Genomic DNA, 46,364 nt, shown 5'->3' with positions numbered 1-46,364 from the left:
CGCCGTTCTTGTGCCAGTGCCAGACGTTGGAGGAGAGGGCCACGCCGACATAGCCATGCGTGCTGGCCGGGTCATGGTGGAAGCGCACCTCCAGCGGCACCAGGCCGTCGGCCCCCAGATCGTGGCTCTTCTCGATCCGCTTGCCCTCGAAGTCCCAGAAGTGCAGCCGCTGCCCGTAGCGCCCGGCCGCGACGTCCTCCAGGCTGAAGCCCTTGAAGAAGGCGTTGGGCGCGCCGAACTCGGACGACACCATCACGTTGTGGCGCGGCTGGTACCAGAAGTCGTAGCCGTACTTCATGCCGGTGAGGTCGTTCTCCCAGCGGCCGGTCACGTTGAAGTCCTGGTCCATGGTGAGGAAGCCGCCCGGACCCTCGCCCTCGGCGTTGCCCAGCATGGAGATGATGATCTCCTTGCCCAGGCAGTGCACCGTGTGGGGTGCGGTCAGGCCGGTCTTGGCGATGACCTCCTCGGGCTCGATCACCTTGTGCATGACGGGTGCGCGCGCATCCGCCACGTCGATGATGTGGATGCGGCTCGACTTGAAGCCGGGCACCACCAGGAAGCGCCGTTCGGCCGAGGCATCGCCGTGGCAGGACGAGCAGGCGTTCCAGCCGAAATGGTGGAGCTCGTCGCCCTTGTTCGGCATCTCCAGCCGGTGAATCACCTTGCCACAGGACGGGCTTGCCGGGTCGACGTCGACCGTGGCGAGATAATCCGGCGCATCGACCCTGGTGCCGGTATACAGCCCGATCACGTAGAGAAGCTTCTCGCGCGGCGCTGCCATCGCCGCCTTGGGTGACGCATAGCCCGGGCCGCAGCACGCACTGTCGTGATGTCCATTGGCTGCCATGTCATGTCCTCCCATTCTCCGCCATCTTCGACGGGCATAGACATTAACCCGAGCGCGATCAGTGGCAAGGTGAGATCATCGCGGGCAGGCGGCCGGATCAGGGCTCGATCGCATCCAGGAACGGCGAGCGGGACAGGATCTCGGCACCGCCGGCCGTGACGAGCACCTGCTGCTCGAGCTTCACGCCCTCGGCGCCGCCTTGCGCGCCGATATAGCTTTCCACCGACACGACCATGTTCTCCTCGAACACTCCGTCATAGCCCCAGTCCGCGAAGTCCTGCGCGTAGACGATGCCCGGGAACTCGTCGACCATGCCGACCCCGTGGATGAGCGTCATGTAGCGGTTGGCGATGAAAGCCTCGGGTACCTTCCAAGCGCGGTCGATGAAGTCGCGGAAGGTGAGGCCCGGGCGGAGCAGGCCGGCATTGTGCAGCACCTGCTCCTGGGCGATCTCGTAGAGCGAGCGCTGCTCGTCGCTGGGCCGCCGGCCAGGGCAGACATAGGAGCGTGAGATGTCGGCGAGGTAGCCGTGCGGGCCCACCATGTCCGTGTCAAACCCCACGATGTCGCCGGCCTCGATCACGCGGTCGGAGCATTCCTGGAACCAGGGATTGGTGCGCTGGCCCGACGCCAGCAGCCGGCACTCGATCCATTCGCCGCCATGCGCGATGTTCGTGTCATGCATCACGCTCCAGAGCTGGTTCTCGGTGATGCCGGGCTGCAGGCTGGCGCGCATCCGGTCCACCGCGATGTCGCAGACCGCCATGGCATTGCGCAGACAGGTGACCTCGTCCGGCGACTTCACCATCCTGGCCTGCTCGACCGCTTCCTGCGCATCGAACAGCTGGATGCCACGGGCCAAGAGGCAGGCGGTGCCGGCCGGGTTGCAGCGGTCCACGGCGAGGCGCCGGTTGCGCCCGCCATGCCGCTCCATCAGGCTCGCTACCTCTTCCGCCCAGGTCGCCGCCTTCTCCGCCACCCTGGGCCCGGCGATGAAGTAGCTCCAGCCGGTGCCGGTCTGCAGCTCGTCGATCGTGTCGAAGCCCTCGGCCAGATGCCGGGTCGCCGCGAACTCGAACATCACGACCGGGCCTTCCGTGGCCACGAACACGTAGCGGCCGCCCTCGCGCATGGTCCAGATCGCCATGTTGCGGGCACCGGTGGCATAGCGGATGTTGATGGGATCCGAGAGCAGCGCGCCGGCATAGTCGCGCATGCGCAGCTCCGCCCGCAGCTTGTCGAGGCGGTCCTGCCGCATCCGCTGCTCGTCGACCGCAGCGATGTCGGCCATCACCTCATCGCTGGTCGGCGAGACGCTCCAGCCAGGACGGGAAAGGCCCGAGGCAACGGCCCGACCCGTGCCCACGATCCGGCTGGTATATCCCGCGTGCCCGCCGTCGCCCGATGCCATGGATCTGCGCCCCGCCACCCGGTAAACCTTCACTGGTCGCAGGTTTCCGCGGCGGCAGGGCGTTGTAAAGCGAAGAGCGGCGTCAGCTCACCGGCTCGGGCTCCCGTGCCTCCGCAGGCTCGATCGCGGCGGCCACCGCGTCGTCGACCTTCTCCAGCCAGATGAACTCCAGCCGGTCGCGCGCATCCTTGGGGATATCATCGAAGTCCCGCCGGTTGCGGGCGGGCAGCATCACCCGGGTCAGCCCCGCACGGGCGGCCGCCACCACCTTCTCCTTGATCCCGCCGACCGGCAGGACCAGGCCGCGCAGGCTGATCTCACCGGTCATCGCGGTGTCGTTGCGCACCGTGCGTCCGGTCAGGATCGAGGTGAGCGCCGTGAACATGGCCACGCCGGCGCTAGGTCCATCCTTGGGCGTCGCACCGGCCGGGACGTGGACATGGATGTCGTTCGTCTCGAACAGCTTGGAATCGACGCCCAGCTGGGTGGCGCGGCTCTTCACCAGGCTGAGCGCCGCCTGCGCGCTTTCCCGCATGACCTCGCCCAGCTGGCCCGTGAGGATCAGCCGGCCATTGCCGGGCGTGCGGGCGGCCTCGATGAACAGGATGTCGCCGCCCACCGGTGTCCAGGCAAGGCCGGTCGCCACGCCGGGCACGCTGACCCGCATCGCGACCTCGTCCTCGAACCGTGCCGGCCCCAGCAGCTCCTGGAGATCCGCCGGGCCGATGGTGGCATGGCTGGCCGTACCTTCGGCAATGCCCACGGCGACGTGCCGCAGGGCCCGGCCGACTTCCCGCTCCAGGCTGCGCACGCCCGCCTCGCGGGTGTAGTTGCGGATGATGTCCGCCAGCGCCTCGTCGGTGATCTCGGCCTGCTCCGGCTTCAGCCCGTTCGCCTCCAACTGCCGGCGGACCAGGTAGCGCCTGGCGATCTGCAGCTTCTCGACGTCGGTGTAGCCGGCAAGGCTGATGATCTCCATGCGGTCGCGTAGCGGCCCCGGGATCGTATCCAGCATGTTCGCGGTCGCGATGAACACCACGCGCGACAGGTCGAACGGCACGCCCAGGTAGTTGTCTCGGAACGTCCCGTTCTGCTCGGGGTCCAGCACCTCCAGCATCGCTGCCGACGGATCGCCATGGACGCCCGATCCCATCTTGTCGATCTCGTCCAGCATCATCACGCAGTTGCGCGCACCTGCCTTGCGGATGCCCTGGATGATGTTGCCCGGCAGCGCGCCGACATAGGTGCGCCGATGGCCGCGGATCTCCGCCTCGTCATGGACGCCACCCAAGGAGACCCGCACGAACTTGCGGCCCATGGCGCGTGCGATCGACTGGCCGAGCGAGGTCTTGCCCACGCCGGGCGGGCCGGCGAAGCACAGGATCGGCGCCTTGCCTTCGGGCGCCAGCTTGCGCACCGCCAGGTACTCGACGATCCGCTGCTTGATCTTCTCCAGGCCGTAATGGTCCTCGTCGAGGATGCGGCGCGCCTCGGCGATGTCGATCGGCTGCTCTTCTGGGATGTTCCAGGGCAGCTCGATCAGCCAGTCGAGATAGGTGCGGATCATCCCGAACTCGGCCGAGGCGTCCGGCATCCGCTCCAGCCGGCGCAACTCCTTGCGCGCGGCTTGGTCGACCTCGGCCGGCATGTTCGCCTTGGCGATCGCCTCGTTCAGCTCGGCGATCTCCTGGGCCTTGCCGCCTTCGCCTTCGCCCAGCTGGCGCTGGATCGCTGCCATCTGCTCGCGCAGCAGCACCTCGCGCTGCCGCTCGTCGAGCGAGGCCTTGGTCGCCCGGCCGATCTCCTGGGAAAGGCGGAGCACCTCGATACGCTGGGCGAGTAGCCGCGAGATCTTGTCGATCCGCGCGGTGACGTCGACCGTTTCCAGCAGCTCCTGCTTTTCGGCCGGATCCGCGTCGACATAGGCGGCGACCAGATCGGCCAAGGCACCGGCCGAGCTGGCACCATTCACGGCCGCCACCAGCTCCGGCGGAGTCTGCGGCAGGAGCTGCAGCGCCTCGCTGGCCTGGCGCTGCAGGTGGAGGAATCGCGCCTCGATCTCCGGCGTCCGCAGCTCGGGCTCCTCGAGCCTTCGCACGGTGGCCGCGATGAACGGCTGCTCGCGCAGAAAGCTGTCGACATAGAAGCGCTGCTCGCCCTGGCAGATCAGGTGATGGGTGCCGTCGGGAGCCGTGATGTAGCGCAGGATGTTGGCGACCACGCCCATGCGATGCAGGTTCATCGCCGAGGGCTCGGCCTCTTCCGGGTCGCGCTGCATCAGGATGCCGATCGGGCGGCCCTGCCGCACGGCTTCCTGGGCGGCTGCCATCGAGGCCGGGCGGCCGACCACGACCGGCATCACCACGCCCGGGAACAGGACGAAGTTGCGCACCGGCACGATGATCAGCGCGTCCTGGGGAAGATCGATCGTGGGGGCGCCCTGGGCGCGCTGGCCTTCTGGCATGCGGACGAATTCGGGGAAGCGATTCATGGCAGCGTTTCCCGGTCAGGCGAGCTTGCGGAGGATGATCACCAGACAGCCGTTGATCATCGTCGGGCGGGCGACCTCGAAACGGCCGGATGGCAGGACCAGCTCGCGCTCGAACCGCCCCTGCGGCAGCTCGAGGCGGTGGATCCTTGCGAACCGCAACTCCGGCGGCAGCACCCGCTCGCCGGCGATGAGCAGCGTCCCGTTGTTGATCGTCACCGTGATGTGCTCCGGGTCGACGCCGGGCAGCGCAGCCAGTACGAGGAGTTCATGCTCGGTTTCGAGTACGTCGACAGGTGGCTCCCAGCGCGCACAGGACGCCTGTCCCCGGGACGGCCGGAAGGTCTGCCGGTGCAGCCGTTCCGCCCGCGCGAGCATGTCGACGGCATCGGACCACATCCAGGACCGGGGATCCGGGTTCTTCATGCCTTATCCTTGACACCAACTGCAGCAACACTTGGCCGTAAGTGGGACCGACACGGGGCCGATGGAAGATGGGAGCTTCCGGCGGGCCGGCCGGTTCCCGGGACAGCCGCCGGATCGACCGCCAGAGCGTGCAGCGGAAGGAACATCATGATGAACGACACCATGCCGGAAGATCAGCTGCGTCAGCTGGATACCTACTGGCGTGCCGCCAACTACCTTTCGGTCGGCCAGATCTACCTTCTGGACAACCCGCTGCTGAAGGAGCGGCTGAACCGTGACCACATCAAGCCCAGGCTGCTCGGGCACTGGGGCACGACGCCCGGCCTGAACTTCGTCTACGTCCACCTCAACCGCCTCATCCGCGAGCGCGGCACCGACGTGCTCTACATCTGCGGTCCCGGCCATGGCGGCCCCGGCATGGTGGCCAACACCTACCTCGAAGGCACCTACAGCGAGGTCTACCCGGACATCACCCAGGACGCCGAGGGCATGCGCAAGCTGTTCCGGCAGTTCTCCTTCCCGGGCGGCATCCCCAGCCACGCCGCACCGGAGACGCCTGGCTCGATCCACGAAGGCGGCGAGCTCGGCTATGCGCTGATGCACGCCTATGGTGCCGCCCTGGACAACCCGGACCTGCTGGTCGCCTGCGTGATCGGCGACGGCGAGGCGGAGACCGGGGCGCTGGCGGCCTCCTGGCATTCCAACAAGTTCCTGAGCCCGGTCCATGACGGCACCGTCCTGCCGATCCTCCACCTGAACGGCTACAAGATCGCCAATCCGACCATGCTCGCCCGCATGGCGGAGGACGAGCTGCGCTCGCTCATGGTCGGCTACGGCTACGAGCCCTTCTTCGTGGAAGGTGACGATCCCATGCAGATGCACCGGGACATGGCCAGGACCCTGGACGAGATCATGGGCAGGATCGCGCAGATCCGCGAGGAAGCGAAGGGCCAGGACCAGCCGCCCCGCCCGCGCTGGCCGATGATCGTGCTGCGCAGTCCCAAGGGCTGGACGGGTCCCAAGGAGGTCGACGGCCTGAAGGTCGAGGGGTTCTGGCGCTCTCATCAGGTGCCGCTGTCCGGCGTGCGCGAGAACGACGAGCATCTGGCCATGCTCGAAGCCTGGATGAAGAGCTACCGCCCGGAGGAACTCTTCGACGGGACCGGCAGGCTACAGCCGGAACTCGCAGCACTCGCGCCTGAGGGCACCAAGCGCATGGGGGCCACGCCCTATGCCAATGGCGGCCTCCTGCGCCGCGAGCTGCGCCTGCCCAAGCTCGACGACCATGCGGTGAAGGTGACCAAGCCCGGTGCCGAGACCGGCTCGGCCACGCGCGCACTCGGCGGCTTCCTGCGCGACGTGTTCCGCCTGAACGAGGACAACCGCAACTTCCGCGTCATGGGCCCGGACGAGACCTCGTCCAACCGCCTGGACGCCGTGTTCGAGGTCACCGACCGCGTCTGGCTGGAGAAGACCGAGCCCTATGACGTGAAGCTGTCAGCCAACGGCCGGGTCATGGAGGTCTTGAGCGAGCATCTCTGCCAGGGCTGGCTGGAGGGCTACCTGCTGACCGGCCGGCACGGCTTCTTTTCCTGCTACGAGGCGTTCATCCACATCATCGATTCGATGTTCAACCAGCACGCCAAGTGGCTGAAGGTGTCGAGCGAGCTGCCCTGGCGCCGGCCGGTCTCCTCGCTGAACTACCTGCTGACTTCCCATGTCTGGCGGCAGGACCATAATGGCTTCAGCCACCAGGACCCCGGCTTCGTCGACCTCGTCTGCAACAAGAAGGCCGACATCGTCCGCGCCTACTTCCCGCCGGACGCCAACACGCTCCTGGTCGTGGGCGACCACTGCCTGCGGACCTACAACCGCATCAACGTGATCGTGGCCGGCAAGCAGCCGGCACCCCAGTGGCTGACGATGGAGGAGGCCAAGCGTCACTGCGCTGCCGGGGCCGGCATCTGGTCGTTCGCGAGCAACGACCAGGACGGCGCAGGTCCCCCCGACGTGGTGATGGCTTGCGCCGGCGACGTGCCGACACTGGAGGCGATCGCGGCGGTCGACCTGCTCCGCAAGCACCTGCCGGAGCTGCGGGTCCGGCTGGTGAACGTGGTCGACCTGATGTCGCTGCAGCCGAGGGAGGCCCATCCGCACGGCTTCACCGACCGGGAGTTCGACGCGCTGTTCACGAGCGACCGGCCGGTGATCTTCGCCTACCATGGCTATCCCTACCTGATCCACCGGCTGACCTATAAGCGCACCAACCACGCCAACATCCACGTCCACGGCTTCCGCGAGGAAGGCACCACCACGACGCCGTTCGACATGGTCGTGATGAACGAGCTGGACCGCTACCACCTGGCGATGGCGGCGATCGAGCGGGTGCCGGGCCTGACCGGACGGGCGTCGCACGTCCTGCAGCTGTTCCGCGGCAAGCTGATCGAGCATGCCGAGTACATCCGCGCCCATGGCGAGGACATGCCGGAGATCCAGGACTGGTACTGGCAGGCCGACCCGCAGGCGAAGTCATCCACCGAGGATGCCAAGCCAGCCTGACGAAAATGCCCGGCAGGACGGACCTGCCGGGCACTCGTTCAAGATCGATGGGCAGGGCCGTCAGAGCATCGGGCGGCCGCCGGTCACCGGGATGAGGGCGCCGGTGATGTAGCTGGATTCGGTCGACGCCAGCATGACGTAGGCCGGTGCCAGCTCGACCGGCTGGCCGGCCCGGCCGATCGGCGTGTCCTTGCCGAAGCTCTCGACCTTCTCCTCGGGCATGGTGGAGGGGATGAGCGGCGTCCAGATCGGGCCGGGTGCCACGGCATTCACCCGGATGCCCTTTTCCGCGACGAGCCCGGCCAGGCCCGCCGTGAAGTTCGCGATCGCACCCTTCGTCGTCGCATAGGCGAGCAGCGTCGGCGTGGGGTTCTTCGCGTTGATCGAGCTCGTGTTGATGATCGAGGCACCCGGCTGCATCTTCGGGATGGCCGCCTTGCACAGGTAGAACATGCTGTAGATGTTCGTGCGGAACGTCACGTCCCACTCTTCAGCGCTGATGTCCTCGATCTTCTCGATCGTCGCCTGGTGGGCGGCGTTGTTCACGAGGATGTCGAGCTTGCCGAACTCCTTGAACGCCCGGTCGATCAGCTCCTTGCAGTGCTGCTCGTCCTTGATATCGCCCGGCACGACGATCGCCTTGCGGCCGGCCTGCTCGACGTAGCGGGCAGTGTCCTGCGCATCGTCGTGCTCGTTGTAGTAGGAGATCAGCACGTCGGCGCCCTCGCGGGCGAACGCGATCGCGACGGCCCGGCCGATGCCGGAATCGCCGCCGGTGATGACAGCGGCCATGCCCTGCAGCCGGCCCGATCCCTTGTAGCTTTCCTCGCCATGGTCGGGCTTCGGCGTCATCGCCTGCGTCGAGCCGGGCATGTCCTGCTGCTGCTTGGGCTGCGGCGGCTGCGGCGCGTTCTTCACTGCATCTTCGATCATCGGGAATGCTCCAATCGGGGGGTAGGAGGAGGAAGTGCAGGGCCACGCTCGGCATGGCCTGTCCTTCCGTAGGCGGGCTTCGACCTGAGCAGCACCGCGGCCAGGGCCAGGCCGGCCACGGCCGCGAGGCCGACCAGCGCGCGCTGCTTGGGCGAACGAAGGCCACCGTCGATGCCGCCGGCATCGCGTGGTGGCGCAAACAGGTTGCCGTCCGAGATCGGCACGCGCTCGGCACGGTCGAGCGAGGAACGGATGAACCGCGCCATGACGCGTCCGCTCAGCCCCGGCGCCACGAAATGGCCGAGCCGGACGAACTGGGCGACGGAGCCGACGACCGTCGTGTCGCGGGGTGCTCGGGCGAGGTCGACGATCGCGGCGGCGACCTTGCGCGCGTCGTAGACCGGTGGCGGTGCCGACAGTTTCCGGCCGGTATAGTTCGCCCCGTGCCGGATGCCGGGCGTGTCGATGAACGCCGGGTAGACGTCGCAGACATGGATGTCCGGCTGGTCGGCCACCTCCGCGCGCAGGGCCTCGGCAAAACCTCTCAGCCCATACTTGCTGGCGCTGTAGGAAGTGGCGAACGGCGTCGCCGCGAAGCCGCCAAGCGAGATCATGTTGATGAACGTGCCAAAGCGCTGGCGCAGGAACACCGGCATCACGGCATGGGCGTCGTTGAGGTGGCCGATCAGGTTGGCCCGGATGACCTGCTCGTGCGATTCGATCGGCGTGTCCTGGAACCGGCCGACCGCACCGATGCCGACATTGCTCACCCAGACATCGATCGTTCGGCCGAAGGCCAGGGCGCGATCCGCCAGGCGCCTGACCGCCTGCGCATCGGTGACATCCGTCGGAACCGCAATGGCGTCGCCGCCGAGTGTGCGGCAATGCGCGGCGACCTGCTCCAGCGCCTCGGCGCCGCGTGCAGCCAGCACCAGCCGGGCTCCCAGCCGCGCGAATGCCTCGGCCGTCGCCTGGCCGATCCCGCTGGAGGCGCCGGTGATCACGATCGTTGGGCGGTTGTCGCTGCGCCCTGTCATCGGGGCTCCACTTGCTTGGGTGCGGTCGTCAAACCGGGTGAGGGAGGGCGAGTTCCGATCGCCATGTCGGGTTCTCGCCCGAAGCGTGCCGCAACCGGCGGGCGAGCCGCGGGTTGTCGAGCCGGGTGAACCGCTGGAAGATCGTCCCATGGCCCCGCCCAGAGGGCCGGCCATGACGGGATGCTTCGGCAGGGAGTTGGTGATGCGTCGTTCGATCGTGCTGGGAGTGGCCGCCATGCTCTCCGTCGGCGTGGCGGGATCCGCCTTGGCCCAGGACAAGCTCGCGCCGAAGGTCATGGTCATCACCATGTTCGGCGAGGAAGCGAAGCCCTGGCTGGAGGGAGAGCAGTTTACCAGCAAGGTAGCCGTGCCGGGCCTGTTCAAGGAGTATCCGAACGTCGACTGCAACGAGGCGGGCCTTTGCCACATGACGACCGGCATGGGCTTCGCCAACGCGGCCAGCTCCGTGGCCGCCGTGGTGCTGAGCGACCAGTTCGACCTGCGCGACACCTATGTCGTGATTGCTGGCATCGCCGGCGTGGATCCCGAGGACGGCACGCTCGGCTCGGCGCACTGGGCGCGCTTCGCGGTCGATGGCGGCCTGTACCATGCGATCGACCCCCGTCAGGTACCGGAGGGCTGGGCGCATGGTGTCGTGCCGTTGGGTGCCGCCGAGCCGGGGCAGGCGGCGAAATGGTCGGCCGGCACGGAGGTCTATCGTCTGAGCGAGCCACTGCTGCAGCAGGCCTTCGCGCTGAGCAGGCAGGTGGAGCTCATGGATGGCGATCAGGCAAAGGCCTATCGCCAGGCTTATGCACCGCCGCCCGAGCTCTCGGCACCCCTGGTGAGCATCTGCGACACGCTGTCGAGCGACACCTACTGGCACGGCAGCATGATCGCGGACGCGATGGCGTCCTTCGTGGCGAGCGCGACGAAGGGCGAGGGCAACTACTGCACCACGCAGATGGAGGACAACGCGACGCTGACGGCGCTCCGACGTGGCGCGGATGCGGGCCTGCTCGACTTCGACCGGATCGCCGTCCTGCGCACGGCCTCGAATTTCGACCGCGAGCCGCCGGGCAAGACGGCCATCGAATCGCTGACCGCGACATCGGGCGGATTCGTTCCCTCGACGACCAATGCCTACCGTGTGGCCAGCAAGCTCACCGATGCGATCCTGGCCGACTGGGACAACTGGAAGGACGGCGTGCCCCCGATGCCGGCCCCCTGAGGAAGGACGAAGCCGTCAGGCCGGCTGGCGGAGCCCTGCCAGCTCGGCCTCCAGCTGCTCGATGCGCGCGTCGCGGGCCGCCAGCGCCTGCGCCACGTCCTCCGCCTCGAACTGTTGCGGGATATGCTGCGGGCAGTTGGTGTCCCAGGCGCTCACGGTGAACAGCATCACCTGCTCCGGCCGCGCCTTCGAGCCGGCCGGCAGCAGCCTGGCGGCAAGCTCGCTGTCGCCCTCGACCACCTTGGCCTGGCCCCAGATCTTGATGCGCCGCCGGTGCACGTAGTCGATCAGGAACAGATACGCCTTCGGGTTGTCCTGGAGGTTGCCCTGGGTGATGTACTGGCGGTTGCCGACGAGATCGGTAAAGCCGATCGTCTGCTCGTCGAGCACGCGCAGGAAGCCCGGAGGCCCGCCGCGATGCTGGATGTAGGGCTGGCCGTCGGCCGAGGCGGTGGCCAGGAACACGCTGCGCTGGGACTGGATGAACTCGGCCAGGTCCGGCGTGATCGTGGTCCGCCAGGACCCCTTCTCCTCCATGCGGGCGTAGGACGGCCTGGATCCCTTGCGTTCCTGGATCGCCTTTACGGTCGGGGTGAAGGCGATATCGCTGGCGAATGCGTCCATGGCTGAAGCCTCCTTTGGCACGCCATCAAGTAGGGCCTTCCAGTTCCGGCTCATAGGGAACAAGATCGGGAGCTTCCCTTCCATCTGGCGAGAGGGTGATGGACCGCCTGGAGGCGATGACGGTGCTGGTGGCGGTGGTGGAAGGCGGCAGCCTGTCCGCCGGAGCAAGGCGGCTGGGCATGCCGCTGCCGACCGTCAGCCGGAAGGTGGCGGAGCTGGAGGCCCATCTGGGCACGAGGCTGCTCGACCGCTCCAGCCGGCGGATCACCGAGACTGATGCCGGCCGCTCCTATGTCCTGGCCTGCCGCCGGATCCTGGACGATTTGGCCGAAGCGGAGCGCGAGGCGTCCGGCGAGTACATGGCGCCCAAGGGCGAGCTGGTCGTCTCGGCACCGGTCGTGTTCGGACGGATCCATGCGCTGCCGATCGTGGTGGCGTTTCTCCAGGCCTATCCGGACATCGATATCCGCCTGGCCCTGGCCGACCGCGTCGTCGACATCGCGGAGGAGCATGTCGATCTGGCCCTGCGGATCGCAGCCTTGCCCGACAGCAGCCTGGTCGCCCGGCGGGTCGGCGACCTACGGCGCCTGACCTGCGCCAGCCCGGCCTATCTCGAACGGCGTGGCCGGCCCGAGCGGCCGGCCGACCTCGCAGCCCATGACTGCATCACCTTTGCCGGATCGGCGCAGTCCAGCGCATGGACCTTCGGCGACGAGCGGGTCCTGGTGCGATCCAGGCTGCTGGTGAACGCCGCCGAGCCGGCGGTGGAGGCGGCGGTGGCAGGCCTCGGCATCACCCGCGTGCTCTCCTACCAGGCGCATCATGCACTGCGCGATGGCTCGCTGGAGATCGTGCTGGAAGGCTTTGAGCCGCCGCCCCTGCCAGTGCACCTTGTGCATCGCGGCGGCCGGCTCTTGCCGCTGAAGCTCCGCGCGTTCATCGACTTCGCCGCACCCAGGCTGAAGGCCGGCCTGGCTGATCTGGTCGCCTCGTCGGCATGAACAAGGAGGGCCTGCCATCATGATCCGCGCCATCGCCTTCGACGCCTATGGAACGCTGTTCGACGTGTACTCGATCGGTCGGCTGGCCGCGGAGCTGTTTCCAGGCAAGGGCCAGGCCGTGGCCACCCTGTGGCGGGACAAGCAGATCGAGTACACGCGGCTCCGGACAATATGCGGCCGCTACGCCGATTTCTGGACGGTGACGCAGGATGCGCTGGCCTATACCTGCGAACGCCTGTCCCTGCCCTTGGACGAGCCGGCCCAGGAGCGTCTGATGGGGGAGTATGCGCGGCTGCAGGCCTACCCCGAGAACCGCCCGGCGCTGGAGCGGCTGAAGGCGACGGGCCTGCCGCTGGCGATCCTGTCGAACGGCACGCCCGCCATGCTCGCCAGTGCCGTCCATGCCGCCGGCATGGACGGCCTGTTCGACCATCTGCTGAGTGTCGATACGGTCCGCCGTTTCAAGACCGCCCCCGAGGCCTACCAGCTTGGCCCGGATGCATTCGGCTGCCCGGCCGGGGAGATCCTGTTCGTTTCCTCGAACAACTGGGACGTCTGCGGTGCCGCCTGGTTCGGCTACCCGACCTTCTGGATCAACCGCCAGGGCCTGCCGGCGGAGCGCCTGGGCGTGTCCCCGACCGCCACCGGCCGCACCATGGACGACGTTGTCACCTTCGCCTTGTCCCGGTAGTAGCCTTGGATCGATCCGCACCGGCAGCGATCATGGTCGGCACCGCTGGCTGGACCATTCCCAAGCCGCACGCCTCCGTCTTCCCCGCCGATGGCTCCCATCTGGAGCGCTATGCCAGGCTTCTGCCCTGCGTGGAGATCAACTCGTCCTTCTACCGCCCGCACCGGCCATCCACCTACGAGCGCTGGGCCGCGAGCGTCCCGCCCGGCTTCCGCTTCGCGGTCAAGCTGCCACGCGAGATCTCGCACACCCGCCGGCTCGTGGACGCCCGCGAGCCGCTCGACCGGTTCCTGGCCGAGGCGGGTGCCTTGGGCGACAAGCTCGGGCTGATCCTGGTGCAGCTGCCGCCCAGCCTGCGCTTCGACCACGCGCCGGCAGCCTCCTTCTTCGACCTGCTGCGCACCAGGTTCGGCGGCAACGTCGTCTGCGAGCCGCGCCACCCGAGCTGGTTCACCCGGCCTGTGGACCAGATGCTCCACCAGTTCCGCATCGCCCGTGTGGCCGCCGATCCGGCGCCCGTGCCGGCCGCGGCCAGCCCGGGCGGCTGGGAAGGGATCGTGTACCGCCGCCTGCACGGCTCGCCCGAGATCTACTACTCGCCCTATCCCGACGACGTGCTGGACCGGACCGCGCGCGAGATGGCCTCGGCGGCGAGCGAGAGCTGGTGCATCTTCGACAACACCGCGCTCGGCTGGGCCACGCGAGACGCGCTCGGCCTCCTGGGCCGGCTCAGGCGGTCACCTTCGCCGCCGCCCAGTGCTGCAGGATGACGTCGGTCGTCACTGCCTCGACCTGCATGCCGTAGCGGCTGTGATAGACTTCCAGCGAGGCGTCGTGGGTCTCGTCGGAGGAACTGCACAAGGCGTCGTGCCCGACGATCACCCGGTAGCCGCGATCCACCGCCCCCAGCACCGTCGCCAGCACGCACACATCGGTCTCGCCGCCGGTGATCACGAGCGTGTCGACGCCGCGCCTTTTCAGCCGCTCCTGCAGGTCGGTCTCGACCCAGGGCGAGTAGACATGCTTGTCGATGACCTCCGCCGGCGGCACGAAGCGCCGGAGATCCGGCATGAGGTCGATCATGTCCTGGCCGAGCTGCTCGATCGTCATCGACGACCAGCGCTCGTAATAGCGCTTCCAGGTGCCTTCGCCCTCGCCAGGCCGCGTGGCCGGGATGAAGCGGGTGAAGATCGTGGAATCCGGATGGGCCTCGGTGATTTGCACGACCTTGGGCAGGACGCGCGCCATCCATGGCGTCTTCCAGTCGGTGTCCTCGGCGAACATGCGCTGCATGTCGACGCAAAGGTGCAGGGAGCGTTCGCTCAGCGGGCCGTAGCGGAGCTTGTGCTTGTCGGACATGGAACCACTCGGAAGGGGGAAGTGCGCCGCTTAACCGCTCACGCCTCCGGCACGTTCCGTTCCAGCTCCTCCAACCAGGCCTTGGCATTGCCGTCCGAGGGTGCCCGCCAGTCGCCGCGCGGCGAGAGCGAGCCGCCGGCCGACACTTTCGGCCCGTTCGGCATGGCCGAGCGCTTGAACTGGCTGAACCCGAAGAACCGGCGCACGAACACACCCAGCCAGCGGCGGATGTGCGCGAGGTCATAGGCCCGCCGCCGGTCCTCCGGGAAACCGGGCGGCCAGGGACCGCGATCCGCACGCTCCCAGGCCATCAGCGCCAGGAAGGCGATCTTGGATGGCCTGAAGCCGTAGCGCAGCGTGTAGAACAGGTTGAAGTCCTGCAGCTCGTAGGGGCCGACCTTCGCCTCCGTGCTCTGCGGCTTCTCGCCGGCCTCGACCGGCACCAGCTCTGGCGAGATCTCAGTTGCCAGGATCGAGGACAGCGTCGCCGGCACGTCGCCGCCGAACTGCTCCGACGAGATCACCCAGCGGATCAGGTGCTGGATCAGCGTCTTCGGCACGCCGGCATTGACGTTGTAGTGCGCCATCTGGTCGCCGACGCCATAGGTGCACCAGCCAAGCCCCAGCTCGGACAGGTCGCCCGTGCCGATGACGATGCCGTCATGGTAGTTGGCCAGCCGGAACAGATAGTCCGTCCGAAGCCCCGCCTGCACGTTTTCGAAGGTGACGTCGTAGACCGGCTCGCCCCGCCCGAACGGATGGCCCATGTCTTTGAGCATCTGCGTGGCGGCCGGCCGGATGTCCAGCTCCTGGAAGGACACCTCCAGGGCGCTCATCAGCCGGATGGCGTTCGACTTGGTCTCGGCCGAGGTCGCAAATCCCGGCAGCGTGTAGGCCAGCACGTTCGTGCGCGGCAGGCCCAAGAGGTCCAGCGCCTTGGCGGCCACGATCAGGGCATGGGTCGAATCCAGGCCGCCGGACACGCCGATCACGACCTTCTCGATCCCGATCGCGCGCAGCCGCTGCACCAGCCCGGCCACCTGGATGTTATAGGCCTCGTAGCAGTCTTGGGCGAGGCGCGCCGGGTCGGCCGGCACGAACGGGAAACGCTCGACCACCCGCTCCAGCCCGACATCCCCGTCCGGGGGGGACAGCTCGAACGGGACCCGCCGGTAGCGGTCGGTCATGGCGATGTAGCGCCGCCGGTTGTCGTCGAACGTCCCCTGTCGTGCCCGCTCCTGGCGGAGCAGGTCGAGGTCGACGTCGGCGACCGCTATCTGGTCGCCGGCAGGGAAACGGTCGCTCTCCGCCAGGATCCGGCCGTTCTCGAAGATCGAGGTCTGCCCGTCCCAGGCGAGGTCGGTGGTCGATTCGCCGGCTCCTGCCGCCGAGTACACATAGGCCGCGATGCACCGTGCCGACTGCGAGGCACTCAGCAGCTTGCGCGTCTCCGCCTTCGCGATGGTGATGTTGGAGGCCGACAGGTTCGCCAGCACGGTGGCCCCGGCCAGCGCCGCATCGCTGCTGGGCGGGATCGGGACCCAGACGTCCTCGCAGATCTCCACATGGACCACGAAGCCCTCGACGTCCTCGGCCGGGAACATCAAATCGGTGCCGAACGCCGCCACCTGGCGGCCGAGCTGGATCGAATCGCCGTCCGTGTCCTGGCCGGACGCGAAGTGGCGGTGCTCGTAGAACTCGCGATAGTTCGGCAGGTGGACCTTCGGCACCACGCCCAGCAGCCTGCCGCGATGGATCACCAGGGCCGCGTTGTAGAGCCGGTTGCCGTGGCGCACCGGTGCCCCCACCAGCAGCATCGGCATGAGGTCCCGGCTCGCTTCCACCAGCCGGTCGACTGCTTCTTCCACCGCATCGAGCAGCGGGTCCTGGAGGAACAGGTCGTCGATGGCATAGCCGGACAGGCCGAGCTCGGGAAACACCGCCAGCGCCACCGCCCGCTCATGGCAGGTCCGCGCCACCCGCAGGATCGATTCCGCGTTGGTCCTGGGGTCGGCCAGGCTGACCTTGGTCGTGCAGGCGGCGATCCTGACCAGGCCATGCCGGTAGATGGAGCGGAAGGACATGCGATCCCCGAACGGTTGCCTGATCAAGAAAGTAGCGTGCGGCCGTCAAGGTTGCACGCCGGTGCCATGTCAATCCTCCAGCGCGCGGGTCCAGTAGCGCTGGTTGGCGGGGTCCACCGGTGCCCCGGCCTCCTCCACCAGGGCCACCACCTCGTCATGGAATGCCTGCGCGGCCTCATCGCCCACGAGCAGGCGGAGGCTCTGGATGATGCGGGTGATCCGCAAATGGTTGTGGTCGCTCTTGCGAAGCCACCCCCTGGTCTGCCGGTAGAAGGCCAGCATGCGTTGGCCGGCCCGGTCGAGATTGGCCTGGCAGCGCGGGTCGATCCGGATGGCCTGGATCTCCGCCTCCGTCAGCACGGGTGCGGTCGGTTGCGCCGAACTGGGCACAGGCAAGGGGAACAGCCACTGAATGTAGTCGTGGATGTACTCGAGCGGCACGTTGGGAAGGTCGAGGACGTCGTAGAGCGTGCGGCCCTTCCCGTCGCGCCCGATCCCGGCGAGATAGGCGTGCAGGGGGCCTACGATCGCTTGTTCCATGATGTCAGGTTCCTCAGGCGACGAGCGGTGCCAGGCGCGCATCCAGGACCCTGCAGGCGTCGGCAGGCTCGATCTGGATCTGGAGGCCGCGCTGGCCGCCGTTCAAGAACACGGTCTGTTCGCCGGCGGCCATTTCCTCCATCACGGTCGGCACCCTCTTCTTCTGTCCGAACGGGCTGATCCCTCCGACATGGTAGCCGGTGAGCCGTTCCGCATCGGCTGGGCGCATCATCTGGGCAGACTTTCCGGAAAAGGCGGCCGCCAGCTTCTTCATGCTTACCTCGCGATCGGAGGGAACGACGGCGCAGACCGGCCTGCCATCGACCTCGGCCATCAGCGTCTTCAGGACGCGGCCGGGCGGCACGCCGATGGCCTCGGCCGCCTGCAGGCCGATCCGCTCCGCATCGGGCTGGTAGTCGTAGGCGACGATGGTGAACGCGACGCCTGCCTTGTGCAGGACCTGCGTCGCTCGCGTTGTCTTGGACATGGGAGATCTGGTTGCCGGCAATCCACGTACCTGACCCTAGCGGCGGCCGGCAAACGGGGCCAGCCGCGGGCTGGCCCTTCACGAGGGCGCATCCAGAACATAGATAGAACATGGCGCCGGTGCGTCATCGGGATCAGGCATGGACGTTCGGCGCAAACTCGAGATCCTGGCGGATGCCGCCAAGTACGACGCCTCCTGCGCGTCGAGCGGCACCGAGAAGCGCGATGCCCGCGACGGCAAGGGGATCGGCTCCACCGAAGGCATGGGGATCTGCCATTCCTATGCGCCCGACGGGCGCTGCATCTCGCTGCTCAAGATCCTGATGACCAATGCCTGCATGTATGACTGCCTGTACTGCGTGAACCGGGCGTCCTCAAACGTGCAGCGCGCGCGGTTCACCGTCGACGAGGTCGTCGACCTCACCCTCGACTTCTACCGCCGCAACTATATCGAGGGCCTGTTCCTCTCGTCGGGCATCATCCGCAGCCCCGACTACACGATGGAACAATTGGTGCGGGTGGCCCGCAAGCTGCGCCTGGAGCACGGCTTCAAGGGCTATATCCACCTCAAGACCATTCCCGATGCCGACCCGGACCTGACGACCGAGGCCGGCCTGTTCGCCGACCGGCTGTCGATCAACGTGGAGCTGCCGACGGAGACCGGCCTTTCCGCGCTCGCCCCGGAGAAGGACGCACGGGCGATCCGCCGCACCATGGGCAACCTGCGCGTCCGCCTGGAAGAGGCGAAGGCGGAACGGAAGAACCCGAAGGCGCCGCGCTTCGCGCCGGCCGGGCAGAGCACCCAGATGATCATCGGTGCGGACGGCTCGACCGACCGGACGATCCTGGACACATCGGCCAACCTCTACGGCTCCTATCGCCTCAAGCGGGTCTACTACTCGGCCTTCAGCCCGATCCCCGATGCCAGCCGCAGCCTACCGCTGGCGGCACCGCCCCTGATGCGCGAGCACCGCCTCTACCAGGCGGACTGGCTGCTTCGCTTCTACGGCTTTTCCGTCGAGGAGATCGCCGGAGGTGCCGGCATGCTGCCGCTCGATATCGACCCGAAGCTCGCCTGGGCGCTGCAGCACCGCGACTGGTTCCCGCTCGACGTGAACCGGGCGAGCAGAGAGCAGCTTCTGCGGGTGCCGGGCCTGGGCAAGAAGGCGGTCGACCGCATCCTGGTGGCGCGCCGCCACCGCGCCGTGCGCAGCGACGACCTCCTCCGCCTTAGGGTGTCGCCCGGCAAGGTGCTGCCCTTCGTGGTGCTGCCGGACCATCGGCCGAAGCTGGGCCTGCTGGATGGGGAGCAACTCGTGGCAAAGCTGCGGCCGCCGGCACGACAGATGTCGCTGGGCCTTTGATGTACCGGATCTGGCTGGAATCACCTGTCGACATGGACGGATGGAGGGCGGCAGCCCGGCGCCTGGCGCTGGCTGGCGTGGCGCCGGAGATGGTCGGCTGGGCGGTGGAAGGTGAGCAGGACGCGCTGTTCGACGATGACGTGCTGCCGCCGATGCCGGATGGCGACGCGGCTTTCTCGGTGCCCAGGCGCTTTGTCGAGCTGGCGCAGACCGCCATCTGTCATGCCGATCCCGAACGCTTTTCCCTGCTCTACGCCCTCCTCTTGAGGCTGCGCGAGGAGCGGGGGCTGCTCGAGGTGGCGGTCGATCCGCTCGTGGCCAGGGTGGAAGCGCTCGCCAAGGCCGTGCGCCGCGACATCCACAAGATGCACGCCTTCGTCCGCTTCCGCGCGGTGGCGACCGATGAGGGCGAACACTTCATCGCCTGGTTCGAGCCGGAGCACCACATCGTGGAAGCGGCGGCCCCCTTCTTTCAGCGCCGTTTCGCCGCGATGCGCTGGTCGATCCTCACGCCCGAGCGCTGTGCGCATTGGGACGGCGGGACGCTGCGCTTCACTGGTGGTGTGCCGAAGAGCGCTGCGCCCACCGAGGACGCGCTGGAAGAGCTCTGGCGCTCCTACTACGCGGCGATCTTCAACCCGGCCCGGCTGAAGGTGGCCGCCATGCAGTCGGAGATGCCGCGCAAGTACTGGAAGAACCTGCCGGAAGCTTCCTCGATCGGGCTGCTGGTCCGCGATGCGGAACGACGGGCCCAGGCGATGGTTGCAGCGGTGCCGCCGGCACCTAACCCGCAGCCGCAGCGACAGGGAGCAACCGCCATGGCCACCGGTGAACCCGGAACACCACTGGAAGAACTGAGGCAGCAGGCCGCCGGATGCCGGGAGTGCCCACTCTGGGCGCCCGCCACCCAGACCGTGTTCGGCGAGGGGCCGGAGGATGCGCGGGTCGTCTTCGTGGGTGAGCAGCCGGGCGACAGCGAGGATCTGAAGGGGCGGCCCTTCGTGGGACCTGCCGGCCAGCTGCTCGACCGGGCGCTGGACGAGGCCGGTATCGATCGCCACAAGGTCTACGTCACCAATGCGGTGAAGCACTTCAAGTTCGAGCCGCGCGGCAAGCGCCGCATCCACCAGAAGCCCAACGCTGGCGAGATCCGCGCCTGCCGGCAGTGGCTCTCGCGTGAGCTGGCAACCGTGCAGCCGACGCTCGTGGTGGCGCTCGGTGCGACGGCCGTGAGCAGCCTGGTCGGCAAGACGACGTCGCTGAGCTCGGTGCGTGGCAAGGTCATGAAGACGGACGGCGACACGGATATGGTGGCAACCGTCCATCCGTCCTACCTGCTGCGGGTGCCGGACGAGGCGGCCCGGGCTGCCGAGTACCAGCGGTTCGTGGCCGACCTGCGGCACATCGGCGAGCTCGATCCGAGCGTGCGCGCAGCCTGAGGGCGGCGCGCACTGCCTCTCATCGCAGCGCTTCCTTCGTCGTGCCCTTGAACAGGACCGGCCCGGTCGGCCTTCCGGTCGGCGAGCCGGTGGGTGGTTCCACGCTGATCTCGAAGAGCTGGTCCGGCCCCACCGTCGCCACGGCGTCCGGCTGGAACAGGCTGACATCGTCCGGCTTCAAGAGCCCGACCGACTTGGGCCCCTCAGCCTGGTCGACCAGGGTCCAGAGCTGGAGCGAGCGGTCCGCCGGGACCTCCGTTCGCCCGAGCGGGGTCAGGCGGACGCTGCGGTCGGGGCCGATCTCGACGAGCCAGCCCCCGGACGTGACGCCGGGCTGGGGCTGCAGCACCGCAAGGAAAGTTGACGACGGCGTGCCGCTCACGCCGAACGGCGCGGCCGCGAACATGACCGCGATCGCTACCAGGGCGACCAGCGTCGCCAGGCGCCAAAGGCCGGCGCTGTTCCAGATCCTTCTCACGCATCCACCCTGTTCTTGCCCGCCCATGGACGGTGGCGGCCTCCCCCATGTCGACAATGCACCTAAACCAGTCCGGGCCTGAGATCCACGCATGGCCAGCAAAGGCTGGGGCATTGGCCAAAAGCAGGGACTATGCGATTATGGTGAGATCTATGTGGGCTGTCTTGCTCGCGCCACTGGACGATCGAAGGTGATCTTGCAGGAACGAACCCGAGAACGAGGCCATGTTCAATGACTTGAAAGACATTCGACGCCCTATTCACTCCAGGCGGCCACTGGGGAACCCGCGTTGCCCCGATGGGTTGATAGGGCGTGGATGTCGGAGATCGCCATGCCACAGGGTGACAAGTCCAAGTATACGGACAAGCAGAAGCGCAAGGCCGAACACATCGCTGAAGGTTATGAGCATCGCGGCGTGCCGGAGCACGAAGCGGAAAGCCGGGCCTGGGCGACGGTCAACAAGGATGACGGCGGCGGCAAGCAGGCCGGATCCGGGCGTGGCAAGAAGACCGATCATCCGGCATCTCACAAGGGTGGCGAGAAGGGCGGATAGGCCTCTGCCCATCGCTCCCCCGCCGAGCGGTCGGCCTCTGCCAGGAAGGCGGCGCCTACCCGCAAGCGAAATGCGCAACATCACGCTCACCAGTGAGGCTTCGGCCCTGGGAGCCAAAATGGAGATGAAATCATGGGTATGTTCAGCAGCGACATCAAGTCGATGGATGACCTGTTCGTGCACACGCTGCGCGATATCTATTATGCCGAGCAGCAGATCACGAAGGCGCTGCCGAAGATGATTTCGCAGGCCACAAATCCTGAACTGAAGGGTGGCTTCGAGCAGCACCTGAAGGAGACCCAGGGTCAGGTCCAGCGTCTTGAGCAGGTCTTCAAGATGCATGGCGTCGAGGCCAAGGGCGTGACGTGCCCGGCAATCGACGGGATCATCAAGGAAGCCAACGAGGTCGCCGGCGAAGTAGCCGACAAGGCCGTCCTTGACGCGGCCCTGGTGGCAGCGGCGCAGGCCGTCGAGCACTACGAGATCACCCGCTACGGCAGCCTGATCGCCTGGGCCAAGCAGCTGGGCCGCCAGGACTGCGCCAGCGTCCTCCAGCAGAACCTCGACGAAGAGAAGGCCACCGACAAGAAGCTGACGGCAATGGCCGAGAGCAAGGTGAACCAGCAGGCCGTCTGACCGGCTTGACGGCATGTTCGCGAGGAGGGCCCCGCATCCGATGGATGCGGGGCCCTTCCGCGTTGGTGGTCAGCGCCGGTCCAACTGGGCCAGTGCGATCGCGATCCTCTGCTTGACCGGCTGGAGCCGGTCGATCGTCCGGAATGCTGCGTTCCGCAGGGCACGTGCCGCGGGTGAGCGTGCGGTGGCCACGCGGGTAAGGCGGTCGGTCATCGCGATCAGCCGCAGCGCGTTCGCCCGCCTTGTCATGGCCCAGGCGGCGAGCCCCGCTTGATCACCCGTCGAGAGCGCAGCCATGAGCGGCTCGCCCAGGCTGACCGCGTCCTGAATGCCGGTGTTCATGCCCTGTCCGCCAGCCGGACTGTGGACATGGGCGGCATCGCCGCAGATCAGCACGCGATCTTGCCGGAAGGTCGCTGCGACCCGATGGTGGATGCGGAAGCGCGAACTCCAGAGAACATCCCTGACCATGGCCGTTGGCGCGGTCGGACCTCGTGCCTGCAAGATCGCCTGCACCAGCTCTACCCCGGGCTGCTCCGGCGCCTGGTCCACCGTCGCCACCACGCGGTAGCGGCCATCGCGAAACGGCGCGATGACGGCCAAGCCGTCCGGCGAGAAGAACAGGCTGCCCTCGGTCGGCCCGAGCGGCCAGTCCATGTGGATATCGGCGAGGATGAAGCTCTGCTCGTAGCTGTCCCCCTCGAACGCGATGCCCGCACTCTGGCGCACGATGCTCCGCCCGCCGTCACACCCAACGACCCATGCTGCCCTGACATCATGGATGGCGCCGTTTACCTCCAGCTTGGCGTCCACACCATCCTTTGCAACGGCCAGCTCCTGGACATTGCAGGGCCGCACGATGCTCTGGCCCAGCTCGGTCAGCTTGCGACGGAGCACGTGCTCAGTGCGGTCCTGGGGGCACATCAGGATGAACTGGTAGCGGCTGGGGAGGGCAGCAAAGTTCATCGACAAAAGCACCCGGTCGCGGTCGCGCGCGCGGAATGCCGTAGTCGGAAGGCCCTCCGCCATGAGATCCGGCACGACGTCCAGCGGCTCCAGGACCTCCAGCGTCCGGGCATGGATGACCCCTGCGCGCGACTCGTTGGCGCCTTGCACCAGGCGGTCGACGATCAGGACCGACCGGACGCCACGTCGGGCGAGTTCGGCAGCGAGGGCCATGCCGGTGGGCCCGGCACCGACGATCAGGACATCGCAACGCTGCGGAAGCGCCATCGCCCGTCCCTGCGGCTGTGGAACCATGCTGCCAACGTGGACTAGCTGCTGGTTGCCGGCCCCGCAATGAAGGGGTTGGATTCGAGAGCAATGACCGGAGTGTGGGCTTGCCGCGTCTGGGGCAGGTTGGCCTGCGTCGGAACGATAGTCTCGATGTCCGACCGGAGTGGAGCTACCCTGATGAGTGCAGTTGCGATGACGACCAGACCGACACCGCCTCCTCCGACCACAGGAGCCACCCCGTTGCATGCGCCGGTGAAATCGTTCGGCACGGACGACGAACGATGGGAAGCCGTGGCACAGCGAAATCCGGCAGCCGACGGGATGTTCCTCTACGCGGTCCAAACGACCGGCGTATACTGCCGTCCAAGCTGCGCCGCCCGTCTCGCCAACCGGGTGAATGTCAGCTTCCATGCCACGTGCCAGGAGGCGGAGGCGGCAGGCTTCCGGCCGTGTCGTCGTTGCCGTCCGTCCGGCGAGCCGCTGGCCAAGCGGCAGGCCGACGCCGTGCTGCAGGCATGCCGCCTGATCGAGACGGCCGAAGAGATGCCGCAGCTGGACGAACTGGCGCGAGCGGCGAACATGAGCCGCTTCCACTTCCATCGCATCTTCAAGGCCAGGACCGGACTGACACCCAAGGCTTATGCCGATGCCCACCGCGCGGAACGGGTGCGCCGACAGCTCCAGGGCAAGGGACGCATCACCGACGCCCTGTACGATGCCGGCTTCAACTCGAACGGCCGGTTCTATGCACAGTCGAGGAAGGTCCTCGGGATGAAGCCTACCGACTACCGGGCGGGCGGCACGGGCACGGCGATCTGCTTTGCCGTCGCGGAATGCACGCTGGGCTCCATCCTGGTTGCAGCCAGCGGGAGCGGTGTCTGCGCCATTCTGCTCGGCGACGATCCTGATGCCCTGGTCCGCGACCTGCAGGATCGCTTCCCCAAGGCGGATCTGGGCGGTGGCGATGCCGCCTTCGAGGAGTGGGTCGCGAGGATCATCCGGTTCGTCGAGGCACCGCGAATCGGGCTCGACCTCCCGCTGGACGTGCGCGGCACCGCGTTCCAGCAGCGGGTGTGGCGAGCGCTGAGCGAGATCCCGCCCGGCTCCACTGCCAGCTACACGGAGATCGCCACCAAGATCGGCGCGCCCAAGGCGGTTCGTGCCGTGGCCATGGCCTGTGCTGCGAATAATCTCGCGGTCGTCGTGCCCTGCCATCGGGTCGTTCGCCATGACGGCAACCTGTCCGGCTATCGCTGGGGCGCCCAGCGCAAGCTGGCGCTGCTGGAGCGGGAGCGCTCGGCCTGAAGGCCAGATCGCTCTTTCTTGCTGATGGCATGTCACGGAAGCGGAGGCTGCTTCGTCTTGCTCTCGGTAAATGAACTAGAGGAGACAAGCCGATGCAGCCCCGTATGAACCCCTACACGATCGCGCCTGACATCATCCAGCCGATGCTCGACCTCGCGAAGAAGCTGAGCCAGGGCAAACTGGAGCATTCCCTGGTGGAACTGGTAAAGACGCGGGCCTCGCAGATGAACGGGTGTGCGTTCTGCCTCCACATGCACACGAGCGCCGCTCGTGCAGCCGGCGAGACGGAGCAACGTCTGTACCTGCTCGATGCCTGGCGGGAGTCCAACCTCTACACCCCGAGGGAGCGTGCCGCCCTGGCCTGGACCGAGGCATTGACCCTGATCACCAGCGGACATGCGCCGGACCATGTCTACGAGGAGGTCAGGTCGCAGTTCAGCGAAGAGGAGATGGTCGAACTCACGCTGCAGATCACGACGATCAACGCCTGGAACCGCATTGCCATCGGGTTCCGTTCGGTGCATCCCCATGATCTGAAGAAGGCGCGAGCTGCCTGAGGATCAGAGCTTGTCGCATGAGCAAGCGACATCGGTCTTCCTGATGCACCGTTCCCGGCTGCTCCATCTGGCCTACCGGATGCTGGGAACGGTCTCGGAGGCGGAGGACATAATCCAGGAGACTTATCTCCGGTGGCAGGCCGTGGACCAGGCAGAGGTGGCCAGCCCGGCTGCCTTTCTCACCAGCGTCACGACGCGGCTGTGTCTGGACCAGCTCAGGTCGGCCCGCCATCGGCGGGAGGCCTATTTAGGTCCATGGCTGCCGGAGCCGCTTGTGGAGGACCTGCCCTCCGATGCTTTCGAGACGGCACAGGAGGTGTCCGTGGCGATGCTGATGGCACTAGAACGGCTGTCACCTCTGGAGCGAGCCGTCTTCATCCTGCATGACGTGTTCGAAATGGGCTTCCAGGAGCTGGCCGCTGTCCTGGAGCGTAGCGAGGCGGCCTGTCGGCAGCTAGCGGTGCGGGCGCGGGTCCATGTCCAGGATGCTCGCCAGCGGTTCGACGTGGCACCCGCCAAGGTCGGTGAGCTGCTCAAAGCATTCATGTCCGCCTCCCGGCAAGGAGACGTTGGCACGCTGCAGGCCTTGCTGGCGGAAGAGGTGATTGTCTACACGGACGGTGGCGGCAAGCGCCCGGCGGCACTCAACCCCATTCGCGGGTTGCGCAATGCCGTCCGCTTCTTCGAGGGGCTCGCTCGCAAGCGCCACCTTATCCCGCGATCCGGCCGGCTGGCGTTGATCTCGGGCACCCCCGGCTTCGTGACGCTGGAGCAGGATGGGATCATCCAAACGACCGCGCTCGACATCGAGGATGGCCGGATTATGGCCATCTATATCATCCGGAATCCTGACAAGCTGTCGCATCTGACCGATCTGCGCGCCTCGCTTCTGGCAAAGGCAGCGCAACCGGCTCTGGCCGACCCTGCAGGTGGCCGGTAGGGTCGGGCGCAGCCACGGGCCCGAACCCAACGGAGATCCTCATGTCCGAGTCCCAGCTGACTGATCGCCCCTTGGTCGACCCTGTCCGGCTCGATCGCCTGGGTGAAGTCGCGGTCCGGGTGGGCCTGCAGCTGCGAGAAGGACAGGACCTGGTGATGACGGCGCCGATCGCGGCCCTGCCGCTGGTCCGTCGCATCACCGAGCATGCCTATAAGGCGGGCGCCGGCTTGGTCACGACCTTCTTCGCTGACGAAGAAACCACCTTGGCACGCTACCGCCATGCATCCGACGCCAGCTTCGATCGGGCCGCCAGCTGGCTATACGAAGGCATGGCCAAAGCCTTCGACAGCGGAGCGGCGAGGCTGGCCATCGCAGGCGACAACCCGCTGCTGCTGGCCGGCCAGGACCCGGCCAAGGTCGCACGTGCCAATCGGGCCAATTCCAACGCCTATAAGCCAGCACTCGAGCGGATCGTCGGCTTCGACATCAACTGGACGATCGTCTCCTATCCCAATCCCTCCTGGGCGAAGACCGTCTTCCCCGACCTGCCGGAGGATGTGGCAGTGTCGAAGCTCGCGGATGCGATCTTCGCGGCGTCACGCATCGACGAAGCGGACCCCGTCGCCGCTTGGCGGGCTCACAATGCGGGCCTGCACGCAAGGACGGCCTGGCTGAACGAGCATCGCTTTGCGGCCCTCAGGTTCCGTGGCCCCTGCACCGACCTCATGGTCGGCCTCGCGGACGGGCATCTCTGGCAAGGCGGTGCCTCGACCGCAAAGAACGGCATCACGTGCAATCCCAATATCCCAAGCGAGGAAGTCTTCACCACGCCGCATGCCCGTAGGGTGGACGGACACGTGCGCAGTACCAAGCCGCTGTCGCACCAGGGCACGCTGATCGAGGATATCGAGATCCGCTTCGAGGAGGGAAGAGTCGTCGAGGCCAAGGCCCGCTCCGGCGCGGAGGTGCTCAACAAAGTGCTCGACACCGACGAGGGGGCCGGCCGTCTCGGTGAGGTGGCGCTCGTGCCTAACTCGTCGCCGATCTCGCGAAGCGGGCTCCTGTTCTACAACACGCTCTTCGACGAGAATGCCGCCTGCCACATCGCGCTCGGCCAGTGCTACACCAAGTGCTTCGTCGATGGTGCAAACCTGACGCCCGAACAAGTGGCAGAGCAGGGCGGCAACCAGAGCCTGATCCATATCGATTGGATGATCGGTTCCGGCGAGATCGATATCGATGGGCTGCGAGCCGACGGAGCAGCCGTGCCGGTCATGCGCCAAGGTGAGTGGACCGGGCAGTAGTCTGCAGCCGGCTCTAACGGGTGGCCTCCCTGCATCTTCCATGCTAGTATGGCAGTCATTGCGACAAAGATCGCGGCCAAAAGGGAGGCTCGCTTATGAGCGGTTCGACACGTCGCGCGGTGGTGCGCGCAGGCTTGGGTCTGATGGCAGGCGCTGCGTTGGCGCGGCCGGGTCTTGCCGCCATTCCCGTGGCCGACGTGCAGGCACCTGATTGGCCGGTTGAAAGTGGTGCATCGCTCCGTGTCCTGCGACCCGCGAAGTTCGTGCCGGGCGACGAGATGCTCTGGCTGGAGAACACGAGGAAGTTCAGCGAGCAGTACGGCATCGACGTCCGGGTCGACAGCGAGAGCTGGGAGGATCTGCGGCCGAAAACCGCGGTCGCAGCCAATGTCGGCAGTGGACCTGATGTCGTGCTGGCATGGCAGGAAGACCCGCAACTCTTCGCCGACAAGCTGGTCCCGCTCGACGATCTGGCGGAGTACCTAGGCAAGAAGTACGGCGGCTGGTTCCCTGTCACGTCCTTCTACGGCAAGAAGGACAATAGCTGGATCGCCATTCCGATCGGCGGCAGCGGGTCGACCATGGTGTATCGTCGCTCGTGGGTGAAGGAGGCGGGCTTCGACGAGTTCCCCTCGGACTTCCCGGGCTTCCTCGCAGTATGCCAGGGGCTGGCGAAGGTCGGTCACCCAGCCGGCTTTGCCTTCGGTGCGATTGGTGACGGCGGTTGGACCGACACGATGCTCTGGGGCTATGACAGTTCGCTGGTCGACGAGAATAACAACGTGGTGGTCGACAACCCCAAGACCGTCGAATCGCTCAAGTACGTCGCGGAACTCTACAAGACCTTCATTCCAGGGACGCTGTCCTGGTTGGACCCGTCGAACAACAAGGCCTTCCTCGCTGGCGAGATCGGCCTCACCGCCAATGGTATCTCGATCTACTACGCCGCCAAGAGTTCCGAGGATCCGGCGGTCAGGGCGATCGCCGAGGATATCGGCCACGCCAACTTCCCGATCGGCCCCGTCGGCAAGCCGACCCAGGGTGCGCTCGTCATCAACGGGGTCGTGTTCAAGCACACCCAGTATCCGAACGCGGCGCGCCAGTACCTTCGGTTCATGATGGAGCAGGAGCAGTACGTGCCCTGGCAGGAAGCCAGCATCGGCTACTGGTGCCATCCGCTTGCGGCCTATGACGCGAACCCGATCTGGACCATCGATCCGAAGCACACGCCCTATCGCGACGTCATGCGTAATGCGCTGCCGCAGAGCTACAAGGGCAGCCCTGGCGCGGCGGCCTCGGCGGCGCGGGCCGACGGTATCGTGCTGCAGATGTATTCCAGCGTGTGCGCCGGCGAGGCGACGCCGGAGGAGGCGGCTGCCGAGGCGCAGCGGCGGGCGGAACGCATCTATCGCCGAGCCTGAACATATCGAGCCGGAACGACGTCGTTCGGCGGTTGATGACCTGATGATCTTGGGAGCAGAGATGAGCGACGTCGCATCGGGCAGCAGCGTCCGGGTGGAAATCGCGGCGGTCGGCGCACAGCGGCCGCCGGTCATGGAGGCGCTGGAACAGGCGTTCGTAGTGCATCGTGTCTACGAGGCAGCCGATCCGCTTGCCATGCTGCGGGAGATCGGGCCTCGGATCCGAGGCGTCGCGAGCCATGGCATGGCTGGTCTTTCACGCGCGCAGATCGAACTGATGCCGAACCTGGAGATCTGCGCCATCAACGGCGTCGGACTGGAGACGACCGACCTGCCGATGTGCAGGGAGCGGGGCATCACCGTCACGATCGCTCCAGTCCTCTACGACGATGTGGCAGACCTTGCCGTGGCGCTGGCCTTGGCGGCCTGCCGGAAAATCCCGGCGGGCGACCGGTTCGTGCGTGAGGGGGCTTGGCAAGGTGGCGCCCGTTTCGAGCTTGGCCGCAAGCTCACCGGCATGCGCGTCGGCGTCCTCGGCCTTGGACGCATCGGGCGGGAGGTCGCCCACCGGCTGGCCGCGTTCAAGACCACCATCGGCTACTTCGATCCGGTCAGGCAGGATGCCCCCTATCAGGCTTGGCCGAGTGCCGTGGAACTTGCGCAGAATTCCGATCTGCTCGTCCTGTGCGCTGCTGGCGGGCCCAAGGGAAGTGGTGCGCCGCTGGTGCCAAAAGAGGTGATCGAGGCACTGGGGCCGCGCGGGATCTTCGTCAACATCGCGCGCGGCTGGCTGGTCGACGAGCAGGCTCTGGTGGATGCGCTGGTGCACGGCAGGCTGGGCGCAGCCGGCCTGGACGTCTTCTACGACGAGCCGCGCGTGCCGGAGCCGCTCCTCAACCTGCCCAACGTCGTGCTGACCCCGCACATCGCGAGCAGCACCGAGGAGACCATGGGCGCCATGGGGGACTGCGTGGTCGGCAATCTCGTGGACTGGTTTGCCGGCAGGGGCGCCCGCACGGCAGTGAGCTGACCGGGCGGCGGGGTAGGGGGCATGGAGGTGATCATGCCGTCGCGGATCGTGCGGCCCCGCTCGCTCGCCACCCTCGTTACGGATCAGATCCGCGACCTCATCGTCACGGGCCGGCTGGCTGCAGGCGAACAGATCTCGGAAAACACGCTCGCGGAGAAGCTCGGCACGAGTCGCACGCCCGTGCGCGAGGCCTTCGCCAAGCTGGAGTCCGAGGGGCTGCTCGCCGTGCGTCCACAGCGCGGCACCTTCGTGGTGCCGTTCGAGCTGGAGGATGTGAAGCAGACTTGCGAGCTACGAGGCATTCTGGAAGTGGGGGCACTGCAACTGGCCTGCCAGCGTGACCGGCCGGGCCTGTGCGCAGCCCTCCGGTCCAGCGTCGACCGGGCCGAGGCGGCGCTCGGCGAGAGGGTCGAAGATTATCATCCGTTTGATACGGCGTTCCACGAGGAGATGATCCAGTGGAGCGGCAACGAGCAACTGATCGATGCCTATTCCCGCATCGCCGGCCGCGTTCGCCGGCTGCGGTTCCAGTTCATCCGGACGCTTGGCAAGATCCAAGGTTCGCAGCGCGACCACCGCGCGATCGTCGAGCACCTGGAGGCGGGACGGGACGAGGCGGCGCTGTCGGAGCTCCGGCATCACGTCCATCTGGCTTATCGCGGGTTCTTGGAAGCGCTGAACGAGCCGGCATCCGGTCCCGTCTGACCTGTCGCGAGGGAGGAAACAAGGAATCATGAAGATCACCCGGCTGAAGGTGCGCAAGGTCACCGGAACGATGCCCGTCGACGGAACGTTCTGGGAGGAACGCCTCGTTCGCCCGATCGACGTCTACGAGGACTATCGTCGCGATCCCTGGGCCGAAGGCGGCGAGCAGATCGCGAACGACAAGTTCCGGATGACCCAGTACTTCCTCGAGGTACACACGGATGATGGTGTCGTCGGCACGGCCGGACCGATTTGGCCCGATGCCGCACATCTGGCGCTGACCCAGCTGCAACCGATCGTGGTGGGCAAGGACCCGCTGGCCATCGAGTTGCTGTTCGACCAGATGCACCGGCTGCAGGTTCATGGCCGCCAAGGCTTCACGATGATCGCGATCTCGGCGATCGAGTGCGCGCTCTGGGATCTCAAGGGCAAGGTGTTCCAGCAGCCGATCTGGCGGATCCTGGGTGGCCCGACGCGCCAGGAGGTGCCGGCGTACTGCAGCATGCTGGGCTATGCGGTGCTGGACCTGGGCATGGTCCGTGACCGCGCGCTGGAGTTCAAGGAGAAGGGCTTCAAGGCGCAGAAATGGTTCTTCCGCCACGGGCCGATGAGCGGCCACGAGGGCATGAGGGCGAATGTCGCGCTGGTGCGGACGCTGCGCGAGACCCTGGGTGAAGACTACGACATCATGCTCGATTGCTGGCAGAGCATGAACCTCGACTATGCCGTCGACCTGTGCTCCCGGATCGAGGAGTACCGGCCCCGCTGGATCGAAGAATGCTTCATGCCCGACCGGATCGACAGCCACGTCAAGCTCAAGGCGAAGACGAAGATCCCGCTGTCTGGCGCCGAGCACGAGTATACCCGCTGGGGCTTCAAGCGCTTCATCGAGAAGGATGCGCTCGATATCATCCAGCCCGACATCTACTGGTGCGGTGGACTGTCCGAGACGCTCAAGATCGCGGCCTATGCCACCGTCCATGACCTGATCACCATCCCGCACGGCCACTCCACGCCGATCGGGATCCACTTCTCGGTGACCCAGTCACCCATCCACACGCCCTACCAGGAATATCTGTGGAAGTGGAACCTGGTGAACATGTTCTTCCTGAAGAACCCGCTCTGGCCGGTAAACGGAATGATCGCGCTGCCGGATGCGCCTGGCGTCAACATGGATCTCGATCCGGACAAGATCGAGCACGAGGAGGAAATGCGTGGCTGAGTCGTCTGGCCTGGAAGGTGGTGCGGCGGCAGCACCCGAAGGCGTCCTTGCCCGTGCGCTGGCGTTCAAGAAGAAGCTGAAGGACGGCGGCACGGTCATCGGCGCCTGGGTAACCATTCCCGATCCCAGCGTCACGGAGATCATGGGCAAGGTCGGCTTCGACTACCTGATGATCGATACCGAGCACTCGCCATTCGATCTGCAGGCGCTGCAGACGATGATGATGGCACTGAACGGGAGCCAAACCGTCCCGCTCGTGCGGGTAGCCTGGAACGACCACGTCCGGATCAAGCAGCTGCTGGACATGGGGGTGGAGGGTATTCTGGCACCCATGGTGCGGACGGTGCAGGATTGCCGGGACCTAGTGGCTGCCTGCCGCTATCCGCCAGTCGGTACGCGTGGCTTCGGGCCCAAGCGCGCCTCCAACTACTACCGTGACATCGACGCGTATGTGGCGGCGGCCAACGATGCGATCTTCGTGATGCCGCAGATCGAGCACATCGAGACGGTCGACGTGCTGGACGAGTTCCTGAGCGTTCCTGGGATCGATGCGGTCGCGATAGGTCCCAATGACTTGTCGGGCACGGCGGGGCTTCTGCGCCAGCTCAGCCATCCGACGGTGAAGACCGCGCACGAGACGATCGTCGCCAAGGCCGCGGCACATGGGATTCCGCTCTGCCTTGGCGTGAACACCCCTGCGTCCCAGAACAAGGAGTGGGAAGCAAAGGGCGTGCGCGTGCTGATGGTGACCTCGGACATCGAGCTGCTGGCTGGTGGCGGCTCGGCAGCCCTGCGGGCGACGAGGGAGGCGCTGGCTACCTAGCTCGCGGAGTGAAGGCGGCCAGGCACGGCAAAGCCGCCTTCAAACCAGAGAAGTGGCTGCGGCGTGGCGATGGTCCTGACGGCCAGGACACGCCCGACCATGATGCCATGGCTGGCGCCGTCATGGACCGTCTCCAGTTGGCACTCGAAACAGACCGGGGCGTCGACCAGGATCGGCACGTCATGGCCGCCTTGCATCCAGTCGCCTACCATGAACCTGGGTTCGCCTGATTCGGCGAACCGGCCACCGAAGCGCTCCGCCAACTCATGGTGCATGGTCCCGAGCACGTTGACGGCGAACCGACCGTTGCGGGTGATCGGCTTGAAAGAGTCGGAATCGCGATTGATGCAGGCCAGGAGGGTAGGTGGATCGGCAGAGACGGAGGTGACGGCCGTGGCTGTCAGGCCGAACCGCTCGGGCGCTCTGCCGGTCGTGACGATGGTCACGCCGGCGGCCAGCCGGCGCATGCCGTCGATATAGGACGTCCGATCAGCGCTCACCCAATCCTCCGAAACTGCAGCCGCGTCGACAGTACGCCTGCCGGGTGTCGGACCTTTCCGCGTGATCGGCAAGCATGCGCAGACAGGCGCAGACGTGATCGACCAGACCAGGAAGCATCACGCGGTCATGTCGTCCGCCTTGCCGAGCATGCATCCATCGATCCGCCAGCTGCCGTCCGGCTGCCGCTCCATCGCGTAAAGCGCGATGACCGGCTTCCCGTCCGGACCCACCAGCAGCACCCGCTGCGTCGGCCGGCCATGAATCTCGACGACGTCGCGAAACTCCGCTTCCCTGGCACGGTAGACTTGCGGGTAACTCTGACGGACCATCTTCATGAACGTGTCGGCGCTGCCGAACATGCCCTGTATGCCAGGGGAGGCGAAGCTGAACGCGGTGGCGCCATCATCCGCAAGAAAGGCGTTCAGCTGGCTGCGAATGATGGCCTGGACGGCTTCCTGGTCTGCCGGGGACAAAGGTCCAGCCTGAGCAAGAACGACCTCGGGCTGTCGAGCCGACGAGGCAGTCGCACCAGCGACAGGCAGCAAGCACAACAAACAGAACGCGAACAGCTTCCGCATGTCATCAACTCCCTGATGGCATCCCGTGGCACCTCCGCCAATTGGCTGGCCCCAGCTCCCTAGGCCGGGAAGAACAACAGCGCAGCGAGGCTCGAAGTGCCGCCTTGCCCTTTCCTCATTTCAGCAGTGCAACCTTATACGTGCTCCCCTCGTTCCGGGACCACACCGCGCGGCGTCCATCCATGGAGGCCGCAACGAGCGAGGCAGGATCATGACCGAGGCGACACTCGAAGGGCGGATCGCCATCATCACGGGCTCGGACTCCGGGATGGGCCAGGCGATGGCGGAAGTCTTTGCCCAACATGGTGCCGATATCGCCGTCACTTACCAAAGCGACGAGACGGGAGCCCGGGAGACGGCCAGCAAGGTGACAGCGGCCGGCCGCCGCTGCCTCGTTCAGCAGGTGGACGTGCGTGACGAGCATAACGTTGCTGCCTTGTTCCAGGCGGTCGACCAGGAACTCGGTACCCCAGACATCCTCGTCAACAATGCCGGCACTGGTTCCAAGGGGGCGCCCCTGGTCGACACGCCGACGGAGGAGTTCGATCTGGTGATTCGGACCGACCTCTACGGACCCTTCTTCTGCTGCAGGGAATTCATCCGTCGCCGTCGCGCAGCCGGCGGACGCGGCAAGATCGTGAACGTGACCTCCGTCCACGAGGCGATCCCTAGCCCGCAGAACACAGCCTACGGGGCCGCGAAGGGCGGGCTCCTCACCTTGACCCGCAGCCTCGCACTGGAGCTCGCGGAGATGAAGATCAACGTCAACGCCATCGCGCCTGGCCTGATCCGCACGCCGATGACAATGCAACGTACCGATGATCCTGAGAAGCGGCGCGAGGAGATGCCGCGTATTCCCTGGCACCGGCCTGGCGAGCCCCGCGAAGTCGCGCGGCTGGCGCTCTATCTGGTTTCCTATGATGCCGATTATGTCACCGGGCAGAGCTTCACGATCGATGGCGGCCTCGAAATGAACTGGGGGCAAGGTGCCTGACGTTCCGTCCGATGCGGCACGACCGACTTCCGTCCTGCCACTCATCCGGACAGCTGCCGAGCCACTGCCTGATCTCGACGATCCGGCATTCGGCCAGCTGTTCGACCGCTTCGGCAGCCGGAAGGTCGTTCTGCTGGGTGAGGCCAGCCACGGCACAGCGGAGTTCTATCAAGCCCGAGCGGCCATTACGCGTCGGCTGATCGAGCAGCATGGATTCAACATCGTGGCCGTCGAAGCGGACTGGCCGGATGCAGCTGCCATCGACCGCCACGTCCGGGCGCGGCCGGTCCCGGGCGGCGCCGAGGCTCCATTTAGGCGCTTTCCGACCTGGATGTGGCGGAACACGGACGTCGCCGCGTTCGTGGAGTGGCTGCGCCAGCACAACGAAGGGCAGGCGCCGGCAGGGAGGACGGGCTTCTACGGCCTTGACCTCTACAATTTGTCCGATTCCATCACGGCGGTCCTGGACTACCTCCAACAGATCGACCCGCAGGCGGCCAAGCTCGCCCGCAAGCGGTATGGCTGCCTGATGCCCTGGCAAAAGGACCCGCCGAACTATGGCAGGGCCGTCTTGACCCAGCGGCATGCCGCTTGCGAGCAGGCCGTCATCGCTCAGCTGAAGGACCTTCTGGAAAGGCGTCTCGATTATACCGCACGGGATGGCGACCAGTTCCTGGACGCTGCCCAGAACGCCCGACTCATCGCATCGGCCGAACGCTACTATCGCATCATGTACTATGGTGGCGCAGAGAGCTGGAACCTGCGCGACACGCACATGTTCGAGACGCTCGTCAACCTGCTGGAGGCGCACGGACCGGCCGCCAAGGCCGTCGTTTGGGCACACAACTCCCATATCGGCAATGCCGCGGCTACCGAGATGGGCACGCTGCGCGACGAGCTGAATATCGGCCAGTTGTGCCGGGAGCGGTTTGGGCAGGAGGCAGCCCTGATTGGCTTTGGTACCGATCGCGGCACAGTGGCTGCCGCTTCCGACTGGGACCGGCCGATGCAGGTCAAGCGGGTCCGCCCGTCCAGGGAGGGCAGCTACGAGCGGATCCTTCACGATGCTGGGGTGCCGCGCTTCCTCCTTGATCTGGGCGAGGGTGTCCACGCCGAGTTGCGCGAGTGTTTGCTGCCCCAGCGCCTGGAACGCTTCATCGGCGTGATCTACCGGCCCGATACCGAACTGCAGAGCCACTACGCACTTGCCTCGCTCCCAGCACAGTTCGACGCATTCGTCTGGTTCGACGAGACCAAGGCGGTGACACCGCTGCCGACCAGGACGAGCGAGAGTGACGTGCCGGACACCTTTCCATTTGCGCTATGAGTGGCGGGTGCGGCCATCAGCCGATCCCGATGCGCTTCGCACCAGTCCGGAACAGCTGCTCGCCATCGGGTGAGAACCTCATCGCCGCCAGGAAATCTTCCAGGCGGTAGCTCGGTAGGACGCGATGAAGCGCAGCGAGATGGGTGTGCGCCTCATCGAGCCGATCGGCGAGGCTTAGGCACAAGGCACCGATCGCGAGGATATGGGCGTGGGCGTTGGGACGGGCTGCCGCCCGCATGCCCCATTCCGCCGCCTCGTCGAATCGTCGGAGCCGGACGAGCGCCATCGCGCGCGAACCCAGCATGCCGAACAGCAGTGGGTCGAACGGGCTCAAGAGGCGTGAGTGGTCCGAGGACGCGATCGCCGCCTCTGCATCGCCCGCCTGGGACTGAACGAAGGCCAGCGTGTAGTGGCCGAGCGCGAAGTTCGGGCTGAGGTCGACTGCCTGCTGTAGCTCGACCAGGGACTGGTCGTGGCGACCACGCAGCCACAAGGCCCGGCCCATGGCCCAGTGCGCGGCAGGGTCGCGATCATCAGCCATCAGGCTCTGACCAGCGGCCTCGAACGCCCGGTCGATCTCGGGCTCGCGCGACGTCCAGCCCTGGAAGGCGTTCTGGAAGTGGGTGAACGACAGGCCGGCATGGGCACGCGCGAAGGTGGGATCCAGACGCACCGCCATGCCGAAAAAGTGCCGAGCCTGTTCGTTGTCGGCCCTGCTGAACCGGTACATGTGCCAGAGGCCGCGATGATGGGCCTCCCAGGAGTCTAACGAGTTCGGCGGCTTGAGGACCGCGCGGTTGCGCTCGGTCACCTCGATCTCGGTGGCAATCGACGCGACGATCCTATTGCCGATCTCTTCCAGGACCAGGAAGGTGTCGACCGCTTTCTGTTCGACGACGTCGGTCCATATGATCCGGGCCGCCCGCGCCTCGGTCAACTCGACCGTCACCCTGAGCCGTCCGTCCACATTCCGCAGCGAGCCGGCGACGACATAGTCGACGTCCAGGAGGCGGCCAGCCTCCTCGGGACCGACCTCCCGGTCCCGGAGGGCAAACACCGTCCCCCGCGCGATCACGAAAAGGCTTCGCAGCTTGGCGAGCCTGATGATGATATCGTGAACCAGGGCGTCGCCAACTCCCGCTCGAGCACCCACGGTCGAATCGACGAACGGCATGACGGCGATGGAAGCGCGGCGCCCGGTGGCGGTGGATGACCCCTGCGAAACGGTTCCGGCGTGCGGAGCTGGATCGGTGGCAAGGGCCGTGCCGGACCGGTGATGCCTTGCCTCCTTCAGTGCATGCCAAGCCTGGCGGATGACCGTGTCATTCAGGCCCTCGGCTGCGAACTGACGGGCCGTGGCCGCCAAATGTTCCTCGCCCTCGCGCATCTGCCCCTGCCGTGCGAGGACGCCCAGCAGCTGCGCATGGACACGAGCATCGAACGGGGCAAGCTCCAGCCATTGCTCCAGGTATTGAAGTGCCTCCGCGTCCGCCACCTGTCCGACCAGACGCTCCAGGGTGGCAATGTGACGGCGCCTGAAGTGACGCCGTTGTGCGGAGAGCCAACTGCTGAAGCCTGTGCTGCGCCCGATCTCCAGCCCGCCGAGGAAGTCCCCGGAGAACAGCCCTGCCACATGTCGTAGCTGCGTCGTCGTTGCATCGGCCAGACTGTCCGTCGCGGAGGTGACGGCGATCGAGTCAACGTAGCAGTCGGACAGGTCGAGGCGGACCGCATCTCGCTGGGCCTCCACCCGAAGCCTGCCCGGCTGATCGAGCAGGCTCCTGATCTTGCTGAGGCACCAGCGAAGCTCGCCCCGTGGGTCGTTCGGAACGTCCCAAAGAAGGTCGCAGAGCTGGCTGCGCGGAACAGCACGCGGCGCCAGCGACAGATAGGCAATCAGCGCCCGCACCTTGCGGGAGGCGGGAAGGACGAGATCGGTGCCATCGCGGCTGATCGCGAGCGGGCCTAGCATCCGCAATTGCATCGCATGGCCTTGCTGATCCGGATCTGGCTGGCGCGATTCCACAGGCATTCCCACGCCATCCACCACGTTCGCCTCCACGTCTGCCCTCTACGGTGGCGAGCGATGGATCTGACGGTCGCGGCATCCAGTCCGCCTAAGCCGCTGCCGAACCGACTATCCTACCGCAGTCCACCTGAACAGAGAACCATGATGAGTACTGCCACTATGGCGCCCAGTCAAAGTCCAGCCCCGGCGCAGATCGACCTTACAGCGGTCAAGAGCCGCCAGCAGGGTGCCTGGTCGTCCGGCGACTATGCCGTTGTCGGCACCACCTTGCAGATCGTCGGCGAGCAATTGTGCGAGGCGCTCGACATCCGTGCTGGGCAGAAGGTGCTGGATGTCGCGGCCGGCAACGGCAACGTCTCGCTGGCAGCGGCCAGACGTTGGTGCGACGTGCTTGCCACCGATTATGTGCCCGCCCTGCTCGGTCGTGCCCGGGAGCGGGCCGAGGGTGAACGTCTCGCCGTCGGTTTCCGCGAAGCCGATGCCGAGGCGCTGCCGTTTCCGGATGAAAGCTTCGATGTCGTGGTCTCGACCTTCGGGGTCATGTTCACGCCGGACCAGGAGCGTGCGGCCGCCGAGATGATCCGGGTCTGCAAACGAGGCGGCAAGATCGGTCTTGCCAACTGGACGCCAGAGGGCTTCGTCGGCCAGTTGTTCAAGACCATCGGCCGTCACGTGCCGCCGCCAGCTGGCGTCAAGTCACCTGCACTCTGGGGGACGCATGCCCGGTTGGGCGATTTGTTCCGGGCACAAGCCGCATCGATCGAGGCGACGCAGCGCGAGTTCGTGTTCCGCTATCGCTCACCGGAGCATTGGCTGGAAGTCTTCCGGACCTATTATGGCCCGGTCCTCAAGGCGTTCGTCACACTGGATACAGCTACCCAGACGGAACTCGAGCATGATCTCTTCAGCCTGATCGGACAGTTCAACCGGTCAGGGGATGGCACCGTCGTTGTGCCTAGCACCTATCTGGAAGCCGTGATCACCCGCCGATAGCCCATCATGGGCTGCCGCCGACCTGGTGCACCGGATCTAGCGTCAGGCCGGCGGGCTCATGCCGGTCAGGCGCCGGAACCCACGACTCGTGATCGCCCCCATCATGAATCAATCTCCTGCATGATCCATGCAGCCGGCACCTTGCCCGCCATCAGGGGAGGGCGGGCATTGCCGCACTCGGCGAAGCTGTGGATGTCATGACCTTCCTGACGAAGGCAGCTATCATGGCCCGAGGCCCAATCAGGTTCTTGGACCGGACGCTCGACAATGGTGCGGAAGTGCAGAGGATCTGGTGCGCCCGGCGGGATTCGAACCCACGACCCCAGGATTAGGAATCCTGTAAACATGGGTTTTCTTGAATTTCCCAAACTTTTCCAACCATTGCTAACCCACTGAGAAGAATCTATAAATTGGCATGGAACAATCCTGGGCTTACTTGAGAGATTGCCCGTGTTTGCTCCCGCTGGGTTCCCATGGGGTTCCCAGCATCCCTGGGAACCCTGGATCCGGGAGCGAATAAGCGGTGGTGAAGCTGACTAAACGGGTGGTCGACGCGGCCTTGCCAGAAACCGGTGAGTTCCTCTGGGACGACGAGGTGAAGGGCTTCGGGCTTCGGGTTCGTCCGACGAGCAAGACCTACTATGTCCAGTACAAGCACGACGGTGCGACCCGCCGAGTGAAGATCGGTAGGCATGGTCCTCTTCTCCCAGAGGAAGCGAGGATCGAGGCGAAGAAGATCCTTGGAGCGGTTGCCCGTGGTCAGGACCCGGCACAGGAGCGCAACGACAAGCGCAAGGACCTGACTGTCGAAGAGGTGTGCTCTCGCTACCTGGAACACGGTGCTTCCACCCTCAAGGCGAGCACCAGGGAGGCGGTCGAGCGGGCGGTGCGTCGGCACATCGTGCCCCTGATCGGCCGGAAGAAGCTCAACGCCCTTACCGGCGGCGACATTGAAAGGATGATGAGCGCCATCGGCAAAGGCGAGACTGCGACAGATGAACGAACCGGTCACCGTGGCCGTTCGATCGTGAAGGGAGGGCAGGGCGCAGCCGCACGGACAGTAGCCTACTTGCGGTCCATCCTGGCGTATGCGGTGCGGGACAAGCTTCGTTCTGACAATCCGGCAGCGGGAATCAGGTTGAAGCCGTCCAGGCCGATGGAGAGGTTCCTGTCACCTGCGGAGATCGGCCGGTTGGGCGAGGCGCTGGTCGAAGCCGAGATGAAGGGCGAGCGGGTCGAGGTCACCAATGCTATTCGCCTTCTGCTGCTCACTGGTGCCCGGAAGCAGGAGGTTCTCCAGCTTCGATGGAATGAAGTGGACCTCGATGGAGGATATCTCCGCCTCGGTGATTCGAAGACCGGCCGAAAGGTGATCGCCATCGGCGCACCGGCCCGGCAGTTGTTGGCGGAGATGCCGCGCAAGGGCGACTACGTCTTCCCGGCTGCGAAAGGGAATGGGCCGCTGGTGGGGCTGCAGAAGCCGTGGAACGCGATCCGGACAGCGGCGAGACTGGGGGACGTTCGTGTCCACGATCTCCGGCATAGTCACGCATCTACGGCGGTCGCGGCGGGCGAGTCCCTGTTCCTCACCGGCAAGCTTCTCGGACACGCCCGACCCGAGACGACCGCGAGGTACGCGCATCTGGCGGACGATCCATTAAGAGCTGCGGCCGATCGAGTCGCGGGCAGGATCGCAGACCAGTTGGGCCAGCGCGTCGATACGACGGCAGACATCGTTCCGATCCGGAGGGCGTGATGACATTCATCATGCTTCAGGGGCCGAAGGGTCCACCTGAACTGCTGGATCAGGCGACCCTCCTGCTCAAGCCGGTGGATGGTCGTGACGAACAGCGATGCCGAGATATCCTGTCTGACATCGCTCGCGATCTGATCGTTGCTACAGCGCGTCAGAAGTCTCGCCTTCGGCCATCGCACATGCGGGAGCAGGTAAGCGATCTGGGGGAATCCGCGAACTCACTGTCTAGGAAGCTGAAGGCACTCAAGACCGAGGAACACTACGATGCCCTGAACACGCGGCACTTGTTCCCGCAGGACTGGACGGTGGAGGATACGCAGGCGTTGGATTCCATGCTCGCGAAGTTGTCGGCCGCAACCGAAAAGGCGATGAACGATTCACAGCTGGATGATCGCGGTGGCGCAGTAGTTTTCGGTATCAAGGGTACGACGATCGGCTGGCTGGTGCGGACGGTCGGGCATCTGGTCCAAGATAGTGGTCTGCCGGTATCCGTCTCCAGGACCGGCCTGATCGCCCGCATCGCCGGCTTGATCTACGAACACGCGACCGGCGAGACGCCGCCCGACACGGTGGGCGACAAGGCGAAGAAGGCCGCGAGACTGTTGAAGCCATTGTCGGCTGAAGCCGAAGCGGAATTGGACGCGATTTAGGGGTAACACCCCACCCAACAATTATTGAGTGCTACCCCTGCGGGCGGGGGTGGGCGTGGCTAATGAGATTGCCGGACCTTTCCATAAGGCGGCAGTTATGTCTGAAATCAACTTTAAGTCTCGCCCGATCCGTGGCCATGCGGCGGCGAGCGAATATCTGGATCGCGTCTGGGGGCTGAAGAGGTCTCGGGCGACGTTGTGCAAGTACGTGACTTTGGGCGCGCCCAGTGGCGCGGAAGCGCCGAAGTTTTTCAAGGCGGGACGTGACGTTCTCTATCCTCCCGAGGCGCTGGACGCCTATGCCCGCTCCGTCATCCGCGATCCACGCGCGGCGGCTTGACGATGATGGGCAAGGAGGATGCCGCCGGTCCCTGGCAGGATCCGGCGGCGGGCGAGGATGGCGCGAACCATAGCGCCGATCACGCCGAAACAGAAGTCTGTCTTCATCTTGAGCGTGAAGAGGCTCGAAGGCACCTTGAGATCATTCTGCGGGACGCGCCTACGGAGGGGTACTTCGCTGTTTCCCTCTTTTCGCACGGTGGGGCTCCGGCCCATGTCCAGCCACTCCCGTTCATGGGGCCGGACAGCATCGATGCGATCCTGAGCGTCGCAGAATCGTATTCAACGATCGCGGGTTTCGACCCCGACGGTGCCGTCCTGTGCCCGCCGCCGGTCCTGTTCCGCAAGGCGAAGGGCCTGGACCGGGGGAACGTGGCATGGGTCCGCGTCATCCGGATCGACCTCGACACAGAGGCGACCGCAAAGCTCGCACGGATCGAGTCCCTGTTCGGCCCCGCGACGATGATCGTCTGGACCGGGAGCCTGGACCAGAACGGCGATCCTCGCCTTCACATCTACTATCTCCTTACCGAGGCAGCGACGGATCCGGACGCCATCGACGAGGTGGACAGGATCAACCGCCTCCTCGCCGAGGAGTTCAGCGGCGACCGGGCGTCGGCCCCGGTCAACCATGCGATGCGCATGCCCGGCAGTTGGAACTACAAGGACCGTGCGAAGCCGATGCCCTGCAGGATCAGCGCCTACCGGCCTGAGGTCATGGTCGACCGACGTGCGGTGATCCAGACCCTGATGCAGGCACGCCACGACCGGGGCGAGGTGCCGGAGGACGACAGCAACGCCGGCACCAACATGGCAGGAACCGCCAACGGGGCCGAGCTGCGAGGCGATCCCGACGCGCTGGCAGACGCTATGCGCTTCGTCCCCAACGCCGACCTGCCGTACGAGGCGTGGCTCGGGATCGGGTATGGCCTCAAGGGCGGCTTGGGCGATGCCGGGTGGGGCTTGTTCGAGGAGTTCTCCAGGTCGAGCAGCAAGAACAACCCTGCCGAAACCCGAAGGACATGGAAGGCGATCAAGGCTGACCGCAAAGGCGCCGGCACGATCTACTACCTCGCCATGAAGAACGGCTGGAAGCCGCCACCCGAGATGATCCTGAACCCGCTCAACCGGGACGACGACGGCGTCGATTTCGAACAGATGAAGGCCGACCTGCTGCGCAGCGCGGCAACGAAGAAGGCAGCTCAGCTGGAAGCTGAGCTAGCAGCCCAGGAGCGCGCGGACGAGGTCGAGAATGCTAGTGATGCCACCTCCAGCATCTTCAGGATCCTGCCCCGTCCGACAGCCAACATCCTTGAGCCTGGCGGCTTCATGCGAGACTGCCTCAGCGAGATCCTGGCGCGCTCTGCGCGCCCGCAGCCCATCATGGCGCTCGCGGCGGCAATGTCGGTGGCGGGCCGCTGGCTGGTCGTCGCTACTCCGGCCCGACCGGGCTGCGCACGAACACCTACACCTGCATCACCGCACCGACCGGTTCGGGCAAGGATGACCCGAACAAATTCGTAAAAGCATTGTTGTTCGAGGTCGAGCCCAGACTACTCGGCGGGCGAGGATTCACGTCGGACGCAGCCTTGGAGCAGGCCGTCTATAAGTTCCCGACCAAGCTTTTCATGTTGGACGAGATGTCGCGCGTCGTCCGGCCGATGTTGAGCGATGACATAAAGATGCAAATACAGGCAAAAGCAGCTACTTGGCTCATGACTACTTTCAGTTCCGCCGGTAGCATGCTGCCGGGAATGGAATATGCTGATGCACGCAGCGCTGGAAGAGACGACAAGGAGCGGATGCGGCTGGATATCTGCGAGCCCTGCGTGTCTCTGCTCGGCTTCACGGTCGAAACGTCGCTATGGGATAACATCGGCGAAGCGGCGGTGGAGAATGGGTTCCTCGGCCGCTGGCTGTTTTTCGCGGCACCCTCGCGCATCCCTTATCCATGCGACGGTGCGTCAACAGAGCCTCCTTCGGACGCGCTGATCGCGGCGGCCAAGGCGATTCGCCAGGGTGTTACCGACCACGATTACGGCCTGCCCGACCTCGCCGTCGCCGCGCCGAAGCCCTACTCCGTTCCAATTGAGGATGATGCCCGGGCGTGGATCAAGGACCTCGTCCACAGGCAGGTTGACCTCCAAAATGAGCTTTCGCCGACGGATCTGACGCAGTCGGTCATCGCTCGACTGGCCGAGCAGACCCAGAAGTTGGCACTGATCCACGCGATCTCCGCCGATCCGGCCGAACCCAGGATCACGATGAAGTCCGTCGATTGGGCCTATGCTGTTGCCGTTCAGTCAGCCGAGTTCCTGATCGGCCGCGTATCTGGTGAGATACACCGGAACGCGTTCGACAAGGTCGTGAAGAAGACGTTGTCGTTCGTTCGCCGAAACGGCGGAAAGGTCGACCACTCCCGGCTGCTTCGGGCGACGCCGGCGAAGAGCTCCGATTTCCGGGACATCGTCGAGTACCTCAAGGCCAGCCATCAGCTCATCGAGCGCATGGAGCAAGGCCGCACCGTTTATGCCATCCCAGGGGTGAAGTGATGATCGTCGGTGTTACTTGCGAACTCCGAAACCGCGTCCGAACCGTCCGGCGCGGAAAGCCGAGCCGGAGCAACAAGCTAGAGCTTGAGGTCGCCAGTTCGGGAGTTCGCGCTGCCCTTGCGCACGCAGATCGGAAGGTCCGGCTTTCTGACCAGACCTCGAAGGAAACACACGTCCCTTACGAACTGCGAACTAAAAGACAAGAAGGTATCTAACTGTATGTACTGCCTTGGCTTTTTGTGCCTTTCTCCGTTCGCGTGGGGTTCGCAGTTCGCAAGAATCACCCCCTCCGGGCGGGCTCTGTCCGGAGGCCGGACGTGGTGCTCCTGCGCCTGAATGTACGAGATGATGCGGTGGCCGTAGTCCTGGCGAGTGGCCAATGACGCGCGCGACTACACAGCCCAGGCCGCTGCCGTCGGGGCGATGCGGCTGCTCCGGATGCACGGCAAGGCAGCTTCGTGGTGTCGAGCGAATTCAGGACCGGAAGCTTGCCAGCGTGGCGCTGGAGGCGGTGCTGGCCGACCAGCAACGGCACCGTCTCGACCGGGCGGCATGGGTGTGCGTGACGTCCCCTCCACCGGCCTACAACATCGAGAACGAGGAATCCGGGGCGAAGGCGTCGGGAGCGGTCGCTGGGCAGGATGAGGCGGGCTCTAGCGAGGAAGAGGCGCGACCGGCTACCGAGCACCCTCCAGGGCAGGAACGCGCTCCACCGGGCTCCACGGGCCACCTGGGCCTCATGCCGGATCTGGAGCCGACACAGACAGCTTCCAGGCTGGAGTGTCATGTAGCAAGGCTTCAGCGCATCTTCACCGCCTATCCAAAATTGCGAGCAGGAGTCGCGAAGCTCATAGGTATCAAGGTCGACGATTTAGAGGTCGTTCTCCAAGGTCGTATGGATTTTGCGGAAACCACCTGGGCGCGGATCTTCCGATTTCTGGAGAAGAAGTCCACGCCCAGGCCACGCCGCCCCACCCCCAGCAGGGGGGCCTCAAATCCCTAGGCCCCTTCGAACTTGGACCGGATTGTGCCCTTCATTTTCTTACAAACGTGAATCCGAAGATTCCAACCATTTTGGTTGAGTGTGGCCATCTATGAGCCTCGCCTAAAAATGTGCTAACTCGTTGAAGAGAATAACCAAAATTGCTCTTCTTCTGCGGACCATCCGCATCAACCTTCTCCTCGTCGGCATGGCCCTTCGGATATATGGTAAGCCAGCCTAAGTATCTGTTATTGTTCGTTTTTCCTTGCTACCGTGCGACCTAGTGCGAGGTATAGTAAATGTTCCAACAAATATTGATTCTTTTCCAGACGGGAGTTGTTGCCTCCTAGATCATCCAAATCATGAGTCAGTGATGGTGTAATAATAAAAATAACGGACTGCCTTGACTTGCCCATAGAATAGTACAAAGATCTACTGTATGTTAAGGACCCGATGCGATCCTGGACCAGCTGTTGGCTGGTGCTGACCCGAAGACAGCGTTTGATCCCAACGTCTGCTCGACGAGCTGAAGAAGGCGCTGGCCGAGCGGGCGCTGAACGCGGAGATGGATCACCACCTGGCCTCCGAGGAGGCGGACAACCGCCGCAACGGCTATGGCCGCAAGACGGTGGTCACCGACACCGGCAAACTGGACCTGGAGGTACCGCGGGACCGGCAGGCGAGCTTCGACCCGCAGCTGATTGCCAAGTACCATCATCGGTCAGCAGACCGATGATCCGTTTCCCGCAGGGACCGGCTCCAGGAGGAGCCGGAGGGCGGCGCTTCCCGGGCTTCGACGACAAGATCATCTCGATGTACGCCCGGGGCATGAGCACCCGGGGATCACCGGCCACCTGCGTGACCTCTACGGCATCGACGTGTCCCCGGATCTGATCAGCGCGGTGACCGATGCGGTGCTGGACGAGATTG

The 46,364-nt window shown here is 65.8% G+C and carries 40 protein-coding genes and 3 pseudogenes; 27 read left to right on the top strand and 16 right to left on the bottom strand.

Translation table 11 applies throughout. The features are described 5' to 3' along the window. The 4 genes from VHL31_RS24655 to VHL31_RS24640 form a co-directional block, all read right to left on the bottom strand. A partial coding sequence (locus VHL31_RS24655) for a selenium-binding protein SBP56-related protein (RefSeq protein WP_329663904.1) occupies nt 1-850 on the bottom strand: 850 nt, incomplete at its 3' end. 97 nt (nt 851-947) lie between these two features. Next, nucleotides 948-2,261: a Xaa-Pro peptidase family protein gene (locus VHL31_RS24650; protein WP_329663903.1), complete on the bottom strand. Its 1,314-nt coding sequence runs from the start codon at nt 2,259-2,261 to the stop codon at nt 948-950. An 82-nt stretch (nt 2,262-2,343) separates the two neighbouring features. Beyond that, nucleotides 2,344-4,725 carry an endopeptidase La gene (gene lon / locus VHL31_RS24645; protein ID WP_349262541.1) on the bottom strand — a complete coding sequence of 794 codons (2,382 nt, stop codon included), beginning with the start codon at nt 4,723-4,725 and terminating at the stop codon, nt 2,344-2,346. 42 nt (nt 4,726-4,767) lie between these two features. Continuing rightward, the gene (locus VHL31_RS24640; RefSeq protein ID WP_329663901.1) at nt 4,768-5,175 is read right to left on the bottom strand and encodes an Hsp20/alpha crystallin family protein; all 408 of its coding nucleotides are present in this window, start codon (nt 5,173-5,175) and stop codon (nt 4,768-4,770) included. 147 nt (nt 5,176-5,322) lie between these two features. Here VHL31_RS24640 and VHL31_RS24635 point away from each other — a divergent pair, with 147 nt between their 5' ends. After that, complete coding sequence (locus VHL31_RS24635) at nt 5,323-7,734, top strand: phosphoketolase family protein (RefSeq protein ID WP_329663900.1); 2,412 nt, start codon at nt 5,323-5,325, stop codon at nt 7,732-7,734. A 60-nt stretch (nt 7,735-7,794) separates the two neighbouring features. Here the strand turns inward: VHL31_RS24635 and VHL31_RS24630 are convergent, their stop codons facing one another. Both VHL31_RS24630 and VHL31_RS24625 read right to left on the bottom strand, forming a co-directional pair. Continuing rightward, nucleotides 7,795-8,667: an SDR family oxidoreductase gene (locus tag VHL31_RS24630; RefSeq protein WP_329663899.1), complete on the bottom strand. Its 873-nt coding sequence runs from the start codon at nt 8,665-8,667 to the stop codon at nt 7,795-7,797. After that, nucleotides 8,664-9,704: an SDR family oxidoreductase gene (locus tag VHL31_RS24625; protein WP_329663898.1), complete on the bottom strand. Its 1,041-nt coding sequence runs from the start codon at nt 9,702-9,704 to the stop codon at nt 8,664-8,666. Before VHL31_RS24625 ends, VHL31_RS24630 begins: the two co-directional genes overlap by 4 nt. Before the next feature lie 202 nt (nt 9,705-9,906). Here VHL31_RS24625 and VHL31_RS24620 point away from each other — a divergent pair, with 202 nt between their 5' ends. Continuing rightward, nucleotides 9,907-10,935 (top strand): purine nucleoside permease, encoded by a 1,029-nt coding sequence (locus tag VHL31_RS24620; RefSeq protein WP_329663897.1) that lies wholly within the window; start codon nt 9,907-9,909, stop codon nt 10,933-10,935. Between the two features lie 15 nt (nt 10,936-10,950). Here VHL31_RS24620 and VHL31_RS24615 read toward each other — a convergent pair whose 3' ends face one another. Further along, the gene (locus tag VHL31_RS24615) at nt 10,951-11,559 is read right to left on the bottom strand and encodes a pyridoxamine 5'-phosphate oxidase family protein (RefSeq protein WP_329663896.1); all 609 of its coding nucleotides are present in this window, start codon (nt 11,557-11,559) and stop codon (nt 10,951-10,953) included. Between the two features lie 98 nt (nt 11,560-11,657). On the opposite strand from VHL31_RS24615, the gene VHL31_RS24610 reads away from it, so the two are divergent. From VHL31_RS24610 to VHL31_RS24600, 3 genes are read left to right on the top strand one after another with little or no spacing between them, the layout of a single operon-like run. Then, on the top strand, nt 11,658-12,560 hold the full coding sequence (locus tag VHL31_RS24610) for a LysR family transcriptional regulator (RefSeq protein ID WP_329663895.1): 903 nt from the start codon (nt 11,658-11,660) through the stop codon (nt 12,558-12,560). 19 nt (nt 12,561-12,579) lie between these two features. Then, nucleotides 12,580-13,251 carry a haloacid dehalogenase type II gene (locus VHL31_RS24605; protein WP_329663894.1) on the top strand — a complete coding sequence of 224 codons (672 nt, stop codon included), beginning with the start codon at nt 12,580-12,582 and terminating at the stop codon, nt 13,249-13,251. A gap of 32 nt (nt 13,252-13,283) precedes the next feature. Beyond that, complete coding sequence (locus VHL31_RS24600) at nt 13,284-14,021, top strand: DUF72 domain-containing protein (RefSeq protein WP_329663893.1); 738 nt, start codon at nt 13,284-13,286, stop codon at nt 14,019-14,021. Here VHL31_RS24600 and VHL31_RS24595 read toward each other — a convergent pair. The 4 genes from VHL31_RS24595 to ybaK all read right to left on the bottom strand — a co-directional run bounded on the left by VHL31_RS24595 (nt 13,981) and on the right by ybaK (nt 17,721). Next, nucleotides 13,981-14,610 carry an isochorismatase family cysteine hydrolase gene (locus VHL31_RS24595; protein ID WP_329663892.1) on the bottom strand — a complete coding sequence of 210 codons (630 nt, stop codon included), beginning with the start codon at nt 14,608-14,610 and terminating at the stop codon, nt 13,981-13,983. The two genes, VHL31_RS24600 and VHL31_RS24595, sit on opposite strands and share 41 nt — an antisense overlap. Before the next feature lie 38 nt (nt 14,611-14,648). Then, nucleotides 14,649-16,694, bottom strand: coding sequence for an NAD(+) synthase (locus VHL31_RS24590; RefSeq protein ID WP_329663891.1), 2,046 nt, complete (start codon nt 16,692-16,694; stop codon nt 14,649-14,651). A gap of 69 nt (nt 16,695-16,763) precedes the next feature. Then, nucleotides 16,764-17,234, bottom strand: coding sequence for an opioid growth factor receptor-related protein (locus VHL31_RS24585; RefSeq protein ID WP_329663890.1), 471 nt, complete (start codon nt 17,232-17,234; stop codon nt 16,764-16,766). Nucleotides 17,235-17,247: 13 nt separating this feature from the next. Next, nucleotides 17,248-17,721 carry a Cys-tRNA(Pro) deacylase gene (gene ybaK / locus VHL31_RS24580; RefSeq protein ID WP_329663889.1) on the bottom strand — a complete coding sequence of 158 codons (474 nt, stop codon included), beginning with the start codon at nt 17,719-17,721 and terminating at the stop codon, nt 17,248-17,250. A gap of 139 nt (nt 17,722-17,860) precedes the next feature. On the opposite strand from ybaK, the gene VHL31_RS24575 reads away from it, so the two are divergent. Together VHL31_RS24575 and VHL31_RS24570 are read left to right on the top strand one after the other, a co-directional pair. Continuing rightward, a complete protein-coding gene (locus VHL31_RS24575; RefSeq protein WP_329663888.1) occupies nt 17,861-19,084 on the top strand; it encodes a putative DNA modification/repair radical SAM protein in 1,224 nt (407 codons plus the stop codon). Then, nucleotides 19,084-20,523 (top strand): UdgX family uracil-DNA binding protein, encoded by a 1,440-nt coding sequence (locus VHL31_RS24570; protein ID WP_349262540.1) that lies wholly within the window; start codon nt 19,084-19,086, stop codon nt 20,521-20,523. Before VHL31_RS24575 ends, VHL31_RS24570 begins: the two co-directional genes overlap by 1 nt. 19 nt (nt 20,524-20,542) lie before the next feature. Here the strand turns inward: VHL31_RS24570 and VHL31_RS24565 are convergent, their stop codons facing one another. Next, nucleotides 20,543-21,001: an anti-sigma factor gene (locus tag VHL31_RS24565; protein ID WP_329663886.1), complete on the bottom strand. Its 459-nt coding sequence runs from the start codon at nt 20,999-21,001 to the stop codon at nt 20,543-20,545. Nucleotides 21,002-21,332: 331 nt separating this feature from the next. Here VHL31_RS24565 and VHL31_RS24560 point away from each other — a divergent pair. Both VHL31_RS24560 and VHL31_RS24555 read left to right on the top strand, forming a co-directional pair. Beyond that, nucleotides 21,333-21,650 (top strand): annotated as a pseudogene (locus tag VHL31_RS24560) (plasmid stabilization protein). Nucleotides 21,651-21,686: 36 nt separating this feature from the next. Next, entirely contained in the window at nt 21,687-22,190 is a 504-nt protein-coding gene (locus VHL31_RS24555; protein ID WP_329663884.1) for a ferritin-like domain-containing protein, read from the top strand. 69 nt (nt 22,191-22,259) lie between these two features. Here VHL31_RS24555 and VHL31_RS24550 read toward each other — a convergent pair whose 3' ends face one another. Then, nucleotides 22,260-23,423, bottom strand: coding sequence for an FAD-dependent oxidoreductase (locus VHL31_RS24550; protein WP_329663883.1), 1,164 nt, complete (start codon nt 23,421-23,423; stop codon nt 22,260-22,262). Nucleotides 23,424-23,666: 243 nt separating this feature from the next. Here VHL31_RS24550 and ada point away from each other — a divergent pair, with 243 nt between their 5' ends. The 9 genes from ada to VHL31_RS24505 all read left to right on the top strand — a co-directional run bounded on the left by ada (nt 23,667) and on the right by VHL31_RS24505 (nt 32,733). Next, the gene (gene ada / locus VHL31_RS24545) at nt 23,667-24,731 is read left to right on the top strand and encodes a bifunctional DNA-binding transcriptional regulator/O6-methylguanine-DNA methyltransferase Ada (RefSeq protein ID WP_329663882.1); all 1,065 of its coding nucleotides are present in this window, start codon (nt 23,667-23,669) and stop codon (nt 24,729-24,731) included. Between the two features lie 92 nt (nt 24,732-24,823). Further along, the gene (locus VHL31_RS24540) at nt 24,824-25,288 is read left to right on the top strand and encodes a carboxymuconolactone decarboxylase family protein (RefSeq protein WP_329663881.1); all 465 of its coding nucleotides are present in this window, start codon (nt 24,824-24,826) and stop codon (nt 25,286-25,288) included. A gap of 43 nt (nt 25,289-25,331) precedes the next feature. After that, nucleotides 25,332-26,228, top strand: coding sequence for a sigma-70 family RNA polymerase sigma factor (locus VHL31_RS24535; RefSeq protein WP_414653822.1), 897 nt, complete (start codon nt 25,332-25,334; stop codon nt 26,226-26,228). Between the two features lie 41 nt (nt 26,229-26,269). Further along, complete coding sequence (locus VHL31_RS24530) at nt 26,270-27,532, top strand: aminopeptidase (RefSeq protein WP_329663879.1); 1,263 nt, start codon at nt 26,270-26,272, stop codon at nt 27,530-27,532. Nucleotides 27,533-27,627: 95 nt separating this feature from the next. After that, on the top strand, nt 27,628-28,953 hold the full coding sequence (locus VHL31_RS24525; RefSeq protein WP_329663878.1) for an ABC transporter substrate-binding protein: 1,326 nt from the start codon (nt 27,628-27,630) through the stop codon (nt 28,951-28,953). Nucleotides 28,954-29,014: 61 nt separating this feature from the next. Then, complete coding sequence (locus tag VHL31_RS24520; RefSeq protein ID WP_329663877.1) at nt 29,015-29,983, top strand: 2-hydroxyacid dehydrogenase; 969 nt, start codon at nt 29,015-29,017, stop codon at nt 29,981-29,983. A gap of 33 nt (nt 29,984-30,016) precedes the next feature. Further along, entirely contained in the window at nt 30,017-30,688 is a 672-nt protein-coding gene (locus VHL31_RS24515) for a GntR family transcriptional regulator (RefSeq protein ID WP_329663876.1), read from the top strand. Between the two features lie 28 nt (nt 30,689-30,716). Then, nucleotides 30,717-31,910 carry an enolase C-terminal domain-like protein gene (locus VHL31_RS24510; RefSeq protein WP_329663875.1) on the top strand — a complete coding sequence of 398 codons (1,194 nt, stop codon included), beginning with the start codon at nt 30,717-30,719 and terminating at the stop codon, nt 31,908-31,910. Continuing rightward, on the top strand, nt 31,903-32,733 hold the full coding sequence (locus tag VHL31_RS24505; protein WP_329663874.1) for an HpcH/HpaI aldolase family protein: 831 nt from the start codon (nt 31,903-31,905) through the stop codon (nt 32,731-32,733). The genes VHL31_RS24510 and VHL31_RS24505 overlap by 8 nt, the downstream gene beginning before the upstream one ends. Here VHL31_RS24505 and VHL31_RS24500 read toward each other — a convergent pair. Together VHL31_RS24500 and VHL31_RS24495 are read right to left on the bottom strand one after the other, a co-directional pair. Further along, complete coding sequence (locus tag VHL31_RS24500) at nt 32,730-33,233, bottom strand: flavin reductase family protein (RefSeq protein ID WP_329663873.1); 504 nt, start codon at nt 33,231-33,233, stop codon at nt 32,730-32,732. The genes VHL31_RS24505 and VHL31_RS24500 overlap by 4 nt on opposite strands. Nucleotides 33,234-33,350: 117 nt before the next feature. Next, nucleotides 33,351-33,707 carry a DUF4864 domain-containing protein gene (locus VHL31_RS24495; RefSeq protein WP_329663872.1) on the bottom strand — a complete coding sequence of 119 codons (357 nt, stop codon included), beginning with the start codon at nt 33,705-33,707 and terminating at the stop codon, nt 33,351-33,353. Nucleotides 33,708-34,023: 316 nt separating this feature from the next. On the opposite strand from VHL31_RS24495, the gene VHL31_RS24490 reads away from it, so the two are divergent. Together VHL31_RS24490 and VHL31_RS24485 are read left to right on the top strand one after the other, a co-directional pair. Continuing rightward, on the top strand, nt 34,024-34,806 hold the full coding sequence (locus VHL31_RS24490) for an SDR family oxidoreductase (RefSeq protein WP_329663871.1): 783 nt from the start codon (nt 34,024-34,026) through the stop codon (nt 34,804-34,806). A 16-nt stretch (nt 34,807-34,822) separates the two neighbouring features. Then, nucleotides 34,823-36,133 (top strand): annotated as a pseudogene (locus tag VHL31_RS24485) (erythromycin esterase family protein); the annotation flags it as partial. Between the two features lie 16 nt (nt 36,134-36,149). Here VHL31_RS24485 and VHL31_RS24480 read toward each other — a convergent pair. Next, on the bottom strand, nt 36,150-38,117 hold the full coding sequence (locus tag VHL31_RS24480; RefSeq protein ID WP_329663869.1) for a BTAD domain-containing putative transcriptional regulator: 1,968 nt from the start codon (nt 38,115-38,117) through the stop codon (nt 36,150-36,152). A 189-nt stretch (nt 38,118-38,306) separates the two neighbouring features. Between VHL31_RS24480 and VHL31_RS24475 the strand changes: the two genes are divergently transcribed. The 7 genes and pseudogenes from VHL31_RS24475 to VHL31_RS24445 all read left to right on the top strand — a co-directional run. Next, nucleotides 38,307-39,155: a class I SAM-dependent methyltransferase gene (locus VHL31_RS24475; RefSeq protein ID WP_329663868.1), complete on the top strand. Its 849-nt coding sequence runs from the start codon at nt 38,307-38,309 to the stop codon at nt 39,153-39,155. 523 nt (nt 39,156-39,678) lie between these two features. Further along, on the top strand, nt 39,679-40,911 hold the full coding sequence (locus tag VHL31_RS24470) for a site-specific integrase (protein ID WP_329663867.1): 1,233 nt from the start codon (nt 39,679-39,681) through the stop codon (nt 40,909-40,911). Beyond that, on the top strand, nt 40,911-41,561 hold the full coding sequence (locus tag VHL31_RS24465; protein ID WP_329663866.1) for a hypothetical protein: 651 nt from the start codon (nt 40,911-40,913) through the stop codon (nt 41,559-41,561). The genes VHL31_RS24470 and VHL31_RS24465 overlap by 1 nt, the downstream gene beginning before the upstream one ends. 97 nt (nt 41,562-41,658) lie before the next feature. After that, entirely contained in the window at nt 41,659-41,901 is a 243-nt protein-coding gene (locus tag VHL31_RS24460) for a hypothetical protein (RefSeq protein WP_329663865.1), read from the top strand. A gap of 233 nt (nt 41,902-42,134) precedes the next feature. Continuing rightward, a complete protein-coding gene (locus VHL31_RS24455; RefSeq protein WP_329663864.1) occupies nt 42,135-43,424 on the top strand; it encodes a PriCT-2 domain-containing protein in 1,290 nt (429 codons plus the stop codon). 65 nt (nt 43,425-43,489) lie between these two features. Then, nucleotides 43,490-44,452, top strand: a complete 963-nt coding sequence (locus VHL31_RS24450) for a DUF3987 domain-containing protein (protein WP_329663863.1) — start codon at nt 43,490-43,492, stop codon at nt 44,450-44,452. A 1,452-nt stretch (nt 44,453-45,904) separates the two neighbouring features. Further along, nucleotides 45,905-46,364: pseudogene (locus VHL31_RS24445) on the top strand (transposase); the annotation flags it as partial.

Source organism: Geminicoccus sp. (genome assembly GCF_036263595.1).
Lineage (GTDB): Bacteria > Pseudomonadota > Alphaproteobacteria > Geminicoccales > Geminicoccaceae > Geminicoccus.
Note: the sequence above shows the minus strand (reverse complement) of the source record. Positions and strands in the feature narration are given on the sequence as shown.

Coding starts and splice junctions, on each gene's coding strand:
- VHL31_RS24650 (WP_329663903.1), bottom strand. CDS start 2,261: ATGGCATCGGGCGACGGCGGGCACGCGGGATATACCAGCCGGATCGTG.
- lon (WP_349262541.1), bottom strand. CDS start 4,725: ATGCCAGAAGGCCAGCGCGCCCAGGGCGCCCCCACGATCGATCTTCCC.
- VHL31_RS24640 (WP_329663901.1), bottom strand. CDS start 5,175: ATGAAGAACCCGGATCCCCGGTCCTGGATGTGGTCCGATGCCGTCGAC.
- VHL31_RS24635 (WP_329663900.1), top strand. CDS start 5,323: ATGATGAACGACACCATGCCGGAAGATCAGCTGCGTCAGCTGGATACC.
- VHL31_RS24630 (WP_329663899.1), bottom strand. CDS start 8,667: ATGATCGAAGATGCAGTGAAGAACGCGCCGCAGCCGCCGCAGCCCAAG.
- VHL31_RS24625 (WP_329663898.1), bottom strand. CDS start 9,704: ATGACAGGGCGCAGCGACAACCGCCCAACGATCGTGATCACCGGCGCC.
- VHL31_RS24620 (WP_329663897.1), top strand. CDS start 9,907: ATGCGTCGTTCGATCGTGCTGGGAGTGGCCGCCATGCTCTCCGTCGGC.
- VHL31_RS24615 (WP_329663896.1), bottom strand. CDS start 11,559: ATGGACGCATTCGCCAGCGATATCGCCTTCACCCCGACCGTAAAGGCG.
- VHL31_RS24610 (WP_329663895.1), top strand. CDS start 11,658: ATGGACCGCCTGGAGGCGATGACGGTGCTGGTGGCGGTGGTGGAAGGC.
- VHL31_RS24605 (WP_329663894.1), top strand. CDS start 12,580: ATGATCCGCGCCATCGCCTTCGACGCCTATGGAACGCTGTTCGACGTG.
- VHL31_RS24600 (WP_329663893.1), top strand. CDS start 13,284: ATGGTCGGCACCGCTGGCTGGACCATTCCCAAGCCGCACGCCTCCGTC.
- VHL31_RS24595 (WP_329663892.1), bottom strand. CDS start 14,610: ATGTCCGACAAGCACAAGCTCCGCTACGGCCCGCTGAGCGAACGCTCC.
- VHL31_RS24590 (WP_329663891.1), bottom strand. CDS start 16,694: ATGTCCTTCCGCTCCATCTACCGGCATGGCCTGGTCAGGATCGCCGCC.
- VHL31_RS24585 (WP_329663890.1), bottom strand. CDS start 17,234: ATGGAACAAGCGATCGTAGGCCCCCTGCACGCCTATCTCGCCGGGATC.
- ybaK (WP_329663889.1), bottom strand. CDS start 17,721: ATGTCCAAGACAACGCGAGCGACGCAGGTCCTGCACAAGGCAGGCGTC.
- VHL31_RS24575 (WP_329663888.1), top strand. CDS start 17,861: ATGGACGTTCGGCGCAAACTCGAGATCCTGGCGGATGCCGCCAAGTAC.
- VHL31_RS24570 (WP_349262540.1), top strand. CDS start 19,084: ATGTACCGGATCTGGCTGGAATCACCTGTCGACATGGACGGATGGAGG.
- VHL31_RS24555 (WP_329663884.1), top strand. CDS start 21,687: ATGGGTATGTTCAGCAGCGACATCAAGTCGATGGATGACCTGTTCGTG.
- VHL31_RS24550 (WP_329663883.1), bottom strand. CDS start 23,423: ATGGCGCTTCCGCAGCGTTGCGATGTCCTGATCGTCGGTGCCGGGCCC.
- VHL31_RS24540 (WP_329663881.1), top strand. CDS start 24,824: ATGCAGCCCCGTATGAACCCCTACACGATCGCGCCTGACATCATCCAG.
- VHL31_RS24535 (WP_414653822.1), top strand. CDS start 25,332: ATGCACCGTTCCCGGCTGCTCCATCTGGCCTACCGGATGCTGGGAACG.
- VHL31_RS24530 (WP_329663879.1), top strand. CDS start 26,270: ATGTCCGAGTCCCAGCTGACTGATCGCCCCTTGGTCGACCCTGTCCGG.
- VHL31_RS24525 (WP_329663878.1), top strand. CDS start 27,628: ATGAGCGGTTCGACACGTCGCGCGGTGGTGCGCGCAGGCTTGGGTCTG.
- VHL31_RS24520 (WP_329663877.1), top strand. CDS start 29,015: ATGAGCGACGTCGCATCGGGCAGCAGCGTCCGGGTGGAAATCGCGGCG.
- VHL31_RS24515 (WP_329663876.1), top strand. CDS start 30,017: ATGCCGTCGCGGATCGTGCGGCCCCGCTCGCTCGCCACCCTCGTTACG.
- VHL31_RS24510 (WP_329663875.1), top strand. CDS start 30,717: ATGAAGATCACCCGGCTGAAGGTGCGCAAGGTCACCGGAACGATGCCC.
- VHL31_RS24490 (WP_329663871.1), top strand. CDS start 34,024: ATGACCGAGGCGACACTCGAAGGGCGGATCGCCATCATCACGGGCTCG.
- VHL31_RS24480 (WP_329663869.1), bottom strand. CDS start 38,117: ATGCAATTGCGGATGCTAGGCCCGCTCGCGATCAGCCGCGATGGCACC.
- VHL31_RS24475 (WP_329663868.1), top strand. CDS start 38,307: ATGAGTACTGCCACTATGGCGCCCAGTCAAAGTCCAGCCCCGGCGCAG.
- VHL31_RS24465 (WP_329663866.1), top strand. CDS start 40,911: ATGACATTCATCATGCTTCAGGGGCCGAAGGGTCCACCTGAACTGCTG.
- VHL31_RS24460 (WP_329663865.1), top strand. CDS start 41,659: ATGTCTGAAATCAACTTTAAGTCTCGCCCGATCCGTGGCCATGCGGCG.
- VHL31_RS24455 (WP_329663864.1), top strand. CDS start 42,135: ATGGGGCCGGACAGCATCGATGCGATCCTGAGCGTCGCAGAATCGTAT.